This window comes from Cupriavidus sp. USMAA2-4 (assembly GCF_001854305.1).
In the GTDB taxonomy this organism is placed as follows: domain Bacteria; phylum Pseudomonadota; class Gammaproteobacteria; order Burkholderiales; family Burkholderiaceae; genus Cupriavidus; species Cupriavidus malaysiensis.
In genome coordinates this window covers 4,451,333-4,493,942 of record NZ_CP017748.1, presented here as the reverse complement: position 1 = coordinate 4,493,942, position 42,610 = coordinate 4,451,333, and the positions used below count along the sequence as shown (strand labels likewise).

Here is a 42,610-nt window from a genome sequence, read left to right as displayed (position 1 = left end):
CCAATTCATGGGCAACGCGACCATCCTGCACCTGAACACCAGGAAGGAAGGCCCCGAGGACGCGCAAGAGCTGGCGGTTGACCTGAAGCTGAAGGCGACGGCCGACGTCATGATCACGCGCTACTTCGACGAGCAGCTGGCCACCTTCGTCTTCCTGTCGAACGGCGCGGTGCGCAACAAGGTCATGGGCCCCATCACCTTCGCCCATGAGCTGGAGAGCTACCGGCTGGACATGGTGGGCAGCACCTTCACCGGCGTGCGCGTGAAGAAGTTCGCCCTCGAACCCAAGGACGGCTTCAAGGTCGGCGTGACCTTCGCGGTCTCGTTTCAAGCCCAGCGGCGACGAGGTGGCGCGCGTCGCCGAGTTCCTGCAGGACGAGATCGACCTGTGCCTGACGCCGAGCGACAGCGAACTGGACTTCGGCGACGGCAGCGCGGCTCACAGTCACGTCAACACCTACGACGGCGCCGACGACGAGCTGCTTCCGGCGGCGCGTGAGCTGGTCGCCAGCCACCGCAGCGCGTCCATTTCCCTGGTCCAGCGCCATCTTCGCATCGGCTACAACCGCGCTGCCCGTCTCCTTGAGGCCCTCGAAGCAGGAGGCGACGTGTCAGCCACCGACGCCGCTGGGAATCGCATGGTCCTGATCACCGCAGAGGCAACAGCATGAAGATCACCACCATCCACATCCGCAACTTCCTGGGCATCCAGGCCGCCGACATCATCCCGGCCACGCCGGTCTCGCTGATCTGCGGCCCGAACGGCGCCGGCAAGAGTTCGATTCAAGAGGCTGTCCGCCTGGCGCTGGCCGGCGAGAGCGTGCGCGTCGGCCTGAAGAAGGACTACGGCCAGCTGTTGCACGACGGCGCCGAGACGGGCTCGATCGTCGTCTCGGTCGGCCCCCAGGCCAACAGCGTGCCCCTGCCCTCCGGCAAGGCCAAGAACGGGCTGCCCGACGACCCGCGCTTGGCCTACGTGCTGGACGCCCAGCGCTTCGCCAGTCTGGACGAGAAGGCGCGCCGCGCGTTCCTCTTCGACCTGATGGGCCTGAAGCTGGGGACCGACATGGTGCGTGAGCGCCTGGCCGCCCGCGGCTGCGATGCGAAGAAGATCGAGGCCGTCCTGCCGCTGGTGCGTGCCGGCTTCGACGCGGCCGCCAAGGAAGCGCAGACCAAGGCCACCGCCGCCAAGGGCGCCTGGCGCGCGCTGACGAACGAGAACTACGGCGCCGTGAAGGCGGCCGACTGGACCGCGCCGGTCCCCGCCGGCGGCCCGGCGCCCCAGGATGCCGCAGCCGCGATCGCCGAGCTCGAAGCCGAGATCGCGGAGGCTACCGGCGACGCCGGCGATCTGCAGCGCCAGCTGGGCCAGATGGACGCTGCCGAGCAGCAGCGCCGGCAGCGCGCCGAGAAGATCGCCGGGCTGGTGGCCAAGGCCGACCAGTTGCCGAAGGCCGAAGAATCCGTCGCGCGCGCCCTGGCTGAGCGCGATGCCTTCCAGCCCAAGGTGGAAGCGCTGCGCGCCGCCGCTGGCGGCAAGCAGGCCGGCGTGTCGTGCACCTGCCCGGAATGCGGCGCCCTGCTGCAGTACCTGGCCGGCCAGCTGGCGCAGCGCGCGCCCGCCCAGGCCGACCCGGACGCCGCGGGCCGGCTGCCCGAGTATGAGCGCAGCCTGTCCGTGCTGGAAAACGCCCTGAAGAGCCGCACCGCCGAGCGCGACGCCGCAGCGGCGGCCGCCAATCAGGCCGAGCTGCTGCGCAAGGACGCCGCGGCCGACGCCGGCGACGACGCCGAGCTGCGCGGCAAGATCGAGAGCGAGCTGAAGACCCTGCAGGAAGCCATCAAGGGCGTCGGCGAAGAACTGACCGCCGCGCGCGCGGCGCAGCGCGCCGGCGAGGCCGCCGAACTGACCCGCAAGGCCGGCCAGCACCACGCCGACGTGGTTGCCTGGGACGCCCTGGCCGAGGCCCTGGGCCCCAGCGGCATCCCGGCCGACCTGCTGGCCGAGGCCCTGGGCCCCATCAACGAGCAGTTGGCGGCCGCGGCGAACCTGTCGGAATGGTTCCGCGTCGGCATCGAGCGTGACATGACCGTCACCGCCGGCGACGGCCGGCCTATGCCCTGCTGTCCGAATCCGAGCAGTGGCGCGCGGACGCCATGATCGCCTACGCCATCGGCAAGCTCACCGGCCTGCGCCTGCTGGTGCTCGACCGCGCGGACGTGCTGATCGGCGCCGAGCGCGACCGGCTCTTCTGGTGGCTGGCTGACCTGGCTGACGCCGGCGAGATCGACACCGCGGTTGGTGTTCATGAGCCTCAAGAGCATGCCGACGGGGCTGCCCGAGGGATCACCCCCTTCTGGGTCCAGGACCACCAGGTCGGCACCGTGCGGGAGGCGGGCGTGATGGTCAGCACCACCACCATGATTCAGCGGCTGGAAGGGCTGCTGGGCACCGACGACCTGAACACCTCGGAACAGAGCTTCGTGCGATCGCTGGCCACGCGCATGCACGCTGGCGAGGTGACGAAGCTCAGCGGCGACCAGGTCGAGAAACTGGACGAGCTCCACGGGAGGCACTTCGCATGAGCACCCAACCACAACGCCGCATCCTCCGTATGCCCGAAGTCCGCCAGATGGTCGGACTGGGCAAGACAGCCATCTACGACCGCATCAAGGCGCACACCTTCCCCGGGCCCATCAAGATGGGCCGCGCCAGCGGTTGGGTCGAGGAAGAGATCCAGCAATGGCTGGATCAGCAGATCCTGGCCACGCGCGGAGGCCACTGATGCAGCTCGCCCGCCACTTCACCCGCACCAACGTGCTAACGCACCTGCGCGAGAACGCCGGCAAGCGCTACACGCCCACCCAGATCGGCCACCTGTTCAAGCGGCCGACCGACCAGGCACGCGAGATGCTGGCCGAGCTGTTCGAATCCGGCCAGGTCCGCCGCATGGTCGACGGCAAGACCCGGATGTTCTTCATCCCAGCGCCGGAAGAGCTGCGCGAGCGGCCGACGCGCATCGTCGGCACCGGCGAGCTACGCGGCTGGGAGGCCAGCCTGCGGCGCTTCTCGGACCTCTGCATGCTGGCGCGAGGATGACCATGGACCAGACCCTGATCAACGACCTGCACCAGCGCGTGGCCACCGCCGAGCGCCAGCGTGACGAAGCACAGCAGCTGCTCGCCATCGGCCGCGAGTCGGCGGTCCTCACCGCGGCGCGCGTGCTCGAGCTGGAACGGCTGGCGGCAGCGATCAACCGGGCCGCGGCGAAGAGCCCCTTCCAGGCGCTCAGCCGCTGGGTGAACTTCGGGCCCGAGGCCGATCTTCTGAAACGGATGCGAGACGCAGCATGACCACCACCAAGACCAAGTACGAAAAGCTCGACGCCCTGATCATCGCCGCCATCGTTGGCAGCCCGATCGACTTCGGCTCGATCTACCAGCGGGACGTCAAGAAGGAGTGTGAGCGCATCGCGGACGAGGAGAACAAGGCGCGCGGTCTGTCGAGGTGGCACGAGATCCCCGGATGGCGCGTTTTGGACCGCCGCCTGCAGGCCATGCGCAAGGCCGGGAAGATCCGCCACACCGGCAAGGGCTGGGTACCTGCGCAGGAGGCAGCATGACCGAATCGACCATTCCGGCACAGTGCCGGGACACCGACTGGACCCTCGCGCGCGACTGCGGCCTGCTGGTCGCCGCGCCGGGCACGAACGCATGGGACGCCGCGCTCGGCCGCTTTGCTGACGGCGTCCGCGCCGCCCTCTCGCAGCCTCAGTCGCAGGCGCAGGGCGAGGCGGTGGCGTGGGTGCGCGAAGGAGTCGACGGCCGTGAGTATTGCGAGAAGCCCTTCACGACCGACTGGACTCCGCTCTACGCCGCGCCAGTGGCGGCGCAAAAGACGCATAGCGAGCGTGACGGTACGGTGCGCGCCAGCCTGCGAGCGCCCGCCGCATCGACGCAGAAGAGCGAGCCGAGCGCCTGCCAGACCTGCCACGGCAACGGCATGATCGGTGGCCCGAGCTACTACGCCCCCGACGAAGGCGGCGTGCCGTGCCCCGATTGCACCCCTGCGCCGAGCGCATCGCCGGCCGCGCTGACCGATGAGGCTCGCTGCGAAGCCGCAAAGTTGCTTGTCGAGGTCTATCTCGGGTTCCCTGCCCTGATCGTGAGCCGGGCGAGCTTGACCTGAAAGCCGTGGATGTTGTCGCCAGCTTCCTGCTCGCCGCCCAGCCCAGCGAGGCGCGCGATTCGGTGCTACTGGACGCCCTGGCCCGCGAGTCATGGGATCTCCGCTGCTTCGACATGCCGACCGGCCAAGGAGATGGCGACATTGGCTGGCGCGTGATCGAGCACCATGAGGCAAGGCCGCATGAGCGCGTCGTAGGCGAGGTGTTCAAGGACGATCCGCGCGCCGCCATCGACGCCGCCCTGGCCGCCCAGCGCAAGGGAGGTGCGGCATGAGCTGCGGATACGAAGGTAGGCACTTCGGCGCACCGTATCCCGACGCAACGTGCATCGACGGTGAACTGTGGGACTTGGACAGCTGCGACGAGCCCGGCGGCGGCCTGACCAGCGGCGGCGACATTCCGTGCCCGTGCTGCAGCACCAAGGAGTATGTCGAATGGCTCGATCCTCGCGCATCGGGGAACGCTAGGCAGCGTCGCAAGAACTTCCGCCTGGTGATGCGCCGGGTAAAGATGTGGGCGAAGCCCTGCCGGCTGGCCCCTCGGCACGAGGGAGGTGTGTGATGATCAACTGTCGGACATACAGAATCAACCTCCATTCCGATCTCAGTCCGCGCAGTCTAGCAAGAATGCTCGACTTCATCAGCCAGCCGTTGGAGCTCATAGAGACTAGTGCACGCCTCCTTCACAATTCTATCTACTTCGCCGTTCAACTCTTGCCTTCTTCTCCGCTCAGACTCCAGCGACGTGTTACGTGCTTGATTCACTGCGTCCAAGAGTCTCGGCAGAACACTCCGCAATGCAGACACTGCTCTCACTGCAGCTGGCGACGGGAGGCTATGCAATGGAACACCCTCAAGGGCCTTCATCCCGCGTTGGAATGCGTCTTTGTCAAACCAGTCCTGTCCTTGAAGGAGACTACTCCACCAATCTTCTGCAGCTCCGACACTGAGCCACGCGAGCGCCCGTATCGCCCGGATTGCTTCGGCCTTGTCTCGTTGCGCTTGTTGGCGGGCTTCTCTAGCCTGCTTCGCCGGGACCCAAATCGCAATGCCGATACCAACAATAGCTCCGACAGCTTGCGTCCATGCCGCGGCGCCTTCGCCTCGCCAACCCTTGGGCCATACAGACCACAGAAAAGCACCGACTGCCACAAGGGCCAAAGCACCCATAGCCAACAAGAAGAAGGCTTCAGCAAGCCATCGAGACCTTTCCTTCACACCCGCCTCCATTTTTTGGAGGCATCCTAGCATGAGCGTCCAGACCTCGATATTTGACGGCGGCCAGCGGCTGCAGATGACCGAGAGCATCGAGCTGACGATCCAGTCGCTCAATGCCTACGGGCCCGATCACAAGCACTGGGGTGTCGCCTGGTCAGGCGGCAAGGATTCGAGTGCCGCGCTCACGCTGCTGGCCTATCTGCTCGACACCGGCCGTGTCAAGCGCCCGGAGACCCTGACGGTCTTCTACGCGGACACTCGCATGGAGCTGCCGCCGCTCGCCATCGCAGCAGCACAAATGATGGACGAGCTGCGCGATCGCGGCATCGACGTGCGAGTCGTCCGCGCCCCGCTCGACAAACGATTCTTCGTCTACATCCTGGGCCGCGGCGTCCCGCCGCCGAACAACAACACCCTGCGGTGGTGCACGCGGCAGATCAAGGTGGATCCCATGGAAGAGGCTCTGAGGGCGCGCGTCGGCGAACTCGATGGCAGCATCCTCATGATCACCGGCGTACGCCAGGGCGAGAGCGCGATCCGTGACAGGCGGATCGAGATGTCCTGCGGCAAGGACGGCGCCGAATGTGGGCAAGGCTGGTATCAGCAGGTGCTACCGAACGCGCGCGGCTTGCGCGGGCGCATCGCCACGCTGGCGCCGATTCTGCACTGGCGCGTGTGCCACGTCTGGGAATGGCTGAAGCATTGGGCGCCGGCCGCCGAGTTCGGCGACTGGTCGACGCGCCCCATCGCGGATGCCTACGGCGGTGACGAGGCCGAAGAGATAAATGCGCGCACCGGCTGTACAGGCTGCCCCTGGCCCAGGAAGAGAAAGCGCTCGACACGGTGCTGCATAACCCTCGCTGGTCGCACCTGGCGCCGCTCAAGGGCCTCAAGCCGCTCTACCGCGAGCTGCGCGAGCCGCATCACCGGATTCGGAAGGCGGGGCTGGAGCGCCTGAAAAGCGGTGAGATAGCCAAGAACCCGCAGCGCATGGGCCCGCTCACATTCGAGGCACGACTGATGGGGCTGGAACGTGTGCTGCAGCTTCAGGCGGAATGCAACGCCGCTGCCCGCGCGCTCGGACGCCCGGAGATCGACATGCTCGACCGGGAGGAAGAGCGGCGCATCCGCGAACTGATCAAGGCAGGCACCTGGCCTGACGGCTGGGATGGGATGAGCCGCGCGCCGATACCGTCCTGCCCGTTGTCTACCAGAACGGCGCAGTCCAGCCGCTGCTCTTCGGAGAGTGACGCCATGAAAGAACGCCCCATTCTGTTCTCCGGCGCCATGGTTCGCGCCATCCTCGATGGCCGGAAGACGCAGACGCGGCGCATCGTGAAGCTGCAGCCGGAATTGCGCGACGGTGACGACTGCGTGGTGCAGTACGGCGGTCGGTCATTGAGCGGGCCTCGGGACTACTTGATTGGGGAGATTCTTCCCCGCTTCGGCTGCCCGTACGGCCAGCCCGGCGACCGCCTGTGGGTGCGCGAGACGTGGGCACAGCCGGCCGCACTGGACCCGGGCCCGACCGTCTACCTCGCAGACTACCCGGCCTGCGTGCCGGCCGGCTTCGAGAACATCCCGCCGGCCAAGGCGATTACCTGGAAGTCGAGCATCCACATGCCGCGCGCGCTGTGCCGGCTGATGCTGGAAATCACCGGCGTGCGCGTCGAGCGGCTGAACGACTGCAGTGAGGCGGACGCGGTTGCCGAAGGCTTGCACATCCTTCCCGCAAGCGGTCGGTACGTGGTCAATCCTGGCGAGCAGTACTTCGGCGCGGCCGACCACGACCCGCGCGTTGTCTATGCGGACCTGTGGGACAGGATCAATGGCGCCGGCGCCTGGGAGGCGAATCCCTGGGTGTGGGTGGTGGAGTTTCGGAGGGTCCAATGCGTGAGCTGACGCTGGACGAGTTTCGACAGGCCCGCGCGGCCATGCAGGTCGAACGTTACCCCGGCACTGCCCCGTCTCTCGACGACTGGGAGACTGTCATGGTGGCCGGCGTGCCGGTAAGCCTGCGGCGCCCGCGCACTCCGGTGTGCAGCCCAGAAGGACTGGCGGACCTCTTCCCGTGTCTCGTTCGCAAATCGGAGGCCCCATGAAGCGCCTGATCACCCAGACCCTCGTCGGCGAGGCCGGCGCCATCCTCTCGGACTGCGAGCAATACCGCTACCGCCTCTGGCGCGAGTGGGACAGCGGCCGGCCGGCGCTCGGCTTCATCATGCTCAACCCGTCGACGGCCGACCACCAGGTCGACGACCCGACCATCTCCCGCTGCCTGCAGCGCGCGATCGCCGGCAAGTACGGTCGCCTGGAAGTGGTCAACCTCTTCCCGTTGCGGTCGACCGACCCGGACGGGTTGCTGACGCACCCGGCCCCGCTGGGCGACCGTCCGGACCACAACGAGTGCGCTGTCATGGACGCGATCGACCGTTGCGCGATGGTGATCTGCGCCTGGGGCGCGCACAAGGCTGCGCCGGCACAGGCGGCTGAACTGCTGCGGATCGTGCGCATGTGTGGGCGCGGGAACCTGCTATACCACCTTGGCCTGAACCAGGACGGCAGCCCGAAGCACCCGCTCTACATCGCGAAGACGAAGCGGCCGGAGCCGTTCACGGACCCCGCAATAGCCGTAATACGGGTAAAACGAAAATACGCGCTACACAGGTAATGCAGCAGATCGCAGGCGACATGGCCAAATGAAGACATCGCAGGGTGGGTCTTCAAGGGGTCCCGACGAGCAGCGCGGCGCCCAACTTCCAAAAGCACACGCCGAGTGCCGAAAAGCCCACAAGGAACGGGAAAAGAAGATCTATTCCAACTTTCGAGTAGAAGACCAGCTGAAGGACCGCTCGTACGGAAATCGGCACACGCACGTGTTTCGGCGCGTTGTAGTCTGCGTAGGTGGCGGTCACCCGTGTCGAATCACCGGCAACAATGCCAATGGAAAAATGATGCCTACCTTGCCACACGCCGCCCTCATGCATTCCAGTCATTGAAAGCGGAGCGAGTACCCATTCTTCGCTTCCATCGGGTTGCCCGGGCACTTGGTGACTACTCAAGTGGCGAATTGCATCCGTCAAGACGGTTGATTCAAGAACCGGACTCGTTCCGGTTCGTAGGATGTCGCGATGCAGCCGCCGGCACAGATACTTTCCCACAAGCGGAGCCGACACGCCACGAAGGAAGTCTCGTGCCTGGGCGAAAAGCTGCCCAGTCTCGCCGTCGAATCTGTATCGAATAATCTGATACAGGACCATAGAGGCGAGCACCGACCATACTTTCCACGGTTCGGGCTTGGCTATCTCCGCAATGCCAAGCAGCTTCATGTTGCCGTCGATTTTCACGCTCAGGAATGCCCCAACAAGGATCGCCGTCGAGAAGACGACAAGGTTGCGGCGGATCTTGTCGCTGTCATCAAATCCTTCAGCCATTCGCGATTTCCTTTCGCGCAGTTTCCGTTGCTGTCGATAATACGTGCTTCAGGTGGTCGGCCCATGCCTGCATCATCTGGCGGCGCTCGGGCAGGTACTGCGCATGGTTGTATGCTGCCCGTACCTTGTTCCGCTCCACGTGAGCAAGCTGGCGCTCGATGACGTCGGGCCGAAAGCCCAGCTCATTCAGTGCCGTTGAAGCCAGCCCACGGAACCCGTGCCCGGTCATCCGCGAGTGGTATCCCATTCGGTACAGCGCATAGAGAATCGTGTTATTGCTGATATGGCCACCACGGCCGCGCGCGCTGAAGAAGACGAACTCGCGCCGGCCAGTGAGCTCGCGCAGCTCGCCGAGCACTCTCAGGGCCTGGGTGGACAGCGGCACGACATGAGGGTCACGCATCTTCATCCGCTCGGCGGGAATGCGCCACTCCGCCTTGTCCTCGTCGAACTCTTCCCAGCGCGCCTGGATCAGCTCCTTGGTGCGGACGAACGTGAGGGTCATCAGCTGCATCGCCAGGCGTGTCACCGGGTCGCCCGGATAGGTATCAATGTCACGCAGCAGCTGCGGCAGCTCGGCGAGCGGGATTCGGGTCTGGTGTTGGACGGGCGCCGAACGCAGCGCCGAGACGCTGTCGATGTCGGCCGCGGGATTACGGTCGCACACGCCGTTGATGATTCCATAGTGGAAGACGCCGCGCATCCGCTGCAGCAGCCGCTTCGTCGTCTCGCGCACGCCGCGCGCCTCGACCTTGCGCAACACTTCCAAGATGGCAGGCGCCCGAATGTCAGCGACCGACATGGCCCCGATCTCCGGAAAGACCTCCCTTTCCATGGAGGCAATCACCCGGGCGGCGTGGCTCTCGGTCCAGCTTTCCTTCTGCGTCTCGAACCAGCCGCGGGCCACCGCCTCGAATGAATGGCCAGCAGCAATCTTGGCTGCCCGGCGCCCTTCTTCCTTGACGACACCCGGATCACGGCCCGCGGCCACTTGGGCGCGTGCCGCCTCGCGCTGCGCGCGCGCCTGGGCCAGGGAAACCGTAGGATAGGCCCCGAAGCCAAGCCGGCTCTCACTGCCGGACGGCCGGATGTACTTGAAGCGCCAGAGTTTCCGCCCGTCGGCCATGACCTCGACATAGAGGCCTCCCCCGTCGAACAGCTTATAGGGCCGCTCGCGCGGCTTGGCGTTGCGGATCTTCGTGTCGGTCAGTGGCTCAACGGTACGGGGCATCGGATAGGGGCACCGGGAATGGGGGCATCAGCGATGCCCCTAAGAATGCCCCAAAAGTGCCGGATGCCAACCTTCGACGGCGAACACCGACGGACGCAAAATGCGCCTAAATCCTTGATTTACTTGGGATGGTGAACCACTGCGGACTGCAGCGGCCAATGACGTGGTGCCCAGAGCGGGCATCACAAAGCAGACGTAACTATTTAATTTCATTGATGATTCATCAAAACTAGATTCATCAATGCCCCTAAGCGTGCCCCTAAAAAATAGCGATGCCACGAAGAGGGTACGCAGGCACTTTCTGGGCGTGCCCATCGTTGTTTACCGGCGACAGTCTACCCGACGGGGTATCCTCGCTATACTGTATATCCATACAGTATTCAGCAGGTGACGCATCATGGGCAATCCCAAGCTCCGCCCGGTCGACAAGTCCGACAGCGACTCGCGCGGGCCCAGCATCAATCCGGCAAACGGCGTCCTGGCGTACATCCCAGGCGACTACGTGCACGTGGCGCGGCAGACGCTCGGCCCCGCCGACAGTGACAACCGCACGCATGCCGAGGTGGTCATCGAGGCCGGCAACTTCGGTACCGTCCGGATCTTCTTCGAGCGGAAGCTCTCCCGCCACCACAAGAGCTACTACCACTATTGGATGGCCTACCGGGCCGAGCCGGTCACCCCGGACACGGCGCACGCCGATGCCGACCACGCGTAGCGGCCGGTCGCGCGGTTTCCCGCCGGCGCTGACCAGGGATGAACTGCGCGCGCTCTACGAGCGCTGCCCTACCCCCGAGGTCAAGCGTCTGCTGTGGGAGATCGCCCGGCTGCAGACACTCGCCCAGCGCGCCCAGGACGTGGTCGACATGCTGTCGCCGACCCAACTCGACCAGCTCCTGGTGGCCGAGATCCCACTCGAAACGGCGATCGCGCCCTACCGGCATGCCCTGCGGACCGCCCTCAACCGGGAAGCCTGCGTCCAGGCGGGCAGGATCGATTACCCTGGCCCGGCCTCCGACTTCGGGCCGCAGCCAGAGCGGGCGCTTTCCGCCGGCGAAGCCAGGCGCGCGGCCGAGCGGGAGGCCCGACGCCTCCGCGGCGGGTAGACTTGCATGCGCGGCCCAGACGCTGCGCCAACGATCGGGAGGATTCGCCGATGTGCACGAACTACGCCCCAGTGCAGGCCCAGCTGCTGCGCGACGTCTTCGGCGTCGAGCCGCCGGCGTCGGTCTGGAAGCCCGAGACCTGGCGCGACTACCCGGCGCCGATCGTGCGCGCCGACCAGGCCGGCCGCCGCGACTGCGTGCTGGCCGGCTTCGGTATGATCCCCCGCGCCGAGATCAAGCGGCGCAACGCCGAACAGGAAGAGCGCACCGGCGCGCCGCCGAAGCTCAAGGATTACGACACGATGAACGCCCGGGCCGAGACGGTCGGCTCGAAGGCGTCTTTCTCCGGGCCGTGGAAGAAGGGCCAGGTCTGCCTGGTGCCGATGACTGCCTTCTACGAGCCCAACTACGAGCACGGGCCCAAGTCGGTGCGGTACCGGATCTGGATGAAGGACGAACCGGCGTTCGGGGTAGCCGGACTTTGGAGGGATTGGCCGGACGGGGCCTTCACCTTCACCATGCTGACGGTGAACGCCGACCACCACCCGGTGATGAAGCGCATGCACGCGCCGGGGAAGGAGAAGCGCGGCATCGTGATCGTACCGCGCGGACAGTGGGATGACTGGCTGATGTGTCGGGATCCGGAGGTGGCGCGGTCGTTTATGGTGCTCCCATTCTCGAACAGGATGGCAACAGAACCTGCGACCATCTTCTGATGATTTCCTAATGTAAGTACCTAAGCTTTCGTTTTTGTGTCCAAGAAAAACGGAATCATCAAATCTTCAATATGCGGCACATCAATCCGCTTTACATCCTTCCTTTTCACCCGCCGCTTATACTCCACACGAGGATCTTGAACCCCCCTTTCAAATCCCTGCACACACGTCACAATAAATTCCGCAACAATACCGGAGATTCGCTCCAAATCAACGATCGCCGTTGAGACCCCTGCCCGCCAATCGCTCCCATCAGCCTCCAACACGAACGCATTCCCAGCAACAAGATCTGCCGTCTCATATAGAACATCGCCTATTTTCCGCCCAAAATAATACCTAAACGCGATCTCACTCTCCTCGAACTTCTCGAGCGAATCTCTCCAATAGTCAAAGGTTGGATAGTGCATAGCGTGCCCATTTCTAGCCGCAGCGAGCCAGCGACACTTTGTGACCTCCCGATTGAACTCCTTAAGACGATCCTTTTCCCTCTCCTCCATGTTTGGAAAGCATCTTTTCAAAAGAAAATCCTTAACAAGCGGAGAATTTATCTTCAACTGCGCCTCATATATCTTTCCAGCCAACATCCTCACAAACATCATCATATTCAACAGAAATCCGCTCTTCTCCGGGTCGCTCAGTGCATTCAGCTTCTCGCCTGGCTGCAGGTGAGATGCCGCAGCACACTTACTCAGAGCCAATATTTCGTTGAATATATGCCCCAGAAGATTAAGGCTATACTTGTGCTCAAGGGACAATCCGGTCATTGCCGCGGCCGGAATTACTGTGCACCTAAGATGGACTTTTCCCACATCGCCTCCAGTCGAATGATCCGGCAATACACAGCACAAGTATGCACGACTTCCCTCAATTTGGCCTCAATCGGCACAGCCTCGATCTTGCCGCTCATGTCGTGGGCTGCGTATTGGTGCACATAGGAAAATCCGCGTCGTTCGGTGCCTGGTAGCGCACTCGCCAAGCCTTCACTGTGCAACGTTCATACCGGCATCGGGTCACCCATAGACGGTAGGCGAATGCTCTTCAATGGTTCAATTGAGCTACTCCTACCGTTGCATACCATCCAGGAAAGCCGCTTCCTATACTCGCCTCGCCGGTAACGCTCGCCGGCAACATAATTCCACCCTTCGGGAGGCGACATGCTCACGGCTCAACTGATCGATACAGTATCTACGAGGATTTCAGCCGCAGAATCACCTGAAGAAGCCGCGCGCATATTTGCGCAGTTGGCAACTGCCGCCATTGGCCAAGCGGTGGCGAACGCTCTTGCGGACGCGATTGGGAAGGTCAGCAGTGCAAGGCCTGCTCAAGCGAATTCACCTATTCTCGGTTGGGAGCGATGCGTCAAGGGTGCCAGCATTCAGATGGACTGGTGCAGCCCTGGTATGGGTCCAACTTCTACGCTTCTTCCCGGGCTATTCACTGCCGCGCTTCCGGTCGCGGGCGCCGTGCATCCCGCCGGTGTTGACATCGGGATCACAATCGGGATTCATGGCAGCTTCTAGGGCCCCTTGCTCTACGTCGGGCATCCTAACGGCCCGCTCACAGGCTTGCCCTGCGAGCGGGCAATGCCAGCAAACTCGGCACGGATTCCCACGCGCCGACCGGTGCGACTGAACAGCGGCTTGTTGTCAATTCGAAGCTGGATCTGCGTCCCAATGGGACACACCGCCAAACCGCACGCCCCAGAACATCAGCCACCGGCGCCACGCCGGCACGCCGGTGACCGCCGAGGCCTCGCGCAGTACGGCATCCGCCACCGCGCGCGGCACGGGGTGCTTGGTGTAGAGGAAGTCGTGCACCACGGCCGCCTCGTTGGACGTGCCGCCGGCCAGCAGGTAGACCACCGGCAGCCGCGGCACCGACGCCAGGTCGGTTCCGAACCCGGGCGGCACCTCGAAGGTCTGCCCGGCCACGTCCGACTGGTAGACCAGAGGCTCGACCAGGCGCCACAGGCCGTCGTCCTGGCCCGTGGCGTTCTCCATGACCAGCTTGGTCAGGAATTGGCTCACGATGTCGACCCGGCAGCCGCGGCCGGCGCGCTGGCCGGCGCCGGCGTCGAACTCGCCGCCGGCGCGGCGTACTGCGCGAGCGCGGCAGCCAGCGCCACCTGGAACGCCATCAGCCCGATCTGCACGCCGCTGCGGGCGGCCGGGTCGAGCGGCAGCAGGCCCACCACCTGGATGGCGGCCGGCACCGACGTGTTCACCAGCGATTGCACGCTCGAGGCGTCCACCGACGCGCCGGCGGCACACACGGCGCCGTTGTCCTTCACCAGTTGCGCCAGGATGACCTGCTTGGCCGGGTCGTCGACCGTCATGGCCTGGACCGACTGCAGGGTCGGCTGCACGACCGCGCAGGCCTTGACGACCTGGGCCGGGAAGGTGGCGGCGGCCTGGGGCGCGCCGGCACAGCCGGCCAGGGAGACGAGCGCGACGATTCCTGCCGCACACAGCAGCATCAGCTTCTTCATGTGACGTTCCTCTTACGGGTAGATGCCGCGGGTGCGGCGGGATGGGACTGCTCAGAAAATCCAGCTGGCACCGACCATGAGGCGGCCGGCGCGGTCGAAGGTGGCGGTGATCTGGGTGGAAGGCGGGATCTCGACGAAGGCGCGGCAGCAGCCGGTGACGTGCAGGTTCTGGTCGAACAGCGGCACGACCTGGACGTGCTCGACCGCCGCGCAGCCGGGCAGCAGCAGAAGTGCCGCAAGGACCGCAAAATTGCGATATTTCGCAACTTCGCAATTCGCGCCGGCGGCCGCCACGCGGCTACGTCGCATGGTGGATCACCTCCCCCGGTGTGAACTGATAGCCCTCGCGGCCGAACTTCTGCGCCAGCCACAGGGGGAACGGCAGCGCGTGGATGCCCGCGTCTTTGCCGGTGTGATGCTGGCGGCAGAGCAGCAGCCCGTTCACCGTCATGTCGTCGACGAAGGTGTACGGGTCGGCCGGGTCGAAGGCGGCCCAGTCGAACGCCGCGGCGTGCGGCCCGAGCGCGCCGGCGCGCGCGGCGGCCTGCACCGCCGGCCAGTCGATCATGTTGGCGAGCGACCGCTCGATCGGGTGGTGATGGGCCTCCAGCGGCTGGCCGCTCTCCTGCGCTGTGGCGCCGCAGACGTAGCAGCGGCCGCCCTCGCGAGCGATCAGCTGCTTCTTCGTGCGTTCGAACAGCGCCGTGGTGGCACGTGGCTCGTGCCCGGGCAGCAGCACGTCGACCGCCAGGGTCTCTTTCTCTTCGTGGGTGTCGGTGACGGCCATGAGGGCCTCCAGAAAAGCAAAAGCCCCGCGCGCGGCGGGGCTTGGGGTGCAGGTGGTGCAGGTCAGACTGCGGGCGGCGAGATCACCCGGAATGCCAACTGGGCGATGTCCACCGAGATCGGCTGCGTGTTGCCGCCCGCGCTCGAGGCGCCGATCAGGACCGACACGTTGGCGGCGCCAGCCGGCACGAGCAGGCGCTCGCAGATGATCCCGCTCTCGGACGCGCCGGTATTCGTCTGGCGCAGGTAGGCCGTGCTGATGGTCTGGCTCCAACTGGCGTTCTGCCACGCCACACCCAGCATCTGGCCGAACGGCCCCGTGATGGCGTCCGCCGTGCCCCAGGTCACCGCCGGCGTGCTCGCGCGCAGGCGGCAGCTCACCTCGATCACACTGCCGGCCACGACGCCGCCGAACGCCAGCGACGACGCGCCGACCGCCCCGGCGTTCGCCGGGCGCGTGAAGCGTTGCCAATTGCCCAGGCACTGGCCATCGTTGACAAGCAGGCCCGTCACGCCGCTGGCCAACTGCACGCCATCGGCCACCGACGTGCTGCCACTTCCCGAGTTGAACAGGCCGTTTTGCAGCAGATTAGCCGGGTCCGAGTTGTAGGTGACCAGCCAGGGCGGCGTGTCCTTCTTTGCCGCGGCGTTGAACTTCGGGTCGGCCAGGACATAGGCCGCCAGCGCGCCGCTGCCGAGCACGGTCGGGTGCGTCCCGTCGAAGGTGTATGCCGCCTTCAGGAATGCCGGGTTGTTCGGATCTTGGAAAGCCGCATTGCAGTCGACCAGCGGGAAGCCGTACTGCGCCTGCATCTGGTAGACGAGCGCGTTCCAGGCGTTGATGCCAGTCTGGCTGCCCGGCACGTTGCCGCGCGGCGGAATGGTCCACAAGATCGGCTGGATGCCGGCAGCGATCAGCTGCCGGATCATCGTCGTCACGGCGGCGAAGCCGCTCGCAATCTCCGCCGACGAGTTGTAGTTGTTCGAGCCGCATGCGATGACGCACGACTTGGGCAGCGGATTCATCGCCAGCACCTGCGGCAGTTGCGACGCCAGCGCTTGTTCCGCAGTCGAGCCGGACACAGCGAAGTCGGCACCGTAGCGGTAGCGGTACGTCTGCCCGCTCAGGTAGCACAGATCGCGCAGCCAGTTCGTCAGGCCCGAGTAGGCGATCGCCGAGATGCTGTCTCCGACGCCAACGATGCCAACCTTCTGCCCGGCGAACGACATCGACGCCGTGACGATTGCGGCAGCTGCCTGCGCCGCGGCGACTGCTTCCACGTCGGCCGGGCTGAGTTCGCCGGCCGCGACGAACAGACTCCACTGCAGCGGCGTGATGTCCGGCTGGGCGCCGACGCTCGGCATCAAGGCGATGTACGCCGATCCGTTGTAGGTCACACAGTCGTTAACCGCATATGTCGCGGTCGTCGACCAGGCGCCACGCGGCTTGATGCCTGCACCGGGCGGCCCTTGTAGGCCAGGCGTGCTTGCCAGGATCACGGTCATGAATGCTCCGGAAGATCAAGGTGAAGGGGTTACGCTGGGCGCCAGGAAGATCTGGCCCTCGAGGTACTTGGTGAGGCCGCCGTCGACCGCCTCGATGAACAGGTCATAGACGCCGAACGGGAACACACCCGATTGAGGCAATGCGTACCCTTGAGGCACGTAGAGCGCAGTCTTTGCACCGGGCACGGCCCAATTCAGTTGGCCCAAGGGGCCATCGAGCACCATCACTCCGGTCCTCGTGGACAGGTCAATCAGGGTTGCCCGGCTTGACTGGTACGCACGGCACTTGAGGTAGACATGGCAGCCGGTCAGGTCCAGCGGTGTTCTGTCGTCGTTCTGCAGAACCAGCTGGACGTTCCAATCGGCGCCCTGGTCAATCAGGAAATCCAAGCGATCAGCCATAGGGGTCCAGGATGAAGAAAGCCCCGCGCGCGGCGGGGCCTGGGGTGTGGAGGGGGCAGATGGGAGAGGCCTCAGCCCCACCTGTCTGGGAAGGCGACCATCGGCACTGTCTGGCCGGCCAGCGCATGCGTGCAGTCACCCAGGTACTGGATCTGCCCGTCCGTCACGAACGTGTGGCAGACCTCCGGCGGATCGCCGTCCATCGGCACAAAGGCCGGGTCGACCGCGCGGCCAGTGCGCACCAGCACGCTCGGCGTAAAGGTCGGCCGCTCGGCGTGGCCGTTCCAACCCCACCGCGGCCCCGGCCCGGCGCCGTACTGGATCGAATGCGAGACGCCGCAACCCGGGCACCAGAAGGACAGCACTCCGGGCGCAAGCTCGCGCAGGACGTTGGAGAGGGCCGTCATGCGAGCACCCCACCCGCCTGCAGGTAGATACCGCGCAAGTAGTCGAGCGAATGTTCGTTCTGCCCGTAGCCGGCGCCCGGCAGGCTTGCCCATATGTTGCGCACGCGGGACACTGCCTCGTCGAAGCGACCCGCAGTGATCAACTGCAGCGCCAAGCGTTCGCGGATCTGCTGTACCGCAATACGGTCCTGCGCCACCGGGCCGAAGTCCGTCAGTCCCAACTGGCGCCTGTAGATGTCATACCAGCGCGCGAGAACCTGGTAGCGGCCGGCCGCCGTCGAAGACAGACCCGCTCGGATCAGCACCAGTTGCCGCGGATGGTCGGCATAACTGCGAAACAGCTTCGGCGCAGCCGGTGTGCTACCCACAAGGACGTTGTAGCCATTATCCGACTTGGCGATGAGTGCCCGGCCAAGCTCGGCGACGGCAATCATGTCCAGGAAGGGCCGGATGTTCGGGGTATCCATGTCACCCGGCATGGCTCTCTCCTGCCACCGCTTCCTTGGCATCGGCCACCAGCTCGGCGATGTCCTTGCCCCGGCGCTTCTCGAACCACCGCACGACGGCGCCGATCACCCACCAGGCCGGCAGGCCGGCGATGACCAGGAACGGCGCGCCGGCATAGAGCACGCCGAATTCCGGCGGGAGGCCGAAGGTCGTGCCCATGGCACGCGCCGACGTGAACAGATCCGGCACCTTGGCGTTGACGTAGGCCACCAGCGCCGGGCCGAAGACGATCGACGCCAGGACGGACGAGACGAGCCGGGCGAACCCTTCCCGCTTTGTCTTCGGCCAGAGCACCATGAAGCCCAGCGCGGCCGCGACGGCGCCGGCGCCGATCTGAAGGCCGAAGAGTTTGGCGGTGGCGCTGACAGCTGCGCCGGTTGCGACGGTGCCGCTGATTGGTTCGGACATTTGACCCCCGGAAATGAAAAAGCCCGCGCGAGGCGGGCATGAGAAGACCGCTTGGAGGCGGCTTGTGTCGTTCGAATCAGCCGGGCTACTTGGTCGGCACCGGCATCCCAGACCGCGCCAACTCTGGCAGCGACTCGTAGAATGCGGCCCACCGCGCGTCGCTCGCATCGATCTCGCCCAGGTTGGCGAACACCGAATCGGCTTGCGGGGACGCGAAGTAAGACACGATCGTCAACTGAGTGCTGTCGGAGAACTGGACTTTGAGCATAGCCGCCCCATCTGCGGCAGATATGGCCGCGGTCTCATTTGATGTGCTCATAATCAGAAGGTGTACTGCGTGATGTTGACCGCGCCAATCGCACCGCTTCCAGTATTGGTGTAATAGGTGGTCTGCGGAGTCTGAATGAGCACGTCGCTAAGTGACACGTTAATTCCGGCGCCGTTTGCCGGCGATGTCTGACTGATGAAACGTTGCCCAACTTGTCCGGTATTGGCAGCGACAGTAAGGAATGAACCGACCCCAGCAGTCACATTGGAAGTCGTTCCAGTAGCCGTCCAAGTACGTGCATTCGCAGGGACTGCCGCGGCAATGTTCAGCGCGGCAGGCGTCGACACGGTCGCAGTCGTGCTGAGCACCTGGATCGGCGCGAAATACACGCTGCGATCTATCTGTGCAGCGGCTGCGAACTGTCCGCCCGCGTTCGTCGGCCAAACGGATACCAGCGCCGATGCCGTGTATCCGGCGGGCATGTTGGCACCCCCGTAGACATTGGGGGCGGCAGCGGCCGTAGCATTGCTCGCCAGCAGCGCGCTACCTCCCGTCGCGGGGTTGTAGATCGCGTAGAGCGCCACGTACCCATTGGCCGGCGGCGATCCCGTGTCCATCCCACCGGCCCCCGTCGCGGCCAGGTTGATCGTCTTGTTGAAGTTGGCTAGGCAGTAGCGTGCACCGCCGAGTGCCGACTCGACGATGATCTCGTCCGCCGTCAGCGTCGCCGTCGCGGACGCCGCAGCAACGTTCATCTTCAGATTGCGCACCTGGCCAACAACGCCGGCCGCCTGCACCACTGTCACGGCGTGGCTGCTCTGCGTCCCCGGCGTGACCTGCAGCGCCCCGCCTGTGCATTCGATCAGCACCCACGAGGCGATGTCTGCCCGGTAGACGACTTGGCAACGCCCCGCGGCAATAATCTCGCCGCCCTGCAGCGCGCTGTGCGCGCCGCCAACCAGCGGTACCGCGCCCAGCCCATTGACGTTCAGCGTCGACGCGCCGGTGTTGCTGGTCTTCGCCTTGAACCACAGCACCATGCCATCGGCCAGCGCGGTGATGGCCGGGCTGTAGCTCACGGCGTAGACGTTGGCCGCGCCGGTGTCGGCGGCGACCGTCATCGCGCTCTGCTGAATCGCGTGCACCAGATCGGTTGGCAGAATCGGCGCGTTGGCCGCCTGGCTGATGTTCGCCGCGGCGATGGTGCTCTGGCCGTTGGCCACCGTGACCACCCACAAGCCCGTGTAGCCGGCGTCGGCCGCCGGCGTCGTCTGCGTTCCACTCGGCGCGGCCACGCCGGGCTTCACCGAGATGTTGACAATGCCCTTGCGCACGGTCGCTTGCTGGGCACCCGTATTGCCTGGCCCGGACCAGGCCTGCGCCGGGTTGCTCGCGTTGTAGTACGGCAGCGCCACCAGCCCAGAGTCGCTGTCGAGGTAGGTTGCCTGGATCAGGTAGTTGACGCTCTGGCCGGCCGTCGCCGGCGCCGGGCAGCTCAGCGTGACAGCATCCAGTGAGATGCCCTGCTTCAGGATGTTGTGTGTCGAGTCGGCAGCCAGCGACGAGTAGGCCGTCGCATCCAGCGCCGCGAGCGCATACATTTCGCCCGGGCTCACACTCACCTGCAGCGACGCAGGGCTGGTGGGCACGCAGGCGAGGCCATTTACGATCGTGGCCGAGCCCAGCATGGCTGCCGCCAGCTTGGCGAGCGCCACCATGGTGTTACGGTTGGTGTTCAGCAGATCCGTTTCAAGGGGGATCTGCCCCGGATATACAATCTGGCGGTCCATTCGGGCTCCGAAAAAAAGCTCGCCGGGTGGCGGGCTCCTATAATTAGTCAGAATTACTATTAACGCGCTGGTCCATGCCTTTAGTTCCGCGTAGCCATCAAAGACGAGCCGACCAACAAGGAGATTTCAATGAAAATAATGACTATTAATGAAGCAGTGATGGATTATGCCGAGAGAAAAAGCAAAGAGGTCGCCGCGAAATTTCTGCGCTCGGTGAGGTTAGTCTACGGCTTATCAGAGAGGGGCAACCCAATTGGGATGGCTTCCTGCATACTTTTGATGATTGATGGTCACCACATCATCTTAACCGCCGCCCACGCAGCCGACATCACAACCAGCGGGAAATCACCCCTCTACATCGCGGGCGAGAACAAGCTCATAAAAATAGAAGGCGAGATTTACACCACAGCGGCACCGGATGGAAATAGAGCCAAAGACAATATGGATTTTGCATTCAAGATCCTCTCAACAAGTGAAGTCAGTTCACTTGGAGACGTCGATTTTATCGAGGCAAACTCCGTCTCAATGAATCAAGGAAGCTTGGAGGGAAGAGCCTTCTTGGCGCTAGGATATCCATGCTCAAAAAACAAAGAGGCGAGCCCAAGAGCGAAAGAAATTGTTAGCGCCGCCTGGAATTACCAGTACATAATTCCAAACTCAAAAGAAAAGATACAAGACTTGCAGATTGACTCCGCAGAGCATTTTCACTTCCCATATGGAAAACACGTCGGAGACTACAACGGGAACAAAATCAATGGAGTGTCACCAAAAGGAGCAAGCGGGGGTGCATTAATTGACCTCGGAATATTTCAACCAGGCGACATTTCGCCTGACGCAGTAATGCGCGGGCGCCTGGCAGGAATGTTCATTGCTTTAAAAGAAGGAAAGAAAATGGAGTTTGTGAAGATCCAACCGATTCTTCATGGAATCCGCAGCAAACTGGCGCGCCATCATTCAAGTACGCCCTAATCATCTACCAACTATGACTTGCCGGGCTAGGAACTCCTACCTCCCACATCACGCCCACACCCGATACGGCGTCGCAGGCAGTGGTTCGATCAACATGCCGTCCAGCGCTCCCTGCTCGCTCACGGACAGCGGCCGATCCAACCGCAGATTGACGTGCCAGCCTGGCACCGCCGTCGGCGCCGTGATCACCGTGCCGTCCGCCCCCCACTCGCCGCCCTCGTAGATCGTGCCGATGGTCGAGATGTTGACGCCCTCGGCGGGCATGCGCTGAGTCTGACCGTCCTCGCCAGGCACATCGACCGTGAGACCGGCGGCCAGCAGCGCCGCGCGTGTAGTGTCGCGATCGGGACCACGCAAGTAGTAGTCGAAGTAGGTCGTCATGATGTCAGGGCCTGCAGTTCGGTGTTCGAGAGACGGCGCGGGAAGTAGCGAACGTTCCGCAACCAGCCGTTTAGCCAGCCGGGATTTCCACTGAATCGACCAAGCCGCATTTCCGTCAGGCCAGACGGGCTCCCGGATGTGCCGCTTGCCACGGCTCCTCCGTTCAAGCAGATGGCGTCGTTCTGCCCTGCGCCATAGGCAAATGCCACCTTCGTCGCCGCTCCGACCGTAAGCGCGTTGGCCGTTGAGAGCTGCCCGGGATTGGTCGTCCCTTTGCGGTACAGAATGGCTGCGCCTGTCGGGGCGACACCGACGGCCAAATAGTTGTTCAGCGCGGAATCGCCTAGCGTGACGACGCCCTGCCCTACATCCCCCGTTACGCCCGCCGTGAGCCGAGGAACCATGAACTCGGCAAACACCGTGCCCTCGCTAACATTGAACCCGATCTTGGACAGATCGCTGATCGTGGCATTCTCGGCAGCGCGCGTAGCCTGCGCGCCCTGCGTCGGCACGTAGCTGCCTGCGTATGCCCCGGCTCTGATCTGATAACCAGTGACCTTGAATGTGCGTGGGGTATTCGTCGAGTACTTGACAACGCCGAGGTTTGGCCCCGGAGATGCAGGCGTCGTGAGCGTTCCGGACACCCGATAGACGCCATCCCGAAGCGCCTTGACCGTGAAGCTGTTCGGCCCGATTGTCGAGCTTCCAAGGACCATGGCGAAGTCATTCGACACATCCGCACCAGTTGCCGCCCCGAACGACGGCGCAGCCCCGTCATCCATCTTCACGAAGACTGAGACGGTATATTGCGTGCTTGCGCTGAGCGTCACAGCTTTGTAGGCGTAGGCGTGGTTCGTCCCATCCCAGCCAACGGCAATTCCGGACGAGAAGTATCCAAGCAAGCTCAGCGATGCTGCGGTGATCGGACCACCGCGCGTCGGCGCATCGCTGGTACCGTTCGGGAATTCCGAGTAGGTGCAGAGATTGGCCATCGATTCCTCGATCGGCATCCCCAACGCCACCAACGTGCTCGGGTCATATTCGAATCGCGGCACACCGGCCGCCACTGGCACCAGCACCCCACCATTGCTGTAGGTCCAGGCGCTCGACGCACGCGCAAAGGTGACGAGGTCACCGAAATTTCGATTGAAGAGCATCCGTCATCCCTTGATCTTGAAAACGCCGGTGGTGCCATACAGCCACGTCGGATCGTCGGTCCACGCCTGGTAGGACTGCATGAGGAAGTCCAGCACAAGGGTCGGCTGGTTGACTCCCAGGAAGTCCAGCGAAAGCGTGCCGGCGGAGAGGTCGCTCGCGTCGTAGCGGCCGGCGCGGCGCCCGCCCGGCCCGATCCCCAGACCGAGCCTCATAGCGCCACCAGGTCCATGGCGGTGGTACCCGTCGCGTTCACGCGCAGCGCGCGGATGGGCAGCACCTCACCCGAGAAGCAATTCTTGAACAGCACCGCCGTGCCGTCGCCGCACACCGCCACGACATCGCCGCCAGTGCCAACGCGGATACTGTTCGCCGGCCGGGCCAGATTCACGGTGTCACTCGGCATGATGGTGAAATAGTCGAACGACGGGTCCGAGAGCTTTGGCGCCACGTTTTGGAAGAAGTCCTTCATGTCTTGCGCTCAGATCGATTGGTACTGCTGGTTCACGAAGTCGAGGATCACCGTCGGACCGGTGATGCCCGGGATGACCGCCGGCGGCGCTGGCAGGTTCTGCACGACGCTGGTCCATACGATGGTGCCCACCGGCTTCACGTTGTCGATCGCGGCGTAGATATCCGCATCGGCCACGCCGCCCTGGATCATCGACAGCGAGGCGCACTCGGCCTGCGACGGCGTCGCGTAGGCGGCCGTCGAGACCCCGTAGCCGGCGACGTTCGGGATGCCCGTGCCAGCTGGCCGGAAGGCGATCACGAAGGCCTGGAATGACATCGACAGCGAGCCGTAGGCGCCGGCATAGCCGTAGCCGCTCGTCGGCACGCCGTAGGCGCCCGTGTCGGCCGGCCGCGTGGGCTCGATCACCACTGGCGTGCGGCCGGTCAGGTCTTGCAGCACCCGGATCAGCCCTGCACGCGTCGCGCGTTCGCGGAACAGGTTCAGGATGATCCGAGCCCGGAACGAGTCGTCCGACTGGCTGGCCGCGCGTAGCAGACTGTCGCCGAAGAAGTCGGCCGCGATCATGTCCAGCCAGCCGTCGACGGCCGTCTTGATCCGCGTCTGCAGCCGCGCGTAGCTGATCAGGCCGTAGGCGTAGGCCGCACCATTGGCCAAGCCCTGCAGCACCCCGTTGAGGATCGGCGTGTCCGCCTCGTCGCCGAACCAGGGCGGCAGATAGCCGCGCAGCCGGCGGTAGATGTCCTGTTGGTCGCCAGTTGCCATCTACGCCACCGCGATGGTTGATGCCTTGATCGTCTGCTTGGCCGTGGCCACCAGGTCGGCCGTGTCACCGTTCAGCGTCACACCGGTGACGTTGGTCACCCCCGGCGAGGCGTCGTAGGCCACCTGAGCCAGTCGGCTGTAGGGCAGCGTCATGGCCTGAGTCGAACCGTCGCGCACCAGTGCGTTGATGTAGCCAGCCAGCGCAGTCGCCACGAGCTGGCGCGTGGCCGGCCCGTCGTAGCCAGCCGCCACCGCGCAGGTCATCCCCACCGCGGCGTTCACCACCACCGGCGCGAACACCCCGAAGCTGCTGCACAGCGGCCGCACCGCGTCGATGGCATTCGCCACCGTCGCGAGAAAGGTACTGCCCGGCGCCCCACTGCCGTCGTCGACTACCACGTAGAAGTAGCCCATCTGAACCGCGCCGCCGTAGGTCTGGTTCTCGACCAGTGAGTATGTCACGCCCTGTTGCAGCGACGTGATGGCGTAGCCGACGGCCGCCTTCGTCGCCTTGGACAGGCTGCGGATGTAGGCGATGAAACGCGTGCGCAGTGCCGCGTCCTTCTCAGCATCCGCGCCGTTGGCGAATGCCGCCGGGTTGGTGACCGTGTCGACACCCGGAATGGCGCCGGAGATCACCGAGACGGCGCCGGCCACCGCATTGCCCGCCGCGCCGGCGGTGACCGCGACGACGGGCACGGAAACGCTGGCGGTGCCTGCCGGCAGCACGTAGCCGCCCAATGTCCCACTGTAGGCAGGGTTGGTCGTGTCTGCAACGACCGTGTACTGCTGGGTGCCGTCCTTGGTCTGGACCGTGGCGCCGAGCGGCACCACCGCCTGCTGTGTCGGCGTGAAGCGCGCGAAGGTGACGTGGCCGGTGCCATAGGTGGCCATCAAGCGCGTCACGCCGAAGTCGCCGACCCAGCTGTCCAGGTCGGCGCCGCTCGAGGTGGCCGCCCGGGTGATCGCCAGCACCTGCAGGATGAGGCCCTGCAGCCAGATCACCACCGCAGCGTTCGCCTCGACGAACGCCCGCAGGATCGACCCGATGGTCAGGTCGACGAGCGCGCCGGCGTAGCCCTGGATGGCCGTGACGCCCTCGCGCACGAGCGTGGTGAAGTCCTTCGTGGAAATGGCCATATCAGCGGTTCACGTCAAAGCTGAGGGTCACCGGCTTGCGCGTGTCGGCGCTGGTGTACCGGATCGTGATCGAGAAGCCGGTGCTGATCTGCACCAGGTCGACTTCTGGCTCGGGCAGCTTGGCCACCGCGTCTTCCATGAGCACCTGGGTGCGGATCAGCGCGCGCAGCGCCGGCAGATCAGCGTTCTGGCCGATCTTGGCTGGCAGGCCCGCGCCGTAGTCCGGGTGGAACATGTAGTCGCCCGGGTTGGTGCACAACCGGCGCACGATGCGCTGTTGCGTGCGCGTATCGCCGGCCGCCACCGCCAGGTCGCCAGTGGCGGAGACACCAAGATCCGCACCCACCCAGTGGTCGAGGTCGTTCAGGAGCTTCTGGGTCATGCGACGGTGCCGGAAAGGTCGGGGCCGGATTGGACGTCGGCGTGCTGGTGCGTGTCGTCGATGCGCTTGCCGTTTGCGGTCACCTGCCCGGTGAAGTCGGTATTGCCGTTGATGCTCATGGACCGCCCGGTGCCGTTGTCGCCGGTCACGGCCATGCCTCCCTGCCCGGTGATGGTGTTCTCGACCAGCAGCGTGCCGTCCATCTGGACCGGTCCGACGAAGTGATGCAGCTGCGCGGTGTACTTGGCCGTCGTCTCGGCCACCACCTCGACCGTGCCGTCGTTCTTGAACTTCAAGGCCGAGCCACTGGCATGCACCACCCAGAATTCGCCGGACGGCGCGCCGGGCGGCCGGTCCGCGTCGCTGTACAGGCGCCCGCAGACGTAGCCGTTCTCGATGCTGCCGCCGAAAAACTTGACCTCGACCTGGTCGCCGATGCTTGGCGGCGCGTCCATACCCCAGCCGTTGCCCACCCAGGGCGACGTCACGGGCAGCCAGCCGGACAGGAACGGCGTGTCGTTCTCTTCCGCGCTCGACCGGTCAACGAACTCGACGCGAGCCGATGCGGTGCCCGGGTCATAGCTGCGCACGATGCCCGCACGCGCCTCGGCGATCGCCCCGTTGGCGAGCTGCGCCGCCAGGGCCATCTGGTTGCGGATGGCTTGCATCATGGCGACGGCACCGTGTCCGGGTTGTGGTTCTTGGCCTCGACGCGCATCGCGTAGCCCGCCGTGACGCTCATCTGGCGGGTGATCGAGACCGGGTAGTAGATCTGGTCGAACTTCGTGTTGGTGCCCTCGACCAGGATCGGCATCGTCGCGGTCAGAATCTCGTCGGCCGGCAACGTTGCCCAGAACTTCATCTCGTGCGAGGTGATCTCGCGGTGCAGCTCGATCGCCTTCTGGGTGGCCTGTTCCTGCGTCAGCCCGGGGAAAACGAAGCTGTAGACCTGCGTGCCGCCGAACGGCGTTGCCTTCCCAGCCTGGGTCGTCTTGCCCTTGCTGGGGTAGTAGGCTGTGAAGCCGTTCTTCTGCTTGCTGTTCCAGGACCGGACCACCACCACGACACCCTTCGCGACCGTCAGGCTGCGCTGGAACTGCATGTCAGTGACATTGGCCAGCCTGGACGCCCGCTCGTCGGTGGGCTGTTCCCAGCGGATGACGTAGGGGTCAGCCTGCTCGGTCGGCCGCGGCTGGAAGTACAGCGTCTTCCCGCGCACATAGCACAGGTACCCCTCGTTGTTCGCCAGGTAGGTCAGCAGATCCCACTCACTGCGCTCTTCCTGCATGCGGGCATGGTCGCGCGCATAGTAGGTGCCGACCAGCGTGGTGGTCGGCGTGACCGTCGCCGAAAGGCCGTGCGCAGCAGCCAGCTTCTCGGCGATCTGGGACGACGTCAGGTTCTGGTACTGCATCGACGTCTTGGCGTCGATAAAGACCGCCGTCAGGTCGCGCCCGATCAGCGTCACCAGTCCGCGCGCCGGGTCGTACTCGATGTCGTCAACCCGACCGTAGATCTGGCTGGCAAGGTCGCGCTCGGTGAAGTTCTCGGAGTCTGCCGGAAAGCCGGCGAACGGCTCGACGAATCCCTCGGTCAGCGCCGACAGCCAGTTGGCGTCCCGGTCCGGCGGCAGCAGCCCCTCGGCGAAATTCACCCGGAAGGTGTCCGCCTGGTAGTAGGTGTTGTTGGTCACCGTGAAATCGACCCAGCCGACCACCTGCTCGTCGTTGAGGCGAACGATCCCCCGCGGCGCCCGGGCTTCCGGGGTCGCTGGCAATGTGTTCTGCATGGGGTTCCTACGCCGTCAGTACGCCGCCGCTATCGTCGGCAGTGGGCGGAATCGTCAGCTGCTGCACACCCGATACCTGTGGGTCGCTCAGGTTGTTGGCCTTGGCCAGTCCAGTCCAGGCCATGGCATCGCCGTAGAGCTTCGACGCCATGGTCATCAGGTTGCCGCCGGCCACGGTGTCGCGGCGCGCGCTGTTGTGGATGCTGCCGATGTTGCCCTGCACCCGACCCATGACGCGGTCCAAGTTGATCAGCATCGGCAGTTGCTGCGTCGCGACCACCTGCCTCGAGATCGACTGAATCTGGCGCGAAATAGGGTTGTTCGGCAGGATGCCGCCCAGGGTCGTCACGTTGATCAAGGTGTTGTTCACCTGGGCGATCGTGGTCTGGATCTCGTTGCGCAACGCCGCGATCGGCTGCAGCACGCTGTTCAGGGTCGACTGGGCCGCGCTGGCCAGGGAAGAGACCGTGGCCGAGACGCTGGAGATGGCGCTCGTCACCGCACCGAACGCCTCAGTGATCCCGCTCAGGCCGAGCTCGTCGACCAGGCCGCCGGCCGTGTTCATGTCCTCGCTGACCAGGCTGTCGACGCTGGGCGACGCCAGCGAGCGCACCGGCTGGTTCAGGTTCTCCACCACCTCCAGCTCGATGCTGTAGGGCATCTGGTAGAAGCGCTGGAAGTCGGCGCGGAAGGTCCGAATCACCACGATGTACATCAGCTCGGACCAGCTCAGCGCCAGCGGCTGGCCCTGCTCGCACATCGTTTCCAGGTACCGGGCGCGCTGCAATGCCGACGGCCCGCGCAGCCAGCCGTCCCAGGCCTTGGGGAGGCTGAAACCACCCATCGCCTGGACCGATTTCACACCGCCGACCATGCGATGCACGACAAGGGCCTGTTCGGCGCCAAACGGCAGCGACTGTGGCACCTCGGCATCCTCGAAGTTCATGTCCCCGAGGGTGAGCTGAAAATCGGCCATCGTCGCATCCTACTTCAGGGCCGGCGGCCGCAATGCCATCGAGGCATCGAAACCGCTCGGGCCGGTCAGTGGCCGGGCCAGTTCCTTGGCCTGGTGGAAGGTCGTCGCCTCGGCCAGTACCCGGCTGTCCAGCTTGATTGTGCTGTTGACCTGGACGGTCTGCGGCGCGGCGCCAGAAACCGGGTTGGCTGTCGCCAGCTTGTCCTTGCCGCCGGGGGCCACGGGGTCGCCGGACAACATCGTCTTTCCCGCGCGCCAGAGCCAGCCCAGCATGCCGCCCGAGCCGGTATCGCGCGGGTCCAGCGAGAAGGGACTGCCGATTCCCTGCAGGCGCTGGTTCATGTCGGCGTTCTTCAGACCCCAGTCGTTGACGGCGCGGAAGAACTCGGTACCGGCGTTGAGCAGCTTCGTGACCATGGGCAGCACGCCGCGGCCCATCTCCGCCTTCATGGATTCCCAGGCGGCGATGAAATCCGCCTCGGCGCCCGGCGCAGTGTTCTTGAACTCGTCGATCGTGCCCTGCACGCCCTTGGCGTTCTTGATCAGGTTGAAATCGCGCAGCGCCTGGGCCTGCTGGGTGGTGAAGTTCGCCGCCATGTTCGAGCCCTGGCGGTTGGACACCAGGTTGTTCATGAAGGCGATCACCTGCGACTCGTCCGTCGCGCCAGCCCGCTTGGCGGCCTCGGTGCCGTACTTCATCAGCCAGGCGCCCGGATTCTCGCGCAGCATCTTCTCGTCGACGATGTTCTTCAGGGCCGTCGACTTGATCTGCTTGCCGCCCACGCTGCCGCTTGTGACCTCGGTCAGCTCGGCCAGGCCCGCGTTCGCCAGGGCCGCCATGGTCTTCTTCGGCGTGCGCCCGGCAATCAGGTTCTGGTACAGCGACATCAGCGCGGTACCCGTGCGCGCACCGCCCTGCTCTTGGGCCAGCGTCGCCAGCATCATGATGCCTTCGTCGCTGAGGCCCTTGAATGCGGCGCCCCCGGTCTTGGCCATCTGCTCGAGGTCGGTGAACTTGAGCGAGCCGCCCGAGCCCGTCACCATGCGCTGCGCCAGGTCCAGGCCACGCAGGAAGTCCTGCGGCGTATCGGTCAGCCCGCGCATGTCGTTGAAGCGCATAATGGCGCGCACCGAGCCCTCATCGATCGCCCCGATCTTCCCGCTGAACAGGCCAGAGTTCGCCGCGTTCAGTGCAGCCAGCGTCGGCGCGACCGCTCGCGCCTTCTCGATGCCCCCGAACATGCCCACCGATTCGCGCAGCGTCTCCATCAGCTGCGCGCTCGATGCGCCGAACACCTTGGTGCCGCGCGCGAACTTCTCAGCGTCCTGGTTGACCGCCTCGCCAAGGTTGAGCGTCCGGAAGCGCGCCGCGGCGACCTGGAACTCCTTTCCGGCGTCATAGAGGGCCTTGGTCACGTACAGCGCGCCGAAGCCGGCCGCCACGGGTGCGATGGCGCCAGCCGGCAGCCCGAAGCCGACAGCGCCCATCCCGAAGCCGCCCGGGCCGACATGCACGTTACCGCCGTGGCCACCGCCGAATCCCCCACCGCCGGCAACGCCCGCGCCGCCGCGACGCGGCACTCCCGAGATGTAGCCGCCGGGGCCTGGCAGCGCTGGCGGCCGCGTGCCGCCGCCCGGTCCGCCCCCGCCAAGGTGGCCAATGAAGGCCGACCGGGAGGCCGCCACGCCGGCCGCGTGCACGGCATTGATGCCGCGCGCGAGCTGCGCTGCCTCGCTGTTGGCCCGGCCGAAGTTGGTGGCCATGGTCCGGCTGGCCCTCGACAGCGCGCGAATGCCGCCCACGTGGGTATCCAGCTTGGCCAGATGCGAATTCAGGTTGGCCGCCAGCGCGTCGACCTTGCGGAACTCTGCCGCCAGCTTGAGCAGCTGCGGCGCGACCAGGTCGTTCAGGACCAGGGTGGCGCCGATCTTATAGACGTCGATCATGGTGGCCTATACTGTGCTGTCCGGACCCGCTTGCCGAATCCATGTCTTCGCTCTTCTTCCGCGCCCATGAGTGGCTTGCAGACCGCATTTCTTGGGTGCAATACCCCAGGCCGCGGCAGCCACGCGCGCCGCGCCGCCGGGTGCCGGAGAGCGAAACCGCCCATCTGGACCGCCGCGCTCGGCGGATCACCGGGGCGATCTTCCTGGCGGTCGTCGTGTTGCCCTTCCTGGGCGGCGCACTGTCCAGCCTATTTGAGTCGCGGTCGGCGCCAGCCGCGCCCAGCAAGCCAAGCCGCGAGGACGCGCCCAAACCGCGACTGCAAGTTCTGGCCGACCCGAATAGCCGCCGGGCCTAGCACCGCGCGCGCGGGCACCGTCGGCGTGCCCAGCTCGTGCCACACCATCTTGTCGTCGTTCGACCCTATGGCCGCCTCGTTCCCGATCGTGCGGTGCTCGATGCTGTCACGCATCTCGCCAGTCCGTTCCAGGGGCGCATTCAGGCGGAAGCCGAGCCGCTTCTTCTCGGCCTCGGTCTCCGGCTTGAGCTGTTCCCATTTGGCGAACGGGCCGACCGCCGGCTGGTAGTGGCCTATCTCGGCCTTGGCGACCTTCTCGACGTCCTTGGCCGTTTCCTCGGTCAGGTGATGCGTGACCGCAGTCGACTTGGCGGCCAGCCGCGCCAGATGGTCAGCGAAGACGCCCATGTCACGGAACTCCCTCATGGCTTCCGATCCTTGAATTCCATGGCGTTCCAGTCGTAGATAGCGCCGTCGTGCTCGCTCATGACCACGCAGGCGGCGAATCGCTCGGCGTCCGAGTAGGAAAACGCGACGTCGTAGGGCACGCCGTTCTTCACGAGCCACAGCGCCTGGCGAAACGCTGGGGCTCGGGCTAGTTTTTTGCGGATTCGACCCCGCCGCCGGCGGCGCCGGCCGTCGCCACCTGGGCGATGCCCTGCTGGACCGCGACCATGCCGGCTTCGTCCAGGCGCTGAATCAGCGCTTCGAGTTCCAGCTTACTGGTCGGCTGCAGCACCGGCTCGCCATCGACGGCTGCCACATACAGCAGCGGCAGGCACATCATGCGGTAGGTCTCGTTGGCCGCCGCCTCGGCGCCCATGGCCTCGACCAGGCGGAACTGAGCGAGGATGCCGGGCTTGCGCAGGGTGATCTGGCGCCCCTTGGCGTCGGTAATCGTGACCTCGGCCGCCGCGCGCGCGACGACCTCTTCGGAAGGGCGTAGGGTGACAGTGGTCATTTTCAGGCGATCCGAGTACGGCGCGAGGCCATGAAGGTGAGCGAGAGCTTGACCGAGGCGTCGCCGGCAGCCTCGCCACCATCATCCAGGGACAGGACCACGCCGTCATAGCGCCACTGCGTGATGGCGCCACTCGGCTCGCTGATGGTCTCGTAGATCTGGCACGGCTGTTCGTTGATGCCGGAGTAGTAGTCGGACTCGAGCCCGTCGAAGTAGATGTCAATCTCGGGACCGGCCCGGTTGATCGAGAACGAACCCGACCAGCCGTCGAAGAACCGCAGGTGCTGCGAGACCCCGGTGATCAGCTTGACCCGCTCCTGCGTGGTGTCCTGCTTCTTGCGGAAGGCCGTCAGCTTGGGGATGGACAGTGGACCGGTCGGCGTCTGGACCACCAGGGTTGTGTCGCGCCCGACGGAAAGCCCTTGTTGCGGCATGTGCGTCTCCAGTAGGAGGTGCGCCCGGCTGGCCGGGCTGGGTTATCTGGGGGCTTACTTCACGATGACGGTGGTCTGGCCGCCTTGCAGGTTGACCAGGAAGTTGCGCACCACTGCCATGTAGCGCGCCTGGACGTTGGCCTGCATCCAGCCGGCGCGAATCCGCGCGTCCGGGTTGTTGGTCCGATCCAGCACGACCTTGTAGGCGTCAACCATCTTCGGCTTGACCGTCGCCATGGCCGACATGAACTGGTCCAGGCCGGCGAAGGCGTTCGCGCGGGTGTCGTCCTCGTCGTCGAAGCCCTGAAGCTCGCCCACGAACTTCCCGCCCCAGGCGTCGATGCTGTAGGCGATGTAGTTTGTCAGGCGCGTGTAGCTGTCCTCGCGCTGGCCTTGGTCGCTGCTGGTGTTCAGCCCCAGCACGAAGCTGAAATAGTTGCCGCCCGGCGACGGGTTGGTGAGCACGTCGATGCCTGCCGTCACCAGCTGCAGCAGTTCGGCCTTGCTGTAGGGCTGGTTGGCGTTGTTGTACGTGCGCTGGGTTCCCACGATGCCCTGCAGCGGCTTGTTCAGCGTGCTGAGCTGCGGCGACTGGTTGACCATCAGGCCGAGCGCGAACGCCTGGGGCGAGATCAGGCGCACCTGGTTGTTCACCGTGTCGTTCACGTAGATCCAGTCGCCGAAGATCAGCTTGGCGCCGTAGGTGTCGATGCCTGCGGCGGCCTTCTTCGTCACCGCATTGGAGATCGCGTCGCCGGCGGGGCTGACGAGTTGCATGTAAGCACCCTCTTCCAACCCGTAGGCGATTTGCGTCGACCAGGCGGTGCTGTCGTCGCAGTCGGCCAGCGCGATCACGCTGGCGCCGGATTTGCGCAGGGCATACATGCCCTTGCGCGGCGCGGTGTCGGTGCCCAGCAGGACCGCCCCGGTGATGGTCGTGGCGCCGTCCGTGCCGCCGGACAGGCTGATAGTGGCCGGCAGCGTCGGCGCGGCGGTGCCCGCGCCGGCCGTGGCCACGCACATCGTCGACGGGCCGCGGAACTGGCTGTTGCCGAAGTTGACCGCTTTCACGATGTTGTCGCGCAGGATGGCGCCGGCGCCCGGGATGTTGTCGTAGACCTCCGGCTGGTAGCCGGCCAGGGTGATGGTCAGCTTCGACGTGTTCGCTGCGGTGCCCGTGCCCAGGATGCCGGTGATGCTGTTGCCCAGCGAGCCGGTGTAGCGCGAGGTCAGCGTGACGAAGTTCGTGCCGAAGATGGCCGAGGCGGCCACGTCCGTGCCGTCCGTCACGCGCACCAGCGCATAGGCGCCGACCTTGCCCTGCATGGCCGCCCAGTTCAGGACGGTCATCAGATCGTACTTGCGGACCAGCATCGGGCCGAAGATGGCCGCGCCGCCGGCGTAATCCGAGACTGGCACGGGCACGCCGACCGGGCCCCAGGATGCAACACCGACGATGCCGCCGATGTTGCTCGGGACGCCGTTGATCGGCGCCGGGCCAGGCGGCTGGATGGCGACGATCATGCCCGGCACTTGCTGCGCGGTCAGGTTCACCTGCCCTGCTTGGACAACAGTCATGGATGGCTCCAGAAACGAAAAGAGCCACCCTAGGGTGGCTCGCTATGCGCGAAGGATGGGGCCTACTTGGCCGGCGCCGCCGGCGCGGCGACCTTGACCACGTTGGCCGATTGCTCGGACGCCAGGACGGCGTCGACTTCCTTGGCGTCGGTGATCTCGTCACCGACCTGGTAGCCGTTGAACGGCGAAATGACGCGAAGGATCATGGTTTCCTCACAAGATGACGGTGCCCAGCTGCCGGCCGCCGTCGTCCTCGACGACGATCTGGCCCTGGGTCACCTCGTACTGCTGCTGCGCCACGGTGGTCGAGTACTCGATCCAACAGCACAGGTCGCGCCGGTAGATGCGTTCCTTCTGGCTGCTGTCGTCCCACGAATTGGCGAGCGGCCGCGACCGCAGCGTGCCGAATGAGCCATCTGGCAGGGTGATGCGGTTCGTGTCGGCCAGTGTGGCGTCGATCGCGGCTGCGAGCGGGTCGCGGCTGTCGTAGCAGTTCGCCCAGACCGTGATCAGGAACTCCTGGTCCTGGCGCCGCACCTCGCGCAGCCGCGTGGCGGCGCCCCCGACGCGCGGCGAGATGTCGCGCGCGCCGGGGATGGTCACCACCGCCCCGGACGACGTCGCCGGCTGGTCGGCGCTGATGAGCGCGGCCAGCGCCGTGGCGATCGATGTCAGAGTGTCGCCGGCCTGGACCGCATAGGGATAGGCCGCGCCGTCGATCACCAGCGAGGCGTTCTGTGGCGTGGCCACCGTCCCGCCGACGGTCACGGCCTGGCCGGCCACCGTCAGCGTCAGCGAGTGCGCGGCGGGTGCGACAGTCCGCCACTTCGACCTCGCCGCGTCGGTCGGCTTGACCGCGCGGGGGAAGACGCTGATGTGCTGCTTGCCGGCCTTCAGGTCGTCGGCCAATTGCGCCGGGTTGGGCCATCCGGCATAGACCTTGACGGGCTGCCCGCTGATGGAGGGCTGCGCCGTGCCAGCCGGGTAGGCCGTCTGGGCGATCAGGGCCACCAGCGCGCGGGAGACGTCAGCAAGATCGGCCATTTACGTGTGCACTTCCGTGGTATCCAACCGCCACAGCTGCTCGGTGCGCTCGGCGCCCACCACGATAAGCCGCCGGCCCATATCGTCAGTCAGGACGTCCGCCGCGCGAATCTGCGCCGGCATGCTCGCCGGCAGCAGGATCCGGTAGCCGTGCTCGTCCGAGGACGCTGGCAGCGGCTCATACCGCCGCGTGCGGCCGCCGAACAGGATCGATGCCGGCCAGCCGGGGCCGCCGGGCGTGCCCAGCACCGGGCTGTCGACGTGCTCGCACGCGCCCGAGTAACCGACGTCGCCAACGGCATCCGACGCCGCGGGCCGCGCCAGCCAGACTTGCGCGTTGCACTCCACCGTCAGGATGGGCAGCTCAGCCTGCATCCCGGCGATGAAATGCGTCGAGGCGCCGCGCACCAGGTAGTCGCCCACCTGGGTGAGCCGGCCGTCGACCAGGCAGTACCAGTACGGCTTGTCGGGCAGGTTCGGGCGCGTGTAGGACCATTCCTGCGCGCTGAACGAGGCGTTCAGACTGGCCACCTTGGCCGTCAGCGGGTCCGCCGCGACCACCGGCCGGTAGACATCGTAGATGTAGCCGATGCGCTTGGCCGCCTTGGCGTAGCCGGCGTAGATCTTGTCTTGCAGCTTGGCGGCGTCCATGCCCTACCCTCGCGCGATGCTGATGCCGCCACTGCCCAGCGACGGGCCCGGCGCGATGCCGATGAATGCGCACATGCGGCGGCGCCAGTCGTCGAACAGCGCCGAGCGATCGCGCACCTCGTGGCGGTTGCGGCGCCAGACGGCCGCAGACTCGGTGTCCAAGTTCTCCCGCGCGCCCGTGATGTCGGATTCGAGCTGCATCAGCTGGGTCAGGTAGACCGTCACCAGCACGCCTTCTTCCTCGGGCCGCAGGTTGGCCAGCCGGTGGTTCAGCGTCTGCCAGACACCTGGAGACACCCAGCCATAGGCGAAGTCGCGCGAGTCGTCGGCCACGGTGTCGGCCAGCAGCGGGTAGCCGGCGTAGCGCCGGACGTCGGCCAGTTGCTGGTCGGTCAGCATTACGCCAGCTCCCAGCCGCCAGGCCGGTAGTTATCGACCTCATCGACGTGCACGTCGGCCTCGTGCGGGGCCTCGTACAGTTCGGGGTCGCGGACCATACGCACAGACTCGGGCGCCCTCTCGGCCTCGGCGGCCGCAGCCGCTGCGGCGTCCGCGTCCGGCGCGCCGCCAGCGCTCTCGGGCTTGTCCTGCGAGGCCGGTGGTGTGGTTGCTTTTGCCATGTCGATCCTCGATCGGCCGCCCGGGTTGTCCCGGGCTGGCCGCGGTGGTTGTTTAGCCGAGCAGCATCGCCGTGTGGGCGGGCTTGATGTTCTGCTTGCCCCAGGCGAGCGCCACCTCGTAGCGGACGCGGCGGTATTGCTTGTACATCGCCACCTCGAACGCGATGCCGCTGCGCGGATCGGTGACCATGATCCGGTCCTCGGCCATGTCGCCCTCTTCCGGCAACGCCGGCGCGCGGGTCGCCAGCACGATGGCCGAGCGGCTGAAGCCCATGTTGCGGGTCGCGGCAGCCGCCAGGGTCACCGTCGCGCCGGTGCTCAGCGCCTGCATCAGGCCCGGGGCGTTGATGGTGAAGGAACCGCCGGACAGCGCGGTGGCCACCACGTACTTGCGCGGGTCGCCCTGGAAGGTCACCACGTCGCCGGCCAGCACGGTGCCGCTGCCGGTCTGCACGTTGATGGTGGTCGCGCCCTTGGCGTGTGCGCCGTTCAGGACGTAGCCGGTGCCCGTGCCGGCTGCGGTCGTGGCCACGCCGGCCGACTCACGCATCTGGAAGCCGTGCAGGTCGAGCAGCACGCCCTGTGCGCGCAGCGAGATCGTGCCGGCTTCGTTCGCCTTGGTCAGCTGTGCCAGCGTACGAATGTTCGCGCCGGCGGTGGTGTCGATCACGCACTGCATGTCGCTCAGCGGCGCGCCGTTGTCCGACAGGATCTTGCGCAGCTGCGCCGTGTCGCCCAGGCTGCTGGCGAACGGCGTGGTACCAGCCACGCCCGTGGCGCGCGAGGTCATGGCAAACAGGCTGCCGAGGTCCACCTCGATCTCGTTCACCAGGGTGCGGAAGGCCTGCGCGATCTGGTCGCGGCGGATCGTAGCGTAACCGGGGCCGGTGTTCACGCCGCGCTGCTCTTCGCCGGTCCAGCGGAACGGCACCGTGCGCGACTTGCTGATCACGAACGGGGTATTCCCGATGTTCTGGTCACCATCGTCCGGCGGCAGCTGGCCCGGGGTGACGTCATTTGCCGTGGTGGCGGGGGTGATCGGGATGCGGATCGCCTGGTTGAGCGCCGCGCGCTGGTCGCTCGGGTCGAGCGTCACGGACGGGATGAAACCGACCAGCTCGCGCGAGACAACATCCAGCGCCTCGTACAGATCGGGCACCAGGCTCGTCAGCGTGTTGGCGCCGGCGATCATGCCGCCCTTGGGCTGCGGCGTCACCGCGCCCTGCAGCAGCTCGATCAGCCGGGCCGCCACCTTGGCGACGGTCGCCATGGGGTAGACCGCGGCGACAGTCGCCACCACGGCGAGCGCCATCAGGCGCAGGTTGGAAAAGATGCGCTTCATGTGCTGGATCCTCAAATGAAAACGGCCACGCGAGGTGGCCAGGGTGTTGCGTGGATGGACGGTCAGTCCGTGATGGTCACGTTCTGGTCCCGGGCCGCCGCCGACTGGTCGGCCGGGCTCATCGACTCGAACTGCGCGCGCGAGATCGCGCGTTTGCCGCCACCACCGCCATTGCCGCCAGACGCGCCACCGCCGTTCGCGCCGGACCCCTTCAGGATCTGGTCCCGGTAGGGGTACTGCTCGATCAGCACGCCGAGGGCCTCGTCGAAGCCGGCAACCTCGCCGGGGTTGGACCGGCTGAAGATCTTGTTGCCGCCCTTGTCGTAGGCCACGACGTTGCCGCCCTCGACCTTGAAGGCGTCGCCGAAGCGGGCCTGCACCAGGTCGGCCGGGATGGCGAGCTTCTCGGCGATCATTTGCGAGCGCGCGAAGCTGCCGCCAACCTTCTCGGCCACCAGCGCGCCTTGGAGCTGGTCGCGCTCGGCCACGATCGGCGCGTACTTCTCCTCGACAGCCTTGATGGCCTCGGCCTTCACCTTCTCGACCTCGCCGGCATCCACCAGCTTCTTGTCGTCGAGGTTCTTGACGGTCAGCAGCGCCTTGGCCGCCGCGGCGGCGTCGGTCAAGCCGGCGTCCTTGAACGGCTTCAGCGCCGCCTCGGCCGCTTCCTTGGCCTCGCGGTGGCCCTTCGCCTCGGCATTCAGTCGACCGATCGTGGAGACCGTGCCGTCACCGTCCAGCGGCGCTTCCTTGCCGTCGGGGTGAACGAACACGGGCAGCTTCTGACCGTTGACCTCTTGCAGGACGATGTGACCGTCGGCGTCGTACTTGAATGGCATGGTGACTTTCCTCGGGCATCCGCCCTTGTGTGCTGTGCGGCATCCACCGCGATGCGCCCCGCAGCATCCGCTGCGTCAGGCAATGAAAAAGGCCGCAGGGGTAGCCAGCGGCCTCGGGTACTCGGTGCGGCGCGGGGCCGCTCAATCTGTGATCTGTGGCTCGCCCGGCTTCTTCCGGTTCCTGGCGATACGCGCCTGCTCGCCTTCCCAGTCCAATTCCGGGCTGACCACGCCGCGGCGCTGCGTCTCGCGGAATAGGGTCTCGTCGGAAAGCGTGCCGTCAACGTTCATCTCCCGCAGCAGCGCCAGCGACGCCTCGGCGAGCGAGTTGACCCCGAAGTCCTGGAAGATCTGGACATGACCGCCGTCGTTCTCGCCTACCCACTCGGCGCCGAGCTGGAGAGCACAGTCCAGCGTGTCTTCCAGCCCCTGGACGATCCGCTGCAGGGCGCAGGTGCCAGGCTCGTTGTCCGCCCGCGTCTGCGTCACGCTGGTATTGCCCGGCTTGATGACCAGCAGCTCGGCGCCGACCTGGCGCATGCGGTCTTCCAGGTCCAGCAGCGACAGCCGGCCCGCCTCGATGGCGGCGCCGCTGTGCTCGACATATCGCAGGTCGCCGTCGACGTCTTCGCATTTCACCGCGGAAGCTCCGCCGACCGTGATCGGGCTCTCGCCCAGCATCTTGGCGAACAGGATCGGCACCCGCGCGACGTGCAGGATGGTCTGCTGGTCGCTCTTCGACTGCCAGTGCTCGACGTTCATATGCGCCAGCTCGGCCAGCGGCGGCCGCGCGGTCATGAAGCCGGTCCGCTTGCCGTAGAACGGCGCAAAGGGGATCTTCGGCAAGCTGGTCTTGCCCTTGTCATGCAGGATCCACTCTTGCCGACCATCAGGCATGGCCCTTTCCGACTTGCGCCAGACCTCCCAGTGGCCCGGGTAGAGCACCCGCACCTGTTCGACCTCCTTCTCACCGAAGGGGCCGTCGTCCTCGACCACAGTCTCCAATAGGCGCAGCTGGATCAGCGTCTCGACGCCATTGATGCGCTTCGAGCGCCAGCCCAGGATGTCGCCGGCCCGGATCTGGACGAAGTACGGCCGCACCCCGGCGGCCTGTTCGGCCGCGCGCGTCGCGTACAGCGCCCGGCCGCGCCGATCGGTCGTTTGCGGGAAGTCCACCAGAATGCCGCCCAGGCCTGGCCCCAGCGCCTCGGCGCACAGGCTATCCGCGAAGGCGTGCAGGTTCCGCCCCTGCAGGTCGATGTCTTCGGCCCATTCCTGAATCCGGGCCGGCACGTCATCGCTCAGCGTGAGCGGCTTGGCAAACGGCTTACCGGTCAGCACCTCCACCGTGCGCGAGAACGCCGGAAACAGGGTGGCGGTGGCCAGGCGCGCCTGATAGGCGGGGGCAGGCTCGTTCGGCCACTGCGGCAGGTACGTCTTGCCGGCCGCGCGCATGGCCGCCGTGCCCCCCATCAGCGCGGCGATCAGCGGCCAGTCCTCGGCCATGGCCATCACGGCCTTCGAGGGGGTGCGTACATCGCTCATGCGGGATTCGTTGGTTATGCGGCCAGCGGCTGCACTGTCGTCTGGCGCTTCACGATCGGCCAGAGCTTGACCAGCGGGTAGCCGCCGGCGTCGATCACGTGGTCATGGCCGGTCGTCTTGTCCGGCTCGCCGTTCTTGTCGTAGGGCTGCTGCTCGAGCGCCTCGGTGAATTCGGGGCACAGATGCGTGTTCACCTTCAGGCGCCGCTTGCCCGTATCGTTCAGGATCAGCGCGTTCACGGCGTTGACCCGGTCCTTGACCGCCGGGTTGGTCGAATTGACCTTCACCAGGAAGCCATTCGACCGGATGATCGACAGGTCCGACTCGGACGCGCTCTTGCTGCTCGTGTTCTGCCCGCTGGCGTCGGGGTAGACCGTGACGGTGTGCCCCTTGTCCTTGTAGCGCTCCTTCAGCAGTCGGCACATCTCCGGCGTGTCGCGCACCTTGGTGAGCTCGCCCACCGCGCGCGGCTCGCCGTCGCGGACCACGTAGACCACCGCGGCCATCTTCAGGACGTTGAAGTCCATGCCGACGTGCAGCGGCTCGCGCTCGGTCATCACCTCATCGGTGTGGTTCAGCTTGCGGTCGAAGTTCGCGTAGACCGAGCCGGCCGTCAGGTTCACGAACCGGCCGCGCAGGTAGGCCTCGATCAGCTGCGGCGGGTAGCTTTCCCGCAGCGACGGAATGTAGTCCGCCGGCAGGTTCAGCTCGTTGTCGTAGGTGCTCGCCTGGATCAGGCCGTAGAGCTCGGCCAGCGCTGGCTTCTCGGTGATCGCTTTGACGAACTGCTGGTAGACGAACTTGAACCCCTCCGGGGTCGTCGTCACGTCGAGGCCGTTCTTCAGGCCTTCGACCTTGTAGCGCATCCGCGCGATGATCTTCCGCCAGGCAGTCTGGGCCTTGACGGGGTTCATCACGTCCAGCTCGTCGATCAGCCCGTGGCCGATCTTGAAGCCCACGATCGTCTCGGGCTTCTCCATCGACCGGCAGATGGTCGTGCCGCGGTACTTGCGCCCCTCGTAGACGTGAACCTCGTGATTGCTCTGGTTGACCTTGACCCGCAGGCCCATCACGGCCGCCACCTCTTCCATCGTCGGATAGAAGATGTCCCGGATCTGCGGGTAGGTCGGTGCGAAGTAGCCCTGATGGATGGCCGGCCACTGCCAGAAGTGCTGGCAGATGCTGGTGCAGCCCACCCAGGTCTTGCCCGACCCGAACCCGGCCACATAGGCCCGGAACTTGTGCGGCATCTGCAGGAACTTCGCCTGCGGGATATTCAGGGACGGGCTGTCAGCCATCGCTGCTACCCTCACCGCCCGGCCGGCGCGCGTCCTCGACCACGAAGGTAAAGGTCTTCGATTCGGCCGGCGTGTCGTCGTCCGCCTCGGCACCATCGCCGCGCCAGCGCATGCGGGCCTTGGTCCACCAGATGGCCGCCGTCACGGCGCCCTTGCCGGTGCCGGTGGCCGCGCGGAACAGCGAGTTGGCCACGGCGATGTTCGCCTTGGTCGCGCCGGTGTCCAGCTCGTTCCGGAAGTGCTTGCGCAGGGTCTTCGGGTCGAGGGTCTTGCCCGTCTGGGGGTTGATGATCAGCCGCGCGATTTCCTCATGTGGGATGCCGAAGCCGGCGGCGCTTTCCACAAGCCTCCGGTCTGCCGCCGTCGGCTCGTATGGTTTGCGTCCTGCCATAGGCAATCGCGCGGCGCGCGCCAGGGGTTATTCCTCGGCCTCCGGTAACAGGTCGTCGGAGATTTCGACATCGCCGCAGGCCGCCACGGCCCGCTTCCAGTCGCCCTTCACGAACACCAGCACGTTCTGGTGCGTCTTGCCCAGCTTCCGGCTGGCCGCGAACTGCTTGCCGGCCCGGATGGGCAGGCTGCCGTAGGCGGTCAGCAGGATGGCCTCGTTGTACAGCGCCATGCCCGCGTCGAGAAAGGCCTCGATCGTGTCGGCCACGAAGTTCCGGTAGGGCCCCGTGCCGCGCTTCTCACGCACGTCGCCGACCACGAAACAGGCAAAGCGGTCTGGCTTCAGCTGCCCCACCGAGCCGGCGATCACCTCGCGGTAGGCGGTCAGGAAGGCCGGATAGTCCATCGTGGACAGGTCGGCCGGGTCGTCCGAGTAGCGCTCCAGGTCCGCATAGGGCGGGCAAGAGAACACGAAGTCGGCCTCCAGGTCGGCCAGGCGCCGGCCGATCTGCCGGCTGTCGCCCACGTGCCAGGCCGGCGCCGGGTCTTCCGCACGCACCAGGTGCAGCTGGCCGCGGTTCGCTTCCACCTGCTCGGCGCGCAGCTCCATGCCGACGTACTGCCGGCCCAGCCGCGAGGCCACCAGACCGCGCACGCTGCCGCCGGCAAACGGATCCAGCACGATGCCGCCCGGCGGGCAGAACCAGCTGTAGGCCAGTTCGCACAGCACCGGGTCGAAGATGCTGGTCCGGTGCTGCGCCGGCGCGCTGCTGTCCGCCTTCTGGTGCTCGGACGCCTTGGCGTAGGCCGGCGCGTCGCGGCCCAGCTCGGACTGGATACCCAGCGCCAGCCAGGCAGCCTTGCGTTCCTGCCAGGCCGCGTCGCGCGCGTTGAGCGTGCTGAACGGCGCCACCATGAACCGGTCGGCCAGGCTCTTGCCGGCGCCGCCCGGGCCGGGCTCGCTGGGGTCCAGCAACTCGGCCAGCTCGCCCGCGTCGAAGCCGATCAGGCTCAGGTCGAAGCCCACGTCGCGCAGGTCCGCCAGCTCGGCGGCCAGCAGATCGACATCCCAGCCGGCATTCGCGGCCAGCTGGTTGTCCGCCAGGATGTACGCTCGACGCTCGTCGGCGTCCAGGTCCGACAGGTCGACCGTGGGCACCTCGCCGGCCACCGGGCAGTGGCGGAT

Annotated in this window: 59 protein-coding genes (1 of these 59 only partly in view); 18 read left to right on the top strand and 41 right to left on the bottom strand. The window is 65.9% G+C overall.

Translation table 11 applies throughout. The annotated features are described in order from the left end of the window. The first annotated feature begins 7 nt into the window (after positions 1 to 7). The 13 genes from BKK79_RS41570 (at position 8) to BKK79_RS20145 (ending at position 8,075) form a co-directional block, all read left to right on the top strand. Positions 8 to 499: a hypothetical protein gene (locus BKK79_RS41570; protein WP_232346337.1), complete on the top strand. Its 492-nt coding sequence runs from the start codon at positions 8 to 10 to the stop codon at positions 497 to 499. After that, complete coding sequence (locus tag BKK79_RS20205) at positions 381 to 671, top strand: DNA translocase FtsK (protein ID WP_232346329.1); 291 nt, start codon at positions 381 to 383, stop codon at positions 669 to 671. Before BKK79_RS41570 ends, BKK79_RS20205 begins: the two co-directional genes overlap by 119 nt. Beyond that, positions 668 to 2,161 carry an AAA family ATPase gene (locus tag BKK79_RS20200; RefSeq protein ID WP_071038361.1) on the top strand — a complete coding sequence of 498 codons (1,494 nt, stop codon included), beginning with the start codon at positions 668 to 670 and terminating at the stop codon, positions 2,159 to 2,161. The genes BKK79_RS20205 and BKK79_RS20200 overlap by 4 nt, the downstream gene beginning before the upstream one ends. Further along, positions 2,158 to 2,586 carry a hypothetical protein gene (locus BKK79_RS41565; protein ID WP_232346235.1) on the top strand — a complete coding sequence of 143 codons (429 nt, stop codon included), beginning with the start codon at positions 2,158 to 2,160 and terminating at the stop codon, positions 2,584 to 2,586. The genes BKK79_RS20200 and BKK79_RS41565 overlap by 4 nt, the downstream gene beginning before the upstream one ends. Further along, on the top strand, positions 2,583 to 2,786 hold the full coding sequence (locus tag BKK79_RS20190; RefSeq protein WP_071038315.1) for a helix-turn-helix transcriptional regulator: 204 nt from the start codon (positions 2,583 to 2,585) through the stop codon (positions 2,784 to 2,786). Before BKK79_RS41565 ends, BKK79_RS20190 begins: the two co-directional genes overlap by 4 nt. Further along, complete coding sequence (locus BKK79_RS20185; RefSeq protein ID WP_071038314.1) at positions 2,786 to 3,100, top strand: hypothetical protein; 315 nt, start codon at positions 2,786 to 2,788, stop codon at positions 3,098 to 3,100. The genes BKK79_RS20190 and BKK79_RS20185 overlap by 1 nt, the downstream gene beginning before the upstream one ends. Before the next feature lie 2 nt (positions 3,101 to 3,102). Then, positions 3,103 to 3,354: a hypothetical protein gene (locus BKK79_RS20180; protein WP_071038595.1), complete on the top strand. Its 252-nt coding sequence runs from the start codon at positions 3,103 to 3,105 to the stop codon at positions 3,352 to 3,354. Next, positions 3,351 to 3,623, top strand: coding sequence for a hypothetical protein (locus tag BKK79_RS20175; protein WP_071038312.1), 273 nt, complete (start codon positions 3,351 to 3,353; stop codon positions 3,621 to 3,623). Before BKK79_RS20180 ends, BKK79_RS20175 begins: the two co-directional genes overlap by 4 nt. Beyond that, positions 3,620 to 4,189 (top strand): hypothetical protein, encoded by a 570-nt coding sequence (locus BKK79_RS20170; RefSeq protein WP_071038360.1) that lies wholly within the window; start codon positions 3,620 to 3,622, stop codon positions 4,187 to 4,189. The genes BKK79_RS20175 and BKK79_RS20170 overlap by 4 nt, the downstream gene beginning before the upstream one ends. Before the next feature lie 5 nt (positions 4,190 to 4,194). Continuing rightward, positions 4,195 to 4,461 carry a hypothetical protein gene (locus BKK79_RS20165; protein WP_071038359.1) on the top strand — a complete coding sequence of 89 codons (267 nt, stop codon included), beginning with the start codon at positions 4,195 to 4,197 and terminating at the stop codon, positions 4,459 to 4,461. 974 nt (positions 4,462 to 5,435) lie between these two features. After that, entirely contained in the window at positions 5,436 to 6,362 is a 927-nt protein-coding gene (locus BKK79_RS20160) for a phosphoadenosine phosphosulfate reductase domain-containing protein (protein ID WP_198173297.1), read from the top strand. After that, positions 6,248 to 7,306, top strand: coding sequence for a hypothetical protein (locus BKK79_RS42135; protein ID WP_335582907.1), 1,059 nt, complete (start codon positions 6,248 to 6,250; stop codon positions 7,304 to 7,306). The genes BKK79_RS20160 and BKK79_RS42135 overlap by 115 nt, the downstream gene beginning before the upstream one ends. Before the next feature lie 196 nt (positions 7,307 to 7,502). Continuing rightward, on the top strand, positions 7,503 to 8,075 hold the full coding sequence (locus tag BKK79_RS20145; protein ID WP_071038307.1) for a DUF1643 domain-containing protein: 573 nt from the start codon (positions 7,503 to 7,505) through the stop codon (positions 8,073 to 8,075). Positions 8,076 to 8,127: 52 nt separating this feature from the next. Here the strand turns inward: BKK79_RS20145 and BKK79_RS20140 are convergent, their stop codons facing one another. After that, on the bottom strand, positions 8,128 to 8,838 hold the full coding sequence (locus tag BKK79_RS20140; protein ID WP_071038306.1) for a hypothetical protein: 711 nt from the start codon (positions 8,836 to 8,838) through the stop codon (positions 8,128 to 8,130). Continuing rightward, positions 8,831 to 10,069 (bottom strand): tyrosine-type recombinase/integrase, encoded by a 1,239-nt coding sequence (locus BKK79_RS20135; RefSeq protein WP_071038305.1) that lies wholly within the window; start codon positions 10,067 to 10,069, stop codon positions 8,831 to 8,833. Before BKK79_RS20135 ends, BKK79_RS20140 begins: the two co-directional genes overlap by 8 nt. 397 nt (positions 10,070 to 10,466) lie before the next feature. On the opposite strand from BKK79_RS20135, the gene BKK79_RS20130 reads away from it, so the two are divergent. Genes BKK79_RS20130 through BKK79_RS20120 form a run of 3 tightly spaced genes read left to right on the top strand, consistent with a single transcriptional unit; the run spans position 10,467 to position 11,888 of the window. After that, positions 10,467 to 10,784: a hypothetical protein gene (locus BKK79_RS20130; RefSeq protein ID WP_071036670.1), complete on the top strand. Its 318-nt coding sequence runs from the start codon at positions 10,467 to 10,469 to the stop codon at positions 10,782 to 10,784. Further along, complete coding sequence (locus BKK79_RS20125; protein ID WP_071036669.1) at positions 10,768 to 11,172, top strand: hypothetical protein; 405 nt, start codon at positions 10,768 to 10,770, stop codon at positions 11,170 to 11,172. Before BKK79_RS20130 ends, BKK79_RS20125 begins: the two co-directional genes overlap by 17 nt. A gap of 50 nt (positions 11,173 to 11,222) precedes the next feature. Then, complete coding sequence (locus BKK79_RS20120; RefSeq protein WP_071036667.1) at positions 11,223 to 11,888, top strand: SOS response-associated peptidase; 666 nt, start codon at positions 11,223 to 11,225, stop codon at positions 11,886 to 11,888. 20 nt (positions 11,889 to 11,908) lie between these two features. On the opposite strand, the gene BKK79_RS20115 is transcribed toward BKK79_RS20120, so the two are convergent. After that, the gene (locus BKK79_RS20115; protein ID WP_157128312.1) at positions 11,909 to 12,697 is read right to left on the bottom strand and encodes a hypothetical protein; all 789 of its coding nucleotides are present in this window, start codon (positions 12,695 to 12,697) and stop codon (positions 11,909 to 11,911) included. 345 nt (positions 12,698 to 13,042) lie between these two features. Here BKK79_RS20115 and BKK79_RS40460 point away from each other — a divergent pair, with 345 nt between their 5' ends. After that, positions 13,043 to 13,408 carry a hypothetical protein gene (locus BKK79_RS40460; protein ID WP_157128311.1) on the top strand — a complete coding sequence of 122 codons (366 nt, stop codon included), beginning with the start codon at positions 13,043 to 13,045 and terminating at the stop codon, positions 13,406 to 13,408. A 126-nt stretch (positions 13,409 to 13,534) separates the two neighbouring features. Here BKK79_RS40460 and BKK79_RS20110 read toward each other — a convergent pair whose 3' ends face one another. The 11 genes from BKK79_RS20110 to BKK79_RS40455 form a co-directional block, all read right to left on the bottom strand. Continuing rightward, entirely contained in the window at positions 13,535 to 13,915 is a 381-nt protein-coding gene (locus tag BKK79_RS20110) for a DUF1353 domain-containing protein (protein WP_198173296.1), read from the bottom strand. Next, positions 13,912 to 14,376: a hypothetical protein gene (locus tag BKK79_RS20105; protein WP_071036665.1), complete on the bottom strand. Its 465-nt coding sequence runs from the start codon at positions 14,374 to 14,376 to the stop codon at positions 13,912 to 13,914. Before BKK79_RS20105 ends, BKK79_RS20110 begins: the two co-directional genes overlap by 4 nt. Before the next feature lie 51 nt (positions 14,377 to 14,427). Continuing rightward, the gene (locus BKK79_RS20100) at positions 14,428 to 14,685 is read right to left on the bottom strand and encodes a hypothetical protein (protein ID WP_157128310.1); all 258 of its coding nucleotides are present in this window, start codon (positions 14,683 to 14,685) and stop codon (positions 14,428 to 14,430) included. Then, complete coding sequence (locus BKK79_RS20095) at positions 14,675 to 15,163, bottom strand: hypothetical protein (RefSeq protein ID WP_071036663.1); 489 nt, start codon at positions 15,161 to 15,163, stop codon at positions 14,675 to 14,677. The genes BKK79_RS20100 and BKK79_RS20095 overlap by 11 nt, the downstream gene beginning before the upstream one ends. Before the next feature lie 62 nt (positions 15,164 to 15,225). Next, positions 15,226 to 16,668: a GDSL-type esterase/lipase family protein gene (locus BKK79_RS20090; RefSeq protein WP_071036662.1), complete on the bottom strand. Its 1,443-nt coding sequence runs from the start codon at positions 16,666 to 16,668 to the stop codon at positions 15,226 to 15,228. Between the two features lie 15 nt (positions 16,669 to 16,683). Further along, a complete protein-coding gene (locus tag BKK79_RS20085; protein WP_071036661.1) occupies positions 16,684 to 17,070 on the bottom strand; it encodes a hypothetical protein in 387 nt (128 codons plus the stop codon). Positions 17,071 to 17,141: 71 nt separating this feature from the next. Beyond that, complete coding sequence (locus tag BKK79_RS20080) at positions 17,142 to 17,477, bottom strand: DUF6527 family protein (protein ID WP_071036656.1); 336 nt, start codon at positions 17,475 to 17,477, stop codon at positions 17,142 to 17,144. Beyond that, on the bottom strand, positions 17,474 to 17,956 hold the full coding sequence (locus BKK79_RS20075) for a glycoside hydrolase family 24 protein (protein ID WP_071036654.1): 483 nt from the start codon (positions 17,954 to 17,956) through the stop codon (positions 17,474 to 17,476). The genes BKK79_RS20080 and BKK79_RS20075 overlap by 4 nt, the downstream gene beginning before the upstream one ends. Further along, complete coding sequence (locus tag BKK79_RS20070) at positions 17,946 to 18,392, bottom strand: hypothetical protein (RefSeq protein ID WP_071036652.1); 447 nt, start codon at positions 18,390 to 18,392, stop codon at positions 17,946 to 17,948. The genes BKK79_RS20075 and BKK79_RS20070 overlap by 11 nt, the downstream gene beginning before the upstream one ends. A gap of 85 nt (positions 18,393 to 18,477) precedes the next feature. Then, the gene (locus tag BKK79_RS20065; protein ID WP_071036650.1) at positions 18,478 to 18,660 is read right to left on the bottom strand and encodes a hypothetical protein; all 183 of its coding nucleotides are present in this window, start codon (positions 18,658 to 18,660) and stop codon (positions 18,478 to 18,480) included. 53 nt (positions 18,661 to 18,713) lie between these two features. Continuing rightward, positions 18,714 to 20,450, bottom strand: coding sequence for a phage tail protein (locus BKK79_RS40455; RefSeq protein WP_157128309.1), 1,737 nt, complete (start codon positions 20,448 to 20,450; stop codon positions 18,714 to 18,716). Positions 20,451 to 20,579: 129 nt separating this feature from the next. On the opposite strand from BKK79_RS40455, the gene BKK79_RS40450 reads away from it, so the two are divergent. Continuing rightward, on the top strand, positions 20,580 to 21,419 hold the full coding sequence (locus BKK79_RS40450) for a hypothetical protein (protein ID WP_157128451.1): 840 nt from the start codon (positions 20,580 to 20,582) through the stop codon (positions 21,417 to 21,419). A gap of 48 nt (positions 21,420 to 21,467) precedes the next feature. Here BKK79_RS40450 and BKK79_RS20055 read toward each other — a convergent pair whose 3' ends face one another. The 27 genes from BKK79_RS20055 to BKK79_RS19935 form a co-directional block, all read right to left on the bottom strand. Further along, positions 21,468 to 21,800 carry a hypothetical protein gene (locus BKK79_RS20055; protein WP_071036648.1) on the bottom strand — a complete coding sequence of 111 codons (333 nt, stop codon included), beginning with the start codon at positions 21,798 to 21,800 and terminating at the stop codon, positions 21,468 to 21,470. Next, on the bottom strand, positions 21,797 to 22,957 hold the full coding sequence (locus BKK79_RS20050) for a phage head spike fiber domain-containing protein (RefSeq protein ID WP_071038358.1): 1,161 nt from the start codon (positions 22,955 to 22,957) through the stop codon (positions 21,797 to 21,799). The genes BKK79_RS20055 and BKK79_RS20050 overlap by 4 nt, the downstream gene beginning before the upstream one ends. 3 nt (positions 22,958 to 22,960) lie before the next feature. Then, positions 22,961 to 23,170: a hypothetical protein gene (locus BKK79_RS20045; RefSeq protein ID WP_071038357.1), complete on the bottom strand. Its 210-nt coding sequence runs from the start codon at positions 23,168 to 23,170 to the stop codon at positions 22,961 to 22,963. After that, positions 23,167 to 23,427: a spike base protein, RCAP_Rcc01079 family gene (locus tag BKK79_RS20040; protein WP_071038356.1), complete on the bottom strand. Its 261-nt coding sequence runs from the start codon at positions 23,425 to 23,427 to the stop codon at positions 23,167 to 23,169. Before BKK79_RS20040 ends, BKK79_RS20045 begins: the two co-directional genes overlap by 4 nt. Positions 23,428 to 23,436: 9 nt before the next feature. Beyond that, entirely contained in the window at positions 23,437 to 24,192 is a 756-nt protein-coding gene (locus BKK79_RS20035) for a hypothetical protein (protein ID WP_071036644.1), read from the bottom strand. Continuing rightward, entirely contained in the window at positions 24,193 to 25,332 is a 1,140-nt protein-coding gene (locus BKK79_RS20030) for a baseplate J/gp47 family protein (protein ID WP_071038355.1), read from the bottom strand. Position 25,333: 1 nt separating this feature from the next. Next, complete coding sequence (locus BKK79_RS20025; protein WP_084084820.1) at positions 25,334 to 25,714, bottom strand: phage tail protein; 381 nt, start codon at positions 25,712 to 25,714, stop codon at positions 25,334 to 25,336. Beyond that, on the bottom strand, positions 25,711 to 26,385 hold the full coding sequence (locus tag BKK79_RS20020) for a phage baseplate assembly protein V (protein WP_071038354.1): 675 nt from the start codon (positions 26,383 to 26,385) through the stop codon (positions 25,711 to 25,713). The genes BKK79_RS20025 and BKK79_RS20020 overlap by 4 nt, the downstream gene beginning before the upstream one ends. Further along, a complete protein-coding gene (locus tag BKK79_RS20015; RefSeq protein ID WP_071038353.1) occupies positions 26,382 to 27,503 on the bottom strand; it encodes a hypothetical protein in 1,122 nt (373 codons plus the stop codon). Before BKK79_RS20015 ends, BKK79_RS20020 begins: the two co-directional genes overlap by 4 nt. A 7-nt stretch (positions 27,504 to 27,510) precedes the next feature. After that, a complete protein-coding gene (locus BKK79_RS20010) occupies positions 27,511 to 28,479 on the bottom strand; it encodes a hypothetical protein (protein WP_071038352.1) in 969 nt (322 codons plus the stop codon). Between the two features lie 9 nt (positions 28,480 to 28,488). Further along, positions 28,489 to 30,426, bottom strand: a complete 1,938-nt coding sequence (locus BKK79_RS20005) for a hypothetical protein (RefSeq protein WP_071038351.1) — start codon at positions 30,424 to 30,426, stop codon at positions 28,489 to 28,491. A 248-nt stretch (positions 30,427 to 30,674) separates the two neighbouring features. Further along, complete coding sequence (locus BKK79_RS20000; protein WP_071038350.1) at positions 30,675 to 31,148, bottom strand: hypothetical protein; 474 nt, start codon at positions 31,146 to 31,148, stop codon at positions 30,675 to 30,677. Next, positions 31,145 to 31,270, bottom strand: coding sequence for a hypothetical protein (locus BKK79_RS41965; protein WP_257787589.1), 126 nt, complete (start codon positions 31,268 to 31,270; stop codon positions 31,145 to 31,147). The genes BKK79_RS20000 and BKK79_RS41965 overlap by 4 nt, the downstream gene beginning before the upstream one ends. A gap of 47 nt (positions 31,271 to 31,317) precedes the next feature. Next, the gene (locus BKK79_RS19995; RefSeq protein WP_071038349.1) at positions 31,318 to 31,683 is read right to left on the bottom strand and encodes a hypothetical protein; all 366 of its coding nucleotides are present in this window, start codon (positions 31,681 to 31,683) and stop codon (positions 31,318 to 31,320) included. Positions 31,684 to 31,685: 2 nt separating this feature from the next. Further along, complete coding sequence (locus BKK79_RS19990) at positions 31,686 to 32,117, bottom strand: hypothetical protein (protein WP_071038348.1); 432 nt, start codon at positions 32,115 to 32,117, stop codon at positions 31,686 to 31,688. Positions 32,118 to 32,171: 54 nt separating this feature from the next. Further along, complete coding sequence (locus BKK79_RS19985) at positions 32,172 to 33,695, bottom strand: hypothetical protein (RefSeq protein WP_071038347.1); 1,524 nt, start codon at positions 33,693 to 33,695, stop codon at positions 32,172 to 32,174. 62 nt (positions 33,696 to 33,757) lie between these two features. After that, positions 33,758 to 33,901, bottom strand: a complete 144-nt coding sequence (locus tag BKK79_RS41150; protein WP_198173295.1) for a hypothetical protein — start codon at positions 33,899 to 33,901, stop codon at positions 33,758 to 33,760. A 7-nt stretch (positions 33,902 to 33,908) separates the two neighbouring features. Then, positions 33,909 to 34,739 (bottom strand): hypothetical protein, encoded by an 831-nt coding sequence (locus BKK79_RS19980; RefSeq protein WP_071038346.1) that lies wholly within the window; start codon positions 34,737 to 34,739, stop codon positions 33,909 to 33,911. After that, positions 34,740 to 35,390, bottom strand: a complete 651-nt coding sequence (locus BKK79_RS19975; RefSeq protein ID WP_071038345.1) for a hypothetical protein — start codon at positions 35,388 to 35,390, stop codon at positions 34,740 to 34,742. It lies immediately after the preceding gene. A 3-nt stretch (positions 35,391 to 35,393) separates the two neighbouring features. Continuing rightward, positions 35,394 to 35,789 carry a hypothetical protein gene (locus BKK79_RS19970; protein WP_071038344.1) on the bottom strand — a complete coding sequence of 132 codons (396 nt, stop codon included), beginning with the start codon at positions 35,787 to 35,789 and terminating at the stop codon, positions 35,394 to 35,396. After that, positions 35,789 to 36,010 (bottom strand): hypothetical protein, encoded by a 222-nt coding sequence (locus BKK79_RS19965; protein ID WP_071038343.1) that lies wholly within the window; start codon positions 36,008 to 36,010, stop codon positions 35,789 to 35,791. Before BKK79_RS19965 ends, BKK79_RS19970 begins: the two co-directional genes overlap by 1 nt. A gap of 52 nt (positions 36,011 to 36,062) precedes the next feature. Next, on the bottom strand, positions 36,063 to 37,352 hold the full coding sequence (locus BKK79_RS19960; RefSeq protein ID WP_071038342.1) for a P22 phage major capsid protein family protein: 1,290 nt from the start codon (positions 37,350 to 37,352) through the stop codon (positions 36,063 to 36,065). A 62-nt stretch (positions 37,353 to 37,414) separates the two neighbouring features. Next, positions 37,415 to 38,191 carry a DUF6651 domain-containing protein gene (locus BKK79_RS19955; RefSeq protein WP_071038341.1) on the bottom strand — a complete coding sequence of 259 codons (777 nt, stop codon included), beginning with the start codon at positions 38,189 to 38,191 and terminating at the stop codon, positions 37,415 to 37,417. A gap of 141 nt (positions 38,192 to 38,332) precedes the next feature. Further along, positions 38,333 to 39,736, bottom strand: a complete 1,404-nt coding sequence (locus BKK79_RS19950; RefSeq protein ID WP_071038340.1) for a DUF4055 domain-containing protein — start codon at positions 39,734 to 39,736, stop codon at positions 38,333 to 38,335. 14 nt (positions 39,737 to 39,750) lie between these two features. Further along, complete coding sequence (locus BKK79_RS19945; protein WP_071038339.1) at positions 39,751 to 41,034, bottom strand: terminase large subunit domain-containing protein; 1,284 nt, start codon at positions 41,032 to 41,034, stop codon at positions 39,751 to 39,753. Further along, positions 41,027 to 41,377, bottom strand: coding sequence for a hypothetical protein (locus BKK79_RS19940; RefSeq protein WP_071038338.1), 351 nt, complete (start codon positions 41,375 to 41,377; stop codon positions 41,027 to 41,029). The genes BKK79_RS19945 and BKK79_RS19940 overlap by 8 nt, the downstream gene beginning before the upstream one ends. A 75-nt stretch (positions 41,378 to 41,452) precedes the next feature. Continuing rightward, positions 41,453 to 42,610: the 3' portion of a ParB/Srx family N-terminal domain-containing protein gene (locus tag BKK79_RS19935; RefSeq protein WP_071038337.1), read on the bottom strand. The gene runs 222 nt beyond the window's last position; 1,158 of the gene's 1,380 nt are visible here — the last part of the coding sequence; the start codon falls outside the window, past its right edge; it ends in the stop codon at positions 41,453 to 41,455.

What these genes read in the sequence shown, in the direction of transcription:
- BKK79_RS41570 (WP_232346337.1), top strand. Translation starts at nt 8, where the DNA reads ATGGGCAACGCGACCATCCTGCACCTGAACACCAGGAAGGAAGGCCCC.
- BKK79_RS20200 (WP_071038361.1), top strand. Translation starts at nt 668, where the DNA reads ATGAAGATCACCACCATCCACATCCGCAACTTCCTGGGCATCCAGGCC.
- BKK79_RS41565 (WP_232346235.1), top strand. Translation starts at nt 2,158, where the DNA reads ATGATCGCCTACGCCATCGGCAAGCTCACCGGCCTGCGCCTGCTGGTG.
- BKK79_RS20190 (WP_071038315.1), top strand. Translation starts at nt 2,583, where the DNA reads ATGAGCACCCAACCACAACGCCGCATCCTCCGTATGCCCGAAGTCCGC.
- BKK79_RS20185 (WP_071038314.1), top strand. Translation starts at nt 2,786, where the DNA reads ATGCAGCTCGCCCGCCACTTCACCCGCACCAACGTGCTAACGCACCTG.
- BKK79_RS20180 (WP_071038595.1), top strand. Translation starts at nt 3,103, where the DNA reads ATGGACCAGACCCTGATCAACGACCTGCACCAGCGCGTGGCCACCGCC.
- BKK79_RS20175 (WP_071038312.1), top strand. Translation starts at nt 3,351, where the DNA reads ATGACCACCACCAAGACCAAGTACGAAAAGCTCGACGCCCTGATCATC.
- BKK79_RS20170 (WP_071038360.1), top strand. Translation starts at nt 3,620, where the DNA reads ATGACCGAATCGACCATTCCGGCACAGTGCCGGGACACCGACTGGACC.
- BKK79_RS20160 (WP_198173297.1), top strand. Translation starts at nt 5,436, where the DNA reads ATGAGCGTCCAGACCTCGATATTTGACGGCGGCCAGCGGCTGCAGATG.
- BKK79_RS20145 (WP_071038307.1), top strand. Translation starts at nt 7,503, where the DNA reads ATGAAGCGCCTGATCACCCAGACCCTCGTCGGCGAGGCCGGCGCCATC.
- BKK79_RS20140 (WP_071038306.1), bottom strand. Translation starts at nt 8,838, where the DNA reads ATGGCTGAAGGATTTGATGACAGCGACAAGATCCGCCGCAACCTTGTC.
- BKK79_RS20135 (WP_071038305.1), bottom strand. Translation starts at nt 10,069, where the DNA reads ATGCCCCGTACCGTTGAGCCACTGACCGACACGAAGATCCGCAACGCC.
- BKK79_RS20130 (WP_071036670.1), top strand. Translation starts at nt 10,467, where the DNA reads ATGGGCAATCCCAAGCTCCGCCCGGTCGACAAGTCCGACAGCGACTCG.
- BKK79_RS20125 (WP_071036669.1), top strand. Translation starts at nt 10,768, where the DNA reads ATGCCGACCACGCGTAGCGGCCGGTCGCGCGGTTTCCCGCCGGCGCTG.
- BKK79_RS20120 (WP_071036667.1), top strand. Translation starts at nt 11,223, where the DNA reads ATGTGCACGAACTACGCCCCAGTGCAGGCCCAGCTGCTGCGCGACGTC.
- BKK79_RS40460 (WP_157128311.1), top strand. Translation starts at nt 13,043, where the DNA reads ATGCTCACGGCTCAACTGATCGATACAGTATCTACGAGGATTTCAGCC.
- BKK79_RS20105 (WP_071036665.1), bottom strand. Translation starts at nt 14,376, where the DNA reads ATGAAGAAGCTGATGCTGCTGTGTGCGGCAGGAATCGTCGCGCTCGTC.
- BKK79_RS20100 (WP_157128310.1), bottom strand. Translation starts at nt 14,685, where the DNA reads ATGCGACGTAGCCGCGTGGCGGCCGCCGGCGCGAATTGCGAAGTTGCG.
- BKK79_RS20095 (WP_071036663.1), bottom strand. Translation starts at nt 15,163, where the DNA reads ATGGCCGTCACCGACACCCACGAAGAGAAAGAGACCCTGGCGGTCGAC.
- BKK79_RS20090 (WP_071036662.1), bottom strand. Translation starts at nt 16,668, where the DNA reads ATGACCGTGATCCTGGCAAGCACGCCTGGCCTACAAGGGCCGCCCGGT.
- BKK79_RS20085 (WP_071036661.1), bottom strand. Translation starts at nt 17,070, where the DNA reads ATGGCTGATCGCTTGGATTTCCTGATTGACCAGGGCGCCGATTGGAAC.
- BKK79_RS20080 (WP_071036656.1), bottom strand. Translation starts at nt 17,477, where the DNA reads ATGACGGCCCTCTCCAACGTCCTGCGCGAGCTTGCGCCCGGAGTGCTG.
- BKK79_RS20075 (WP_071036654.1), bottom strand. Translation starts at nt 17,956, where the DNA reads ATGCCGGGTGACATGGATACCCCGAACATCCGGCCCTTCCTGGACATG.
- BKK79_RS20070 (WP_071036652.1), bottom strand. Translation starts at nt 18,392, where the DNA reads ATGTCCGAACCAATCAGCGGCACCGTCGCAACCGGCGCAGCTGTCAGC.
- BKK79_RS20065 (WP_071036650.1), bottom strand. Translation starts at nt 18,660, where the DNA reads ATGCTCAAAGTCCAGTTCTCCGACAGCACTCAGTTGACGATCGTGTCT.
- BKK79_RS40455 (WP_157128309.1), bottom strand. Translation starts at nt 20,450, where the DNA reads ATGGACCGCCAGATTGTATATCCGGGGCAGATCCCCCTTGAAACGGAT.
- BKK79_RS40450 (WP_157128451.1), top strand. Translation starts at nt 20,580, where the DNA reads ATGAAAATAATGACTATTAATGAAGCAGTGATGGATTATGCCGAGAGA.
- BKK79_RS20055 (WP_071036648.1), bottom strand. Translation starts at nt 21,800, where the DNA reads ATGACGACCTACTTCGACTACTACTTGCGTGGTCCCGATCGCGACACT.
- BKK79_RS20050 (WP_071038358.1), bottom strand. Translation starts at nt 22,957, where the DNA reads ATGCTCTTCAATCGAAATTTCGGTGACCTCGTCACCTTTGCGCGTGCG.
- BKK79_RS20045 (WP_071038357.1), bottom strand. Translation starts at nt 23,170, where the DNA reads ATGAGGCTCGGTCTGGGGATCGGGCCGGGCGGGCGCCGCGCCGGCCGC.
- BKK79_RS20040 (WP_071038356.1), bottom strand. Translation starts at nt 23,427, where the DNA reads ATGAAGGACTTCTTCCAAAACGTGGCGCCAAAGCTCTCGGACCCGTCG.
- BKK79_RS20035 (WP_071036644.1), bottom strand. Translation starts at nt 24,192, where the DNA reads ATGGCAACTGGCGACCAACAGGACATCTACCGCCGGCTGCGCGGCTAT.
- BKK79_RS20030 (WP_071038355.1), bottom strand. Translation starts at nt 25,332, where the DNA reads ATGGCCATTTCCACGAAGGACTTCACCACGCTCGTGCGCGAGGGCGTC.
- BKK79_RS20025 (WP_084084820.1), bottom strand. Translation starts at nt 25,714, where the DNA reads ATGACCCAGAAGCTCCTGAACGACCTCGACCACTGGGTGGGTGCGGAT.
- BKK79_RS20020 (WP_071038354.1), bottom strand. Translation starts at nt 26,385, where the DNA reads ATGATGCAAGCCATCCGCAACCAGATGGCCCTGGCGGCGCAGCTCGCC.
- BKK79_RS20015 (WP_071038353.1), bottom strand. Translation starts at nt 27,503, where the DNA reads ATGCAGAACACATTGCCAGCGACCCCGGAAGCCCGGGCGCCGCGGGGG.
- BKK79_RS20010 (WP_071038352.1), bottom strand. Translation starts at nt 28,479, where the DNA reads ATGGCCGATTTTCAGCTCACCCTCGGGGACATGAACTTCGAGGATGCC.
- BKK79_RS20005 (WP_071038351.1), bottom strand. Translation starts at nt 30,426, where the DNA reads ATGATCGACGTCTATAAGATCGGCGCCACCCTGGTCCTGAACGACCTG.
- BKK79_RS20000 (WP_071038350.1), bottom strand. Translation starts at nt 31,148, where the DNA reads ATGAGGGAGTTCCGTGACATGGGCGTCTTCGCTGACCATCTGGCGCGG.
- BKK79_RS19995 (WP_071038349.1), bottom strand. Translation starts at nt 31,683, where the DNA reads ATGACCACTGTCACCCTACGCCCTTCCGAAGAGGTCGTCGCGCGCGCG.
- BKK79_RS19990 (WP_071038348.1), bottom strand. Translation starts at nt 32,117, where the DNA reads ATGCCGCAACAAGGGCTTTCCGTCGGGCGCGACACAACCCTGGTGGTC.
- BKK79_RS19985 (WP_071038347.1), bottom strand. Translation starts at nt 33,695, where the DNA reads ATGACTGTTGTCCAAGCAGGGCAGGTGAACCTGACCGCGCAGCAAGTG.
- BKK79_RS41150 (WP_198173295.1), bottom strand. Translation starts at nt 33,901, where the DNA reads ATGATCCTTCGCGTCATTTCGCCGTTCAACGGCTACCAGGTCGGTGAC.
- BKK79_RS19980 (WP_071038346.1), bottom strand. Translation starts at nt 34,739, where the DNA reads ATGGCCGATCTTGCTGACGTCTCCCGCGCGCTGGTGGCCCTGATCGCC.
- BKK79_RS19975 (WP_071038345.1), bottom strand. Translation starts at nt 35,390, where the DNA reads ATGGACGCCGCCAAGCTGCAAGACAAGATCTACGCCGGCTACGCCAAG.
- BKK79_RS19970 (WP_071038344.1), bottom strand. Translation starts at nt 35,789, where the DNA reads ATGCTGACCGACCAGCAACTGGCCGACGTCCGGCGCTACGCCGGCTAC.
- BKK79_RS19965 (WP_071038343.1), bottom strand. Translation starts at nt 36,010, where the DNA reads ATGGCAAAAGCAACCACACCACCGGCCTCGCAGGACAAGCCCGAGAGC.
- BKK79_RS19960 (WP_071038342.1), bottom strand. Translation starts at nt 37,352, where the DNA reads ATGAAGCGCATCTTTTCCAACCTGCGCCTGATGGCGCTCGCCGTGGTG.
- BKK79_RS19955 (WP_071038341.1), bottom strand. Translation starts at nt 38,191, where the DNA reads ATGCCATTCAAGTACGACGCCGACGGTCACATCGTCCTGCAAGAGGTC.
- BKK79_RS19950 (WP_071038340.1), bottom strand. Translation starts at nt 39,736, where the DNA reads ATGAGCGATGTACGCACCCCCTCGAAGGCCGTGATGGCCATGGCCGAG.
- BKK79_RS19945 (WP_071038339.1), bottom strand. Translation starts at nt 41,034, where the DNA reads ATGGCTGACAGCCCGTCCCTGAATATCCCGCAGGCGAAGTTCCTGCAG.